The 50,318-nt window shown below is 72.0% G+C and carries 51 protein-coding genes (1 of these 51 cut by a window edge); 32 read left to right on the top strand and 19 right to left on the bottom strand.

The genetic code is table 11. The features are described 5' to 3' along the window. Window positions 1–71 precede the first annotated feature (71 nt). The gene (locus tag ACFUNE_RS21670) at window positions 72–1,631 is read right to left on the bottom strand and encodes an N-acetylmuramoyl-L-alanine amidase (protein ID WP_383570291.1); all 1,560 of its coding nucleotides are present in this window, start codon (window positions 1,629–1,631) and stop codon (window positions 72–74) included. 140 nt (window positions 1,632–1,771) lie between these two features. Then, window positions 1,772–2,512: a D-Ala-D-Ala carboxypeptidase family metallohydrolase gene (locus ACFUNE_RS21665; RefSeq protein ID WP_383570288.1), complete on the bottom strand. Its 741-nt coding sequence runs from the start codon at window positions 2,510–2,512 to the stop codon at window positions 1,772–1,774. Between the two features lie 165 nt (window positions 2,513–2,677). Here ACFUNE_RS21665 and ACFUNE_RS21660 point away from each other — a divergent pair, with 165 nt between their 5' ends. Then, window positions 2,678–3,715: an ArsR/SmtB family transcription factor gene (locus tag ACFUNE_RS21660; RefSeq protein ID WP_383570332.1), complete on the top strand. Its 1,038-nt coding sequence runs from the start codon at window positions 2,678–2,680 to the stop codon at window positions 3,713–3,715. Window positions 3,716–3,741: 26 nt separating this feature from the next. Here the strand turns inward: ACFUNE_RS21660 and ACFUNE_RS21655 are convergent, their stop codons facing one another. The 3 genes from ACFUNE_RS21655 to ACFUNE_RS21645 all read right to left on the bottom strand — a co-directional run bounded on the left by ACFUNE_RS21655 (window position 3,742) and on the right by ACFUNE_RS21645 (window position 7,521). Continuing rightward, window positions 3,742–5,091, bottom strand: a complete 1,350-nt coding sequence (locus ACFUNE_RS21655; protein WP_383570285.1) for an MFS transporter — start codon at window positions 5,089–5,091, stop codon at window positions 3,742–3,744. Window positions 5,092–5,191: 100 nt separating this feature from the next. Continuing rightward, window positions 5,192–6,955: a sulfatase-like hydrolase/transferase gene (locus ACFUNE_RS21650; protein WP_383570282.1), complete on the bottom strand. Its 1,764-nt coding sequence runs from the start codon at window positions 6,953–6,955 to the stop codon at window positions 5,192–5,194. Continuing rightward, on the bottom strand, window positions 6,952–7,521 hold the full coding sequence (locus ACFUNE_RS21645; RefSeq protein ID WP_383570279.1) for a PadR family transcriptional regulator: 570 nt from the start codon (window positions 7,519–7,521) through the stop codon (window positions 6,952–6,954). Before ACFUNE_RS21645 ends, ACFUNE_RS21650 begins: the two co-directional genes overlap by 4 nt. A 66-nt stretch (window positions 7,522–7,587) precedes the next feature. On the opposite strand from ACFUNE_RS21645, the gene ACFUNE_RS21640 reads away from it, so the two are divergent. Then, window positions 7,588–8,517, top strand: coding sequence for a formylglycine-generating enzyme family protein (locus tag ACFUNE_RS21640; protein ID WP_383570276.1), 930 nt, complete (start codon window positions 7,588–7,590; stop codon window positions 8,515–8,517). 38 nt (window positions 8,518–8,555) lie between these two features. Here the strand turns inward: ACFUNE_RS21640 and ACFUNE_RS21635 are convergent, their stop codons facing one another. Continuing rightward, window positions 8,556–10,847, bottom strand: a complete 2,292-nt coding sequence (locus ACFUNE_RS21635; protein WP_383570273.1) for a glycoside hydrolase family 3 C-terminal domain-containing protein — start codon at window positions 10,845–10,847, stop codon at window positions 8,556–8,558. A 436-nt stretch (window positions 10,848–11,283) separates the two neighbouring features. Next, window positions 11,284–11,790, bottom strand: coding sequence for a DinB family protein (locus ACFUNE_RS21630; protein ID WP_383570270.1), 507 nt, complete (start codon window positions 11,788–11,790; stop codon window positions 11,284–11,286). 155 nt (window positions 11,791–11,945) lie between these two features. On the opposite strand from ACFUNE_RS21630, the gene ACFUNE_RS21625 reads away from it, so the two are divergent. Next, on the top strand, window positions 11,946–12,524 hold the full coding sequence (locus tag ACFUNE_RS21625; RefSeq protein ID WP_383570267.1) for a TetR/AcrR family transcriptional regulator: 579 nt from the start codon (window positions 11,946–11,948) through the stop codon (window positions 12,522–12,524). Window positions 12,525–12,734: 210 nt separating this feature from the next. Further along, window positions 12,735–13,064: a putative quinol monooxygenase gene (locus ACFUNE_RS21620; RefSeq protein WP_383570264.1), complete on the top strand. Its 330-nt coding sequence runs from the start codon at window positions 12,735–12,737 to the stop codon at window positions 13,062–13,064. A gap of 123 nt (window positions 13,065–13,187) precedes the next feature. Here the strand turns inward: ACFUNE_RS21620 and ACFUNE_RS21615 are convergent, their stop codons facing one another. Further along, entirely contained in the window at window positions 13,188–14,024 is an 837-nt protein-coding gene (locus ACFUNE_RS21615; RefSeq protein WP_383570260.1) for an aldo/keto reductase, read from the bottom strand. 214 nt (window positions 14,025–14,238) lie between these two features. Here ACFUNE_RS21615 and ACFUNE_RS21610 point away from each other — a divergent pair, with 214 nt between their 5' ends. Then, window positions 14,239–14,859, top strand: coding sequence for a dihydrofolate reductase family protein (locus ACFUNE_RS21610; RefSeq protein ID WP_383570257.1), 621 nt, complete (start codon window positions 14,239–14,241; stop codon window positions 14,857–14,859). A 53-nt stretch (window positions 14,860–14,912) separates the two neighbouring features. On the opposite strand, the gene ACFUNE_RS21605 is transcribed toward ACFUNE_RS21610, so the two are convergent. The 3 genes from ACFUNE_RS21605 to ACFUNE_RS21595 form a co-directional block, all read right to left on the bottom strand. Further along, the gene (locus ACFUNE_RS21605) at window positions 14,913–15,527 is read right to left on the bottom strand and encodes a TIGR03086 family metal-binding protein (protein WP_383570254.1); all 615 of its coding nucleotides are present in this window, start codon (window positions 15,525–15,527) and stop codon (window positions 14,913–14,915) included. 9 nt (window positions 15,528–15,536) lie between these two features. Beyond that, window positions 15,537–16,031, bottom strand: coding sequence for a hypothetical protein (locus tag ACFUNE_RS21600; RefSeq protein WP_383570251.1), 495 nt, complete (start codon window positions 16,029–16,031; stop codon window positions 15,537–15,539). An 83-nt stretch (window positions 16,032–16,114) separates the two neighbouring features. Continuing rightward, window positions 16,115–16,768: a TetR/AcrR family transcriptional regulator gene (locus ACFUNE_RS21595; RefSeq protein WP_383570248.1), complete on the bottom strand. Its 654-nt coding sequence runs from the start codon at window positions 16,766–16,768 to the stop codon at window positions 16,115–16,117. A 223-nt stretch (window positions 16,769–16,991) separates the two neighbouring features. On the opposite strand from ACFUNE_RS21595, the gene ACFUNE_RS21590 reads away from it, so the two are divergent. After that, window positions 16,992–17,906, top strand: coding sequence for a DMT family transporter (locus tag ACFUNE_RS21590; RefSeq protein ID WP_383570330.1), 915 nt, complete (start codon window positions 16,992–16,994; stop codon window positions 17,904–17,906). Here the strand turns inward: ACFUNE_RS21590 and ACFUNE_RS21585 are convergent. After that, on the bottom strand, window positions 17,896–18,099 hold the full coding sequence (locus ACFUNE_RS21585; RefSeq protein ID WP_383570245.1) for a hypothetical protein: 204 nt from the start codon (window positions 18,097–18,099) through the stop codon (window positions 17,896–17,898). The two genes, ACFUNE_RS21590 and ACFUNE_RS21585, sit on opposite strands and share 11 nt — an antisense overlap. 145 nt (window positions 18,100–18,244) lie before the next feature. Here ACFUNE_RS21585 and ACFUNE_RS21580 point away from each other — a divergent pair, with 145 nt between their 5' ends. From ACFUNE_RS21580 to ACFUNE_RS21560, 5 genes are read left to right on the top strand one after another with little or no spacing between them, the layout of a single operon-like run. Continuing rightward, window positions 18,245–19,462 carry a sensor histidine kinase gene (locus ACFUNE_RS21580; protein WP_383570242.1) on the top strand — a complete coding sequence of 406 codons (1,218 nt, stop codon included), beginning with the start codon at window positions 18,245–18,247 and terminating at the stop codon, window positions 19,460–19,462. Continuing rightward, on the top strand, window positions 19,459–20,187 hold the full coding sequence (locus ACFUNE_RS21575) for a response regulator (RefSeq protein WP_383570239.1): 729 nt from the start codon (window positions 19,459–19,461) through the stop codon (window positions 20,185–20,187). Before ACFUNE_RS21580 ends, ACFUNE_RS21575 begins: the two co-directional genes overlap by 4 nt. Window positions 20,188–20,223: 36 nt before the next feature. Next, the gene (locus ACFUNE_RS21570; protein ID WP_383570236.1) at window positions 20,224–21,396 is read left to right on the top strand and encodes a cytochrome P450; all 1,173 of its coding nucleotides are present in this window, start codon (window positions 20,224–20,226) and stop codon (window positions 21,394–21,396) included. A gap of 15 nt (window positions 21,397–21,411) precedes the next feature. Beyond that, a complete protein-coding gene (locus ACFUNE_RS21565) occupies window positions 21,412–21,831 on the top strand; it encodes a PaaI family thioesterase (protein WP_383570233.1) in 420 nt (139 codons plus the stop codon). Between the two features lie 10 nt (window positions 21,832–21,841). Further along, window positions 21,842–23,038 (top strand): cytochrome P450, encoded by a 1,197-nt coding sequence (locus tag ACFUNE_RS21560; RefSeq protein WP_383570230.1) that lies wholly within the window; start codon window positions 21,842–21,844, stop codon window positions 23,036–23,038. A gap of 6 nt (window positions 23,039–23,044) precedes the next feature. On the opposite strand, the gene ACFUNE_RS21555 is transcribed toward ACFUNE_RS21560, so the two are convergent. Next, a complete protein-coding gene (locus tag ACFUNE_RS21555; RefSeq protein WP_383570227.1) occupies window positions 23,045–24,049 on the bottom strand; it encodes a Gfo/Idh/MocA family oxidoreductase in 1,005 nt (334 codons plus the stop codon). A 93-nt stretch (window positions 24,050–24,142) separates the two neighbouring features. Here ACFUNE_RS21555 and ACFUNE_RS21550 point away from each other — a divergent pair, with 93 nt between their 5' ends. The 9 genes from ACFUNE_RS21550 (at window position 24,143) to ACFUNE_RS21510 (ending at window position 33,494) form a co-directional block, all read left to right on the top strand. After that, window positions 24,143–24,904: a GntR family transcriptional regulator gene (locus ACFUNE_RS21550; protein WP_383570224.1), complete on the top strand. Its 762-nt coding sequence runs from the start codon at window positions 24,143–24,145 to the stop codon at window positions 24,902–24,904. A 245-nt stretch (window positions 24,905–25,149) separates the two neighbouring features. Continuing rightward, complete coding sequence (locus tag ACFUNE_RS21545; RefSeq protein WP_383570327.1) at window positions 25,150–26,133, top strand: sugar ABC transporter substrate-binding protein; 984 nt, start codon at window positions 25,150–25,152, stop codon at window positions 26,131–26,133. Beyond that, entirely contained in the window at window positions 26,130–27,179 is a 1,050-nt protein-coding gene (locus ACFUNE_RS21540; RefSeq protein ID WP_383570221.1) for an ABC transporter permease, read from the top strand. The genes ACFUNE_RS21545 and ACFUNE_RS21540 overlap by 4 nt, the downstream gene beginning before the upstream one ends. Further along, on the top strand, window positions 27,176–28,036 hold the full coding sequence (locus tag ACFUNE_RS21535; RefSeq protein WP_383570218.1) for an ATP-binding cassette domain-containing protein: 861 nt from the start codon (window positions 27,176–27,178) through the stop codon (window positions 28,034–28,036). Before ACFUNE_RS21540 ends, ACFUNE_RS21535 begins: the two co-directional genes overlap by 4 nt. 132 nt (window positions 28,037–28,168) lie before the next feature. Beyond that, window positions 28,169–29,332: an ROK family glucokinase gene (locus tag ACFUNE_RS21530; RefSeq protein ID WP_329234917.1), complete on the top strand. Its 1,164-nt coding sequence runs from the start codon at window positions 28,169–28,171 to the stop codon at window positions 29,330–29,332. 75 nt (window positions 29,333–29,407) lie between these two features. Then, complete coding sequence (locus tag ACFUNE_RS21525; protein ID WP_383570215.1) at window positions 29,408–30,097, top strand: hypothetical protein; 690 nt, start codon at window positions 29,408–29,410, stop codon at window positions 30,095–30,097. Window positions 30,098–30,757: 660 nt separating this feature from the next. Beyond that, window positions 30,758–32,020 carry an alpha/beta fold hydrolase gene (locus ACFUNE_RS21520; protein ID WP_383570324.1) on the top strand — a complete coding sequence of 421 codons (1,263 nt, stop codon included), beginning with the start codon at window positions 30,758–30,760 and terminating at the stop codon, window positions 32,018–32,020. A gap of 12 nt (window positions 32,021–32,032) precedes the next feature. Next, window positions 32,033–32,680: an MBL fold metallo-hydrolase gene (locus ACFUNE_RS21515; RefSeq protein WP_383570212.1), complete on the top strand. Its 648-nt coding sequence runs from the start codon at window positions 32,033–32,035 to the stop codon at window positions 32,678–32,680. 34 nt (window positions 32,681–32,714) lie between these two features. Further along, on the top strand, window positions 32,715–33,494 hold the full coding sequence (locus ACFUNE_RS21510; RefSeq protein WP_383570209.1) for an exodeoxyribonuclease III: 780 nt from the start codon (window positions 32,715–32,717) through the stop codon (window positions 33,492–33,494). Between the two features lie 195 nt (window positions 33,495–33,689). Here ACFUNE_RS21510 and ACFUNE_RS21505 read toward each other — a convergent pair whose 3' ends face one another. Continuing rightward, window positions 33,690–34,469 carry an SDR family NAD(P)-dependent oxidoreductase gene (locus ACFUNE_RS21505; protein WP_383570206.1) on the bottom strand — a complete coding sequence of 260 codons (780 nt, stop codon included), beginning with the start codon at window positions 34,467–34,469 and terminating at the stop codon, window positions 33,690–33,692. Window positions 34,470–34,577: 108 nt separating this feature from the next. On the opposite strand from ACFUNE_RS21505, the gene ACFUNE_RS21500 reads away from it, so the two are divergent. From ACFUNE_RS21500 to ACFUNE_RS21480, 5 genes are all read left to right on the top strand, one after another. Next, window positions 34,578–35,039 carry a DUF6278 family protein gene (locus tag ACFUNE_RS21500; RefSeq protein WP_383570203.1) on the top strand — a complete coding sequence of 154 codons (462 nt, stop codon included), beginning with the start codon at window positions 34,578–34,580 and terminating at the stop codon, window positions 35,037–35,039. A 102-nt stretch (window positions 35,040–35,141) separates the two neighbouring features. Beyond that, window positions 35,142–35,885 carry an amino acid ABC transporter ATP-binding protein gene (locus tag ACFUNE_RS21495; RefSeq protein ID WP_329234935.1) on the top strand — a complete coding sequence of 248 codons (744 nt, stop codon included), beginning with the start codon at window positions 35,142–35,144 and terminating at the stop codon, window positions 35,883–35,885. A gap of 11 nt (window positions 35,886–35,896) precedes the next feature. Beyond that, complete coding sequence (locus ACFUNE_RS21490) at window positions 35,897–36,811, top strand: glutamate ABC transporter substrate-binding protein (RefSeq protein WP_383570199.1); 915 nt, start codon at window positions 35,897–35,899, stop codon at window positions 36,809–36,811. Between the two features lie 16 nt (window positions 36,812–36,827). Then, a complete protein-coding gene (locus ACFUNE_RS21485) occupies window positions 36,828–37,472 on the top strand; it encodes an amino acid ABC transporter permease (RefSeq protein ID WP_383570196.1) in 645 nt (214 codons plus the stop codon). Further along, window positions 37,469–38,341, top strand: coding sequence for an amino acid ABC transporter permease (locus ACFUNE_RS21480; RefSeq protein ID WP_383570193.1), 873 nt, complete (start codon window positions 37,469–37,471; stop codon window positions 38,339–38,341). The genes ACFUNE_RS21485 and ACFUNE_RS21480 overlap by 4 nt, the downstream gene beginning before the upstream one ends. Before the next feature lie 425 nt (window positions 38,342–38,766). Here ACFUNE_RS21480 and ACFUNE_RS21475 read toward each other — a convergent pair whose 3' ends face one another. From ACFUNE_RS21475 to ACFUNE_RS21460, 4 genes are all read right to left on the bottom strand, one after another. After that, the gene (locus tag ACFUNE_RS21475) at window positions 38,767–39,378 is read right to left on the bottom strand and encodes a TetR-like C-terminal domain-containing protein (protein WP_383570190.1); all 612 of its coding nucleotides are present in this window, start codon (window positions 39,376–39,378) and stop codon (window positions 38,767–38,769) included. Beyond that, window positions 39,290–40,789: a glycine betaine/L-proline transporter ProP gene (proP, locus tag ACFUNE_RS21470; RefSeq protein WP_383570321.1), complete on the bottom strand. Its 1,500-nt coding sequence runs from the start codon at window positions 40,787–40,789 to the stop codon at window positions 39,290–39,292. The genes ACFUNE_RS21475 and proP overlap by 89 nt, the downstream gene beginning before the upstream one ends. Before the next feature lie 346 nt (window positions 40,790–41,135). Next, window positions 41,136–41,471, bottom strand: a complete 336-nt coding sequence (locus ACFUNE_RS21465; RefSeq protein ID WP_383570187.1) for a UBP-type zinc finger domain-containing protein — start codon at window positions 41,469–41,471, stop codon at window positions 41,136–41,138. Window positions 41,472–41,776: 305 nt separating this feature from the next. After that, window positions 41,777–42,127 carry a hypothetical protein gene (locus ACFUNE_RS21460; protein WP_383570318.1) on the bottom strand — a complete coding sequence of 117 codons (351 nt, stop codon included), beginning with the start codon at window positions 42,125–42,127 and terminating at the stop codon, window positions 41,777–41,779. Window positions 42,128–42,439: 312 nt separating this feature from the next. On the opposite strand from ACFUNE_RS21460, the gene ggt reads away from it, so the two are divergent. The 4 genes from ggt to ACFUNE_RS21440 all read left to right on the top strand — a co-directional run bounded on the left by ggt (window position 42,440) and on the right by ACFUNE_RS21440 (window position 47,204). Continuing rightward, window positions 42,440–44,245 (top strand): gamma-glutamyltransferase, encoded by a 1,806-nt coding sequence (gene ggt / locus ACFUNE_RS21455; RefSeq protein ID WP_383570184.1) that lies wholly within the window; start codon window positions 42,440–42,442, stop codon window positions 44,243–44,245. Between the two features lie 142 nt (window positions 44,246–44,387). Then, window positions 44,388–45,077, top strand: a complete 690-nt coding sequence (locus tag ACFUNE_RS21450) for a glycoside hydrolase family 75 protein (RefSeq protein ID WP_383570181.1) — start codon at window positions 44,388–44,390, stop codon at window positions 45,075–45,077. A gap of 236 nt (window positions 45,078–45,313) precedes the next feature. Then, entirely contained in the window at window positions 45,314–45,694 is a 381-nt protein-coding gene (locus tag ACFUNE_RS21445) for a PPOX class F420-dependent oxidoreductase (RefSeq protein ID WP_383570178.1), read from the top strand. Window positions 45,695–45,827: 133 nt separating this feature from the next. Further along, the gene (locus tag ACFUNE_RS21440) at window positions 45,828–47,204 is read left to right on the top strand and encodes a hypothetical protein (RefSeq protein WP_383570175.1); all 1,377 of its coding nucleotides are present in this window, start codon (window positions 45,828–45,830) and stop codon (window positions 47,202–47,204) included. A gap of 107 nt (window positions 47,205–47,311) precedes the next feature. Here the strand turns inward: ACFUNE_RS21440 and ACFUNE_RS21435 are convergent, their stop codons facing one another. Continuing rightward, a complete protein-coding gene (locus tag ACFUNE_RS21435) occupies window positions 47,312–48,031 on the bottom strand; it encodes a hypothetical protein (protein WP_383570172.1) in 720 nt (239 codons plus the stop codon). A 943-nt stretch (window positions 48,032–48,974) separates the two neighbouring features. Between ACFUNE_RS21435 and ACFUNE_RS21430 the strand changes: the two genes are divergently transcribed. The 3 genes in view from ACFUNE_RS21430 to ACFUNE_RS21420 are tightly spaced (each overlapping or abutting the next) and all read left to right on the top strand, a layout consistent with a single transcriptional unit that may run on beyond the window. Further along, window positions 48,975–49,157, top strand: a complete 183-nt coding sequence (locus tag ACFUNE_RS21430) for a hypothetical protein (RefSeq protein ID WP_376379219.1) — start codon at window positions 48,975–48,977, stop codon at window positions 49,155–49,157. Further along, a complete protein-coding gene (locus tag ACFUNE_RS21425; RefSeq protein WP_383570169.1) occupies window positions 49,154–49,879 on the top strand; it encodes a hypothetical protein in 726 nt (241 codons plus the stop codon). The genes ACFUNE_RS21430 and ACFUNE_RS21425 overlap by 4 nt, the downstream gene beginning before the upstream one ends. Continuing rightward, window positions 49,876–50,318, top strand: partial view of a DUF6895 family protein gene (locus ACFUNE_RS21420; RefSeq protein WP_383570166.1) — the start only. The gene runs 478 nt beyond the window's last position; 443 of the gene's 921 nt are visible here — the first part of the coding sequence; it begins with the start codon at window positions 49,876–49,878; the stop codon falls past the right edge of the window. The genes ACFUNE_RS21425 and ACFUNE_RS21420 overlap by 4 nt, the downstream gene beginning before the upstream one ends.

Here is a 50,318-nt window from a genome sequence, read left to right as displayed (position 1 = left end):
GGGGGGGGTCTCGCGCCCCCCCCCGGGGGGGGGGGGGGCGGGCGTGGGGCCCCCCCCGCCGCTCCCGTTGCTCAGCGTCCGGCCTGCAGAGCCGTCCAGGTCGCGGAGCCCACAGCGCCGTCGACGCCCAGCGAGCGACCGCTCTGGTAGTCCCGGACCGCCTGCTGCGTCCCCGATCCGAACGTGCCGTCCGCGGAGACGGTGCGTCCCAGGGCGGCGGTGAGGGCCCTCTGGAGGCGCTGGACCGCCGAGCCGGTGCTGCCCTGGCTGAGGGCGGGCGTGCTGCCGGCCGCCAGGAGCGCGGTCCAGGTGCGCGCGCCCACGACTCCGTCCGCGCCGAGCCCGCGTGCCCGCTGGAAGGCGGTGACGGCCGCGGTGGTCTTCGAACCGAAGTTGCCGTCCACCGTGCCCGCGTCGTATCCCTGCTGGTTGAGGAGCGACTGCGCGGCCGACACCTGGGCGCCCGACGAACCGGCGCGCAGGGTGTCGTAGGACGGGAAGGTCAGCTGGACGCTGCCGCCTCCCGTGCTGCCGCCCACCAGTTGCATGTAGTACGTCCAGTTCCAGTTCGGCCCCGGATCGGTGTGGTCGTTGTTCGGGACCTCGGAGTGGCCGACGATGTGGGCGCGGTCCTTGGGGATGCCGTACCTGTTGCACAGGTAGGCGGTGAGCGCGGCGGAGGAGCGGTACATCGAGTCGGTGAACCAGCTCGGGTTGTCGACGTACCCCTCGTGCTCGATGCCGATGCCCGACGCGTTGCCCGAACGGGCGTGCCAGGCGGTGTCCTTGTCGCGGACCGTCTGGGTGATCTGACCGTCCGACGAGCGCACCACGTAATGGGCGCTGACCTGGGCCGAGGGGTTCTGGAACCAGCTGATCGACCCGGCGTACGAGCCCTGGGTGACGTGCACCACGATCTTGCTGATGGAGGCGGTGCGGCCCACCGCGTAGTTGGCGGTGCTGGCCGGGACCCACAGGGCCGACGGGTAGTCCGGGCTCTGCGCCGACGCCACGGAGGCGCTCTCGTACGGGCCGCGCTCGGGGTCGACGGCGCGGGCGCGCACGGACAGTTCCTCGCCGTCCGGGGTGCGGGCCGTGACACCCTCGGCGAGGAAGGTGTAGACCGTGTCGGCGTAGAGACGCGCGTTGGACGGGTTCGCCGCCCCGCCGTACCGGGCCACCAGCGGGTACCACGCGTCGGCGTCCCGCCGTTCGGCCCGGTCGAGGCCGGCCTCGTCGGCGTACGAGCGCAGCACGGCCGCACCGCCGCGGATGTTCGACGCCGTGTCCTCACGCAGTGCGGAGGGTGCCTCGCCGGTGAGCCGGGACGCCAGCTCCAGGGTGTGCTGGTCGGGGTTGCTCACCAGGTGCATCACCCCGTAGCCACCGGCCTGGCTCGGCAGGCCCGCGTGGTCGTCGAGGTGGGTCTCCCCGTATCCGAGGGCTATCAGGAGGTCGCGTGGTACGCCGAACTCCGCGGCGGCACCGGTGAAGGCGCGGCCCACGGGGTCCTGGCCCCCGGGGCGCGGCGCGGCCCCGGCGGGCTGCACGGCGGTGACGAGGACGGCGAGGGTGCCCAGGACGGGCAGTGCTGCGCGGCGCACGGGTGTGCGTGGCGGTCTGCGGTGCATCGGTGTGCCTCCGGGGAGAAGGGTGGCTCCGGGCGTGCGGTGGCAGAGCCCGGCTGAGAGCGGTGGAGTGGCCGGTCGCCCGGGACGCCGGGCTCGGCGCGGGCAGGCTGCGAGCGGTCGGGCCGTCGGGCCGTCGCGCCTCAGATGGTGCCGCTCTCCCACCACCAGGCCCGGCCGAGGTCCGCGCGGCTGTCCACGTGCTGGTGGTCGACGGTGTACCGCTCCAGGCCGGAGAATCCGCAGGTCTCCGCCTTCTGGTACACCGTGCGGTTGCTGACGCCGGGCACACCGAGGTCGGCCGCCGTGCCGTAGAGGTGCATGCTGTCGCTCGCGCCGCCGATCTCGGCGTTGTGCGCGATGCTGCGGAAGCCCGAGTTGACGGTGACGGCCGTGTTGCCGAGCTTCTTGCGCAGGGCCTCCAGCTTGTACATGGCGCGGCGGGCGTTCTCCCGGGTGGCGGCCGCGCTCAGCTTGCCGCCGTTGAACGTGCCGCTCGAACGGTCGGTGAACTCACTCCAGTTGAAGTGGGCCGTCGAACCGTCCGACTGCTCCAGGGCGTTGAGCTGGGCCTGGGTGGCGGGTCCGGCGCTGCCGTCCGCGGACAGGCCGTAGGCCGCCTGGAATCTGCGCACCGCCGCGGCGGTCCCCGCGCCGAAGGCACCGTCGACGCTCACCCGGGAGTGCGAGGCCGAGTCCGCCGCCCACCCCGCGACACGTATCTGAAGCTCCGTCACATCGGCGCCGCTCGCTCCCTGGTTCAGGGTGCGCGACCAGCCGTAGGCGTGCGCGGTGCCCGAGAGGAGCAGCGGGCCCGCGAAGGCACCCGCGGTCACTGCGAAGGTTCCGCGCAGGATCGTGCGGCGGTTCGGGGAAGAGGTCATCGGGACTCCTCGGGGTGTGGGGGCGTGGGGCTGGAGGAAGACGGGAGCGGCGCGTGGTGTCGCGGGGATCGGTGCGACGAGGCGAGTTCATGCTCCGGCCTGCGCCCCTGGCTGTCATGCTCATTCGAACGAGATGAAATGACGCAGGTGGAAAGGGTGACGGCAGTGCTTCGCTTCCACTTCACCGCTGAGGACCTGGCCAGGACCCGGGTCGCGGCGGCACCGCATCCGCTGTGGGAGATCGCGTCCAGCCTGCATCGCTTCCAGACCCCCTTGGGCCGTGGGGCGTACGCGCACTGGTACCACCCCGCGCGTGAGCGGCTGCGGGAAGCGGGGCTCGAAGGCGTGGTGAGGCGGGTCCTGTTGCCTCTCTACCCGCGCGCCTCCTACTTCCCCGACTTCCTCACCCCGCTGGAGGGCACGGCGGGGCTCGAAGCAGGGCTGGACGCCATTCTCGCCACACCACCGGACCAGGTCGCGGCCCAACTCGCCGCCCTCGCACGGGTCGTACGGGTGCCCGCCCGCCTGGGGCGGCTGACGGAGAGGGAGGGCCGGGGCGAGCTGGTGGACGTCCTGCGCGCCTATCACCGGACCGTCATCGCACCCCACGAGGAGTGGGTGCGCGAGAGCCTGCACACCGAGCGGCTGCGGCTGGCCCGCCACCTGCTCGACGGGGGCACGGAGGGCCTGCTCGAAGGGCTCGGCCCGACCGTCCGGTGGAAGCACCCGCGGCTGGAGGTCAGCGCGTATCCGACCGATCACGACATCCGGCTGGAGGGCCGCGGGCTGCTGCTCATCCCGTCGTACTTCTGCTGGAAGGGGCCGATCTCCCTCGCGGATCCGGGGCTGCCCCCCGTCCTCATCTACTCCCTGCGCCACGAGGTTCCCACCGGGCCGGCGAGGACCGCGGCCGAGAGCGCCGGCTCCCCGTCCCTGCAGGTGCTGCTGGGACGGGCCCGTGCCGCGGTCCTGCAGGCCGCGGCCGCCGGGGCGACCACCACGGAGGCCGCCCGGCGGGCCGGAGTCTCTCCGGCGACCGCGACGCATCACACCACGGCCCTGCGCGACGCCGGGCTCATCACCAGCCACCGCCACGGCAACACCGTGATCCACACGCTGACGGTGCTGGGGGCGACGATGCTGACCCGGAACCCGGCGAACCCCCTCCAGGGGGCTTCCTCGGGGCGCGGCCCCGGGTCCTGAGCCTGCCCGGCCGCGCTTCCGTCCCCTTACGAGGGCGACGTGCCGCTCAGTGCCTCCTCGCGCCGCGCGGACAGTACGCGCTGGACGCGGGCGACGTCGTCGGCGTACGGGCGGTGGAGCAGGGTCAGGAACGCGCCGTTGACCACCATGAGGATCACCAGGACCCACAGGAAGACCGTACGGAGTCCCACGGCGTCACCCAGGAAGCCAGCCCCCAGGCTGAAGGCCGCCCAGGCGATCGCCTCGAAGACGGAGACGTACAGGGCGAAGGCGGCTCCGCGCAGTTCCGGCGGGGTGATGGCCATGACCATGGGCCGGTTGACGCTGGGGTTGACCCCCTGGGCGGCTCCGATGAGCGCGAAGAACACGCAGAACACCGCGATGTTCCCGTAGTCGAACTGTGTGCCCAGGAAGGCGAAGAGGGCGAAGGCGAACTGCGCCGCCTGGAGGATCGCGACCAGCCCGTGGCGTGGGCTGCGGCGGTTGACCCGGTCGGCCGCGAAGCCTCCCAGGACCGTGCCCAGGAAGTAGCCGACGCCGAACGGCAGCAGGACGATCGAGGCCTTCTGCGTGCTGAAGCCGTAGACGTCCACCAGGTAGACCACACCGAAGGTGCCCACCAGGAGATGCCCGGAGAGCAGGCGGGACACGAGGAGGATGACGAAGCTGCGGATGCCGAGGAGCGAGAGGACCTTGGCCCGGGTGAGCTTCGCGTGCCTGTCGAGGGTGGCGCGGTCGAGGCCCGCCAGCTGCTCCTCCGACGCCCCCCGCCCCGGGTCGCGGAACCAGATCCAGAGGCAGAGGCCGAGGAGGATGTTGAAGGCGCCCACGCCCCACAGGCCCCAGCGCCATCCCTCGTCCACGCCCGCCAGCTGTCCCTTGAGCGGCCCGATCACGGCACTGACCAGGGATATCGCCCCGTAGACGATGCCGACGGCGCGGCCGCGGGAGGTTCCTGCGAAGAGGTCTCCGATGAGTTCGGAGACGATGGGATGCGCGGCGGCGTACCCGGCCGCGAGGATGGTGTAGAGCACCAGCAGCTGCGTGAAGTTCTGGGAGAAGCCCGCGGCCACGCCCCACACCCCCCACAGGCCGGTGGCCAGGACGAGCACGCTCTTGCGGGACCAGCGCTGGGCGGCCCACACCCAGAAGGGCCCGGTGAACGCGCCGACGACCTTGCCGGCGGCGGTCAGGATGCCCAGCGCTCCGAGGGAGACCCCGAGCGACTGCCTGATGAGGGGGAAGAGGCTGCTGACCAGACTCGCCTCGGTGCTGTCGATCAGCATGGTGCCGCCGAGGAGGGTGAGTTGTCGTCCTCGGCCCTGGACGTGCGACACGGATCCGGGCATGACGGGGCCCTGACTAAGCTGGGGCATTGTGCCGTCTCTTTCTCTGCGGGTAGGTCTGCGGGCGGGAGAGGCTGTACGCCGGTGACGGGGCGGCATCCCCGTCACCGGCCCGGAAGGGCGGGCGGTCTCAGAGCCCGGCGAGCTCCTCGGCGACCAGACGGAGGGACGCCGGAGGGAACAGGGGCCCCGCCATCGCGGCCACGTCGATGAGCGGAGTGGCGTCGAGCAGCTGGAGCAGCTCGGAGTCGACGACGCCCGGCAGGCGCCTGCGCAGTACCTCGACGGCGGCCGGATCGGCGATCAGGGCCTTGAGCGGTGTGCGCAGCGAGAGGCGTCCCGCGGGGTAGTCCTCGGCGCGGGGAAGTGGCTGCGCGGCGCGCTCCGCCCGGTCGCGCTGGGCGCGGACCAGGAGGTGTTCCGTCGTCACCGGCCCCTCGGCCGGGAGGCCCAGGCGCTCGTACTGGCCGGCCGGTGCGTCGTTGGCCCTCATCAGACCCACCATCAGCCCGGCCATGCGCAGTTCGGCCTCGTCGTCGACCAGGGGCGTCCGCTGCTCGGGGTCGGTCTCGAGATCGAAGAGGAGCGTGCCGTGGTGGTACGGGTTGAACAGGGTGCGGCCCGGGACGCGGAGCGTACGGATGTTCTTGGTGAAGGTGAACGGCTCGGCGAGCTCCAGGTCCGCGAGCTCGGCGGGGGAGAAGCGGCCCCGCATGTGGGTCGGCATCAGCGTGTGTTCGTGGAGCGGTGCGTTGCCGGGATCGACGGGCGCCCGCATGTAGACGTGACGGCCGTCCGTCACGTTGACGTGGCCACCGTGCATGCCGAAGAGGCCCGCCTCGCGCACCGGGGTGTCCTCGGCGATCGGCAGTGGCCGGCCCTGCATGTCACCGGGGCGGTCCACCCCGAAGAACTCCAGGAAGGTGGGGGCGAGGTCGACGGTCTGGACCAGCGCCTCGTGCCGGGTGCCCGCATTCGCCGCGCGGGGGTCCCACGCGAAGAGCGGCAGGTGGACGAGCTCGTTGAACCAGGGCTGGACGCTCTTGCCCCACCAGCCCTTCTCACCCAGCAGGAGACCGTGGTCGGTGCACACGACCAGGAGCGTGTCGTCCCACAGGTCCAGCTCGTCCATGGTGTCCAGCACGCGTCCCAGCGAGTGGTCGCACATCGACAGGAGCGCCGCGTACTCCATCCTGCCGTGCTCCACCTCTTCGGGCGCCTCGACGACCCTCTTGTAGTCGGGCCAGTCGAAGTGCGGACCCTCGTAGTCGTGCGGGTACAGGTCCTTGTACCGCTGGTGGCTGAAGAAGGGCTCGTGCGGGTCGAACGTCTCGATCTGCACGAACCACCGGTCGGCATCCCGGTTGGTGTGGATGAACTCGATCCCGGCGTCGAAGGTGAGGGTCTGCGGGTGCCGGTCCTCCGTCGCCATGTGCGGCCGGTTGACCCAGTCCTGGCGGTAGGTGCCGAACCGCATCCGCTTCAGGTCGTCCGGTGTCCCGGGGTCCGCCACCTGGCCCTTCCACGGGTCGCCCTCCTGCCCGCGGAAGAACTCCCAGGTGGTGTAGCGGCCGTGGTAGGTCGACCCGCCGTCCTCCCAGTAGTGCGGATGGTCGCTGGCGAGGTGTGTGTGGACGCCGTTCTGCTTGAGCAGTTCCGGCATGGAGTCGTCGAACGGCTCCAGGGGGCCCCAGCTGCGGTGGAGGAAGTTGTGCCGCCCGGTGTGGATCTCGCGGCGCGCCGGCATGCAGGGCATCGACCCGGCGTACGCGTTGTCGAAGGTCACCGCCCGCCGGGCGAGGCGGGCGAAGTTCGGGGCGTGTGTCCAGTCACCTCCGTACGGCGGCAGCATGTGCCGGTTGAGGCTGTCGAACATCACCATGATTGCTTTCATCGGACGGGCTTTCCCTCGGTCAGTCGGTGCAGGGTCTGCTCCAGCCAGGCGACCCAGCGGTCCATGCCCGCGGCGCCGAGCTCGTGGAGCGCCGTGTGGACCTGCCGGTCCGTCTCCCGGTCGAGACCCGGCACGGGGTCCTCGTAGCGCAGGGTGCGGTCGCGGCCGCGGTTGCGGGCGATCTGCGCCCGGCGGTAGTCGAGCTCGGTCCTGACGATCCCGACGGCCGCCTCGTGGTCCAGCGGTGCGGCGGTGCTGAACCTCGCCAGGAAGTCGATCTCCTGGAAGCGGCTCGGGGGCTCGTAGGGGGAGCGGATCCACTCCATGAGGGCGGCGCGCCCTTCCGGGGTCAGCCGGTACACCTTGGCGTCCGGACGGCCCTCCCGCTCGTCGACCTCGTGACGCACCCAGCCGTCGGCCTCCATCTGTCCGAGCTTGCGGTAGATCTGGCTGTGGTGGGCGCGTGCCCACAGGAACTGCCCTTCGACCTCCAGCCATTTGCGCAGGTCATAGCCGCTGTGCGGGCGCCGCGCCAGGAGAGCCAGCAGGACGTGTTCGAACTTCACGGATGCAGCTCCTATGTGCGACTTCACCTATGTGCACATTCATATAATCGCGCCATGGAGACGTCAATGGTTTGTTGCGCATCGGTGACCCGCACTTCCCTGCCCGGCCCACCGCTCCCGAGCCCGGCGCCCGAGCCACCCGCGCATGACGAGGTGCGGCTGCCCGGAGGTGAGTTCCGGATGGGGGACGCCTTCGGGGAGGGCTATCCGGCGGACGGCGAACAGCCCGTGCACACGGTGCGGGTGAGGCCGTTCGGCATCGACGCGACGGCCGTCACCGTGGCGATGTTCAGCGCCTTCGCGGCGGAGACCGGGTACGCGACCGTCGCCGAGCGGGCGGGGCACTCGGCGGTCTTCCACCTGGCGGTCGCCGCCGGACGCGCGGACGTGGTGGGAGCCGACCCGGTCGCGCCGTGGTGGCTGGACGTCCGGGGGGCCGACTGGCGCCACCCCTACGGCCCCCTGTCCACGGCGGAACCGGACCACCCGGTCGTACACGTGGCCTGGCACGATGCGGCGGCCTACTGCGCCTGGGCGGGCCGCCGGCTTCCCACCGAGGCCGAGTGGGAGTACGCGGCCCGCGGTGGCCTCGAAGGCCGCCGCTTCGCGTGGGGGGACGAGCTCACCCCCGGCGGACAGTGGGTGTGCAACATCTGGCAGGGGGTCTTCCCGCACAGCAACACCGGTGACGACGGCTGGCTGGGGACCGCACCGGTGCGGGCGTACCCGCCGAACGGCCACGGCCTGCACGAAGTCGCCGGAAACGTCTGGGAGTGGTGCGCGGACTGGTTCGCCGCCGACTACTACGCGCGCTCGCCCGCCGCCGACCCCGAGGGCCCCGGCGGCGGGGAACGGCGCGTCATGCGCGGCGGTTCGTACCTGTGCCACCACTCGTACTGCCACCGCTACCGGGTGGCCGCCCGCTCGGCCAACACGCCGGCCTCCAGCAGTGGCAACTGCGGGTTCCGGACGGTCGCCCGGGACCTCGCCGCCTGACCGCCCGGCGGTCAGGCGGCGAGGTCCCGGGCGCGGGCCTACCCCCGCGCCGCCCGGCGGACCTTCTCCACCAGTTCCCGGACGTCGTCCTGGTCCACGGGAACGATCGGCATCCCGGCGAGCTGGCCGAGCCGCATCCCGGCCACCATCTTGTGCCAGGGGCTGTCCTCCTTCGGGAGGCCGCCCGGCACGGACTCCTCGACGCGCCGCAGGAGTTCCGCGAGCGCGGGCCCGCCGACCGGGTGCGCGAACCACTCGGCGAGGGTCGAGTCGGGCCCCGGCTCGGGGGCGAACGCGTCGCCCTCGACCGCGACCGTCGCGCTGAGCCTGATGTCCCGGCTGGAGGCGCCGACGTCGAAGCGGTGGTCGAGTCCCTCGACGAGCCAGGCGTCGGCCGCCGTGTCGAAGTGGGCGAGTCCGGAGCGGGCGACGCGCACGGTGGTGGGCCGGCTCTCACCGGGTTCGAGGCGTACGGCCGCGAAGCCGCGCAGCTCCCTCACCGGCCGCGTCACACGCGAGCCGGGCGCGGAGGTGTAGACCTGCACGACCTCGTGGCCGGCGCGCTCCCCGGTGTTGCTGACGGTCACGGTGACGTCGAAGCCGGTGTCGTCGCGGGACACCCGCAGGTCCTTGTAGTCGAAGGTGGTGTACGACAGGCCGTGCCCGAAGGGGAAGGAGACCTCCGCCTCGCGGGCGTCGTAGTAGCGGTATCCGACGAACAGGCCCTCGCCGTAGGCGACGTGACCGTTCTCGCCGGGCCATCCGAGGTGGGCCGGGGTGTCGGCGAGCCGCAGCGGAATCGTCTCCGCCAGGCGCCCCGACGGGTTGGCCCGCCCGAACAGCAGGTCCGCGGTGGCCGAGCCGCCCGCCTGACCGAGCAGCCAGCCCTCCAGGACGGCCGGTACGCGATCGATCCAGCCGGACAGCCGGACCACGCCGCCGTTGGCGAGCACCACGACCGTGCGGGGGTTCACCGCCGTGACGGCTTCCAGCAACTCGGTCTGCGTGGATGGGAGTTCCAGGTGTTCGCGGTCGAAACCCTCGGACTCGTAGCTCGGCGGGAGGCCGAGGAAGAGCACGGTCACGTCCGCCGCTGCCGCCGCGCGCACCGCCTCCTCGCGCAGAGCGGTCACGTCGTCGTCCGGTGCGTCCACGGGGAAGCCGGGCGCGAAGGTCACCTGTGCGGCGGGGGCGGAGCGGGTGATCGCGCTCAGGGCGTCGTCGAGACGGGTCGGGGTCACGCGAGAGCTGCCTTCGCCCTGATAGCGAGGGGTGCGCGCGAACTCCCCCACGACGGCGATGCGCTGGGCCGCCGCCGGGTCCAGGGGCAGGACTCCTCCCTCGTTCCTGAGCAGGACGGCGCCCCGGGCGGCGACCTCGCGGGCCAGCTCGTGGTGGGCGTCCGGGTCGAAGGCGGCGCCGGGGCGGGCGTGCGCGGCGGCCTTGCGGGCGAGCTCGACGACGCGGACGGCGCCGCGGTCCACGTCCGCCTCGTCCAGCTCTCCGGATCCCACGGCCGCCGCCACCCGGGCGGGGCCGGCTCCCGACGAGGACGGCATCTCCAGGTCCAGCCCGGCGGCGAGCGCCGCCGCGCGGTCGAGCACGGCGCCCCAGTCCGAGACGACGAGGCCCTCGTACCCCCACTCGCCCCGCAGCACGTCGGTCAGCAGCCACGGATCCTGCGAGGCGTGGACGCCGTTGATCCGGTTGTAGGCGCACATGACGGTCCACGGTTCGGCTTCGGTCACCACCCGGTGGAAGGCCGGCAGATAGACCTCGCGCAGGGTGCGCGTGTCGATGTCCGCGCTGACCGTCATGCGGCCGGTCTCCTGGTTGTTCGCGGCGAAGTGCTTCACCGAGGCGCCGACCCCCTGCGCCTGCAGCCCCTTGACCCAGGCCGCGCCGAGGACCCCGCTGAGCAGGGGGTCCTCGGAGAAGTACTCGAAGTTGCGCCCGCACAGAGGGCTGCGCTTGATGTTGATGCCCGGGCCGAGCAGCACGTGCACGCCGTGGGTGAGGCACTCGCGGGCGAGCGCGTCACCGACCCGGCCCGCCAGCTCGCTGTCCCAGGTGCACGCCAGGGTCACGGCCGGAGGGAAGCAGGTGGCGGGGGCGCTGCCGTTGATGCCCAGGTGGTCACCGGCGGCGCCGCTCTGGAGCCGCAGCCCGTGCGGACCGTCGGAGAGGCGGACCGCGGGGATCCCGGCCTCCGGCCGCGCGGTCGTGTGCCACCAGCCCGCACCGGTCGTGAGCGCGGCCTTCTCGCCGAGACCGAGCCGGGCGACCGTCTCCTGGGGTGATGCTTCGCTCGTGCGGTCCGAGTCGGTCATGCCTTCTCCTTGCGTCGTACGGGGCGCGGGTGCGGATCGCCGGCGGCGCCGGCCGCGCGACACCTCCGGCGCACGTGGCCGTACGGGGCGCGCGGTGAGGCGGCCTGCGGTTGCCAAGAAACAGTACGGTGTACTGTTTTTTGGAGCAAGGGATGTCCCGCCACGATCCACCTCCGGTGAGGGCGGGCGCCGCGCCCCGGCCCTGCTGATCACTCCGGGCCGGTGGCGCGAGGCTCCGCAGCCCGTTCCGGTCATGGAGCGCATCCGTGCCGGCCGCCTCGGTGGCGGACCTCGCGCACGCGGCCCGGCCGCCACGGCGGCCCGAAGGGCCGGCGGGCCGCCTTCCGACGAGGGAGGCGGCTACCTCTTCCACGGCGCCGGCGCCGGCGCCGTCGCCTCGATCCGACTCCGGCTCCGCCCGTGGTCTCCGCCGGGTCTAATCGCCGGTCTTGCCGTCGAGCATCTCGCGCAGGATGTCCAGGTGGCCGTTGTGGCGGGCCGTCTCCTCGGTGAGGTGGAGGAGGATCCAGCGCAGGTCGACGTGGAGGCCGTTGCGGACGGCTCGCCGGGCCTGCGCGTCCAGGCCGTTGCCGGCGACCAGATCGCGGTAGCGGGCGCTCTGTTCGGCGTATTCGTCGAGCAGCTGCGTGAGCGGAAAGTCGACGGCGACACGCATCTCGCGGTCGGGGTCCTCATCGGTCCAGGGGCCTTGGTCCTCCTCGCCGAGGAAGACCACCTGGAACCAGTAGTACTCGACCCAGCGGAGGTGGTTGACCACTCCGCTCATCGTCATCAGGGGTGAGCCCGGCAGCAGGGCCCTGCGTGCGTTCTCCGCGGAGACGCCGTCGCACTTGGCGCGCGTGGTGTCACGTGCGTAGTCGAGAAAGGTGGTGAGCTGGGTGCGCTCGTCCCACGCGGGCGGTGTGTCATCGATTCTGGTCATCGCGCGAAGCGTCCCTGATCACCCGCCCGATGTCGAGGTGTTTATCGGCGGTCCCCGCCTGCTCCGCCCAGCTCCTTGGCCGGCGGGTCGCTGCATCGATCGAGCGCCGGTGGGCCGCCCGGCATGCGCCGCCGGACAGGACCTAGAGTGACCGCGTGAGAGAGCGAAACCTGTACCCGAAGGGGGCCGCCAAGCGGGACGAGATCCTCAGGGCGACCCTGGAGATCTTCGGCCGGGAGGGCGAACGGGCGACCACCCTGCGGAGGGTCGCCGGGGAGTGCGGAATCAGCCTCACCGGTCTGATGCACTACTTCACGTCCAAGGACGACCTGCTGACCGAGGTCCTGCGCGCCGGCGACGAGGCGGCCGAAGCGCGCTACCGGTCCCCGGGGGCGGTGTCCGATCCGGGGGAGTTCCTGGCCCGGGCCCTGACGGCGAACGCGGCGAACTCACCCCGCGTCCGCCTCTACGTCACTCTCGCCGCGGCCTCGACCGACCCCGCGCATCCGGCCCACGCGTACTTCCGGAAGCGCTTCGCGCTCCTTCGCGACGGCATCGCCGAGCACGTCGTGACGGAACAGAGGGAAGGGCGCGCCCCCGCCGGCCTCGACCCGCGGTTCGCCGCCTCGGCGCTGATCGCGGCGTCCGACGGCATCCAGCTCCAGTGGCTCAGCGACCCCTCCATCGACATGGCGGCGCACATCCGCGGCGTCTGGGGGGCACTTCTCGCCTGACCGGGCCGCCGGACCCGTGGGGGCGCGGCGGTGAGCGGAACGCTCCGAGGGGCCGGTGCAGGGCGCCGGCCCCACCCCTCTGATCCGGCACCCTCCGACGGCGACACCCCTGACCACCACGCCTGCTGCGCGCGGGTGTGCCGGTTCGTACCCGGCCTGTGGGGATATGGGACCCTGGTCGGCACGTCGTCGTCCCGAGCAGGAGTCGCCATGATCTTCATCGCCGTCAAGTTCACCGTGCGCACCGCCGAGCGGGACAACTGGCTCCCGGCCGTGGAGGACTTCACCCTCGCCACCCGTCAGGAGCCGGGGAACCTCTTCTTCGACTGGTCCTACAGCGTCGAGAACCCGGACCAGTTCGTCCTGCTCGAGGCGTTCGCCTCGCAGGAGGCGGGCGTGGCGCACGTGAACTCCGACCACTTCAAGGCGGCGATCGACACCATGTCCGAGCTCGTCAGCGAGGTCCCGGAGATCATCAACATGGAGGTGCCCGGGGACGACTGGTCCCGGATGTCGGAGGTCACCCCCCGCAATCGATGACCGCCGGTGCGGTCTCCCGCCGGGTCCTCCGCCGGCCGCTGACCGCCGCGCCGTCCTCCGCCGGCCGCTGACCGCCGCGCCGTCAGCCGCCGGCAGTGGCAGCGTCGTGCCGGACAGCCGGCGTCAGAACTCCTCGTGCGTGACGGGGTCCCCGCCGAATCGGTGTGACGGCCGGGCTCCGATGCGGTCCAGCTCCTGCTGGGTCAGCTCGAAGCCGAACAGGTCGAGATTCTCCCGCTGGCGCCCGGGATCGGCGGACTTGGGAATCGGCACCGCACCCAGCTGGGTGTGCCACCGCAGCACGACCTGCCCCGGCGTCACCCCGTGGGCCTCGGCGGCGGCGATCACCTCCGGGGCTTCGAGTACCTGCCGCCCCCGGGCCAGCGGACTCCAGCTCTCCGTGACGATGCCCTTCGCGGCGTGCACGGCGCGCAGCTCCTCCTGCGGGAGCAGCGGATGCATCTCGATCTGGTTCACCACGGGCAGTACACCCGTCTCCCGCTCCAGCCGGTCCAGGTGCTCCGCCGTGAAGTTGGAGACGCCGATGGAGCGTACGAGGCCGTCCTCGCGGAGCTTGATCATCGCCTTCCAGCTGTCCACGTACTTGTCCACCCGGGGCAGTGGCCAGTGGATGAGGTACAGGTCGACGTAGTCCAGGCCCAGATTGCTCCGGGACTCCTCGAAGGAGGCCAGCGTCTCCTCGTATCCGTGGTGCCTGCCGGGCACCTTGGTCGTGACGAGGAGTTCCTGACGCGGCACCCCGGAGCGAGTGATCCCGCGGCCGGTGCCGGTCTCGTTCCCGTAGTTCAGTGCGGTGTCGACGAGCCGGTAGCCGGTCTCCAGCGCAGCGGCGACGGCCTTCTCGGCCGCCTCGTCGTCGAGCGGCCAGGTGCCGAGGCCCACCGCGGGGATGGTGCTGCCGTCATGGAGGTTGCGGACCGGGGGCGGTGTCTGGCTCATGGTCTCCCATTTCGTTCGCGTACCGTCCCCGCCAGCGTAGGACCGGCCGCCGGGCGCGGCGCGCGGGTCCCTCCCGGTCCGGGTGGGGTTGCGGGTGCGGCAGGGCGGCGGCGCTCACCGGGCGGTCCGGTGGATTCCGCCCGACAGTGGGGTAGGGCAGGCCGAGGCACCCGGGCCGCCGCGATCCGTGGCCGCGAGGCGGAGGAGCAGGACCATGGCGAAGCTGACTCTCACCACGTTCGTGTCCCTCGACGGAGTGATGCAGGCGCCCGGGGACCCCGATGAGGACACCGCCGGCGGGTTCCGTCACGGCGGCTGGCTGGCACCCTTCGCGGACGAGGGAATGGCGGCCTTCATGAACGAGGTCTTCGACCGCTCGGGCGCCTACCTCCTCGGGCGGCGTACGTACGACATCTTCTCGGCCTACTGGCCCCGGGTCACCGACCCGCTCGACCCGATCGCCTCCCGTCTCAACACGCTGCCCAAGCATGTCGTCTCCACCACCCTGACCGACCCCGCGTGGGAGAACACCACCGTCGTCTCCGGAGACCTGACCTCCGGGATCGCGCGGCTGAAGGAGGAGACGGCGGAAGGCGAGCTGCAGATCCACGGGAGCGGCGTGCTCGCGCGGTCCCTCATGCCGCACGGTCTGATCGACGAGGTCAACCTGCTCGTCCACCCGGTGTACCTGGGCAGCGGCAAGCGGCTCTTCCCGGACGGCGGGCAGCCGACGGCCTACGAGCTGACCGACGCGCGGACCACCGGCAGCGGCATCAGTATCCACACCTACCGGCCCGTCGGGCCTGCGCGGTTCGGGACCGTCGGCGACGTCTGAGGAGACCGGGCCGCAGGTCACGGCCCTGTGCGGTGCCCAGCCGGGGCTGCGGGTCACGGCCCCTGCGGCGGTGTCCAGCCGGGGTCGCGGCCCAGGGCCGCCAGGATCAGCGGCAGCGTGCCGGATCCGTCAGGAAGGGGCCTTTCGCCCAGGTGCAGAGCCGGGCGGAACGCGGAGCCCGGCGCACGCCGTACGTCGCCGTCCGGTACGGCACGGGCGATCGGCAGGGCCGCCCGGAGCACGGGTTCCGGCAGACGGACCGGAAGCCCGAGTGCGGTGGCCACATCCCAGGAGTGCGCCACGTAGTCGACGAGGTGGAATCCGACGGCTCTGCGCGCGGGCACCGGCCGGGCGCTGATCTCCGGCAGCCTGAAGGGCCGTTCGGGCCGGCCGGAGGAGGCGAAGGCCTCCAGGAGGGCCGTCGCGGCGGTCCGGTAGGCGCCGGCGGGGTCGTCCCCGAGCTCCGGAGGCCGCCGGGCGGCGGCGTCCGCTCCTTCTCCGCGCGCCGCCGCCGCGAAGCCGTAGTGCTGTGCGGCCATGTGCTCCACCAGTTCCCGCAGGGTCCACCGGTCGCACGGGGTCGGCCGCCGCCAGTCGCCCGGGCGGGCCGCGTCCACGACGCGGACGGATTCCAGGACGGCGGTGCGGTCGAGCAGCACGATGTCCATGGCTGTCTCTCAGCTCCAGGGTTCGGTGCCGGTGAGGATCCGCTCGGCGTAGGCCCAGGCCGGTGCCAACCCGGAGCCGGCGGAGGGACCTGACGGAGCGGCGGAGGGGTCGGACGCCGCGGCCGGCGGGGCGGCGGAGAGGCCGGCCGGAGCGATCTCAGTGAGGGCCGACCGCATCACTCCGCGTCCCCGGAACGCCCGGACGACGCGCGCATGGTCCGGGCGTGCGACGAACGCCGACAGGGAGGCCTCGTCGGTCCAGACCGTGACCGACCCCGAGCGGTTCAGCCGGAGGCCGGTGTCCATCCAGAGCCGGATGGCGACCGCCCCGGACGTCTGCGGCCAGCCGCGCCGCAGACGCAGGCCCTCGGCGGCGACGGCGGGAGTGCCCCACGGGCGGTGCGTGACGAATTCGGTGACGCTGACGATGACGGCCGGGCCGAGGCCGGTGCTCCGCGCCGCCGGACCGTGTTTCCAGGACGTCTTCCATATGCGGGACGGCATGGCCGTACCTCCGTCGAGGTGGACGGGCCGGATCCGTGGTCCGGCCTCCCGCCGACCATATAACTATACGAACGATCGTGCGGCTACATTCGCCCGGGAACTGCCGGAAGCAGCGAGGGGTCGGTGGCGGCTGCGTGCAGCCGCCCCAGGATGGCCCGCGTCGCCTTCGTGTATCCGGGGCTGTTGTTGTGCAGTACCGACTCCGCGTTGGCCAGCTCCATGAACGCGATGAGCTCGAAGGCCAGCTGCGAGACGTCCGTGTCGGCGGCGAGTTCACCCCGCACCCTGGCCTCCTCGACGGTTTCCTCCACGAACGTCACCCAGCCCGTCTGGGTGGAGGCCAGCGCGTCGTGCACCTTCCCCTCCCTGGAGTCGAACTCGGCGATCGTCGCGTAGAAGAAGCAGCCACCGCTGAACACCCGGCGCTGGGAGTAGGAGAGCCAGCTCTCGCACATCCGCCAGACGCGGCCCAGACCCGGCGGAACGGCCCGGGTCGGTGTCAGCACGTGCTCGACGAAGACGGTGACGGCGGCACGCACGGTGGCGAGCTGCAGCTCCTCCTTGGAGCCGAAGAGGGCGAAGACACCGCTCTTGCTCAGCTTCAGCTCCGTGGCGAGCCGGCCGAGCGAGAGGCCCTCCAGCCCCTCGGTCGAGGCGACGTGGACCGCGCGCCCCAGCACCAGCTGCCTGGTCTGGTTCCCCCGCTCGACCCGTCCGTCCAGCCGCGCTCCACCCATGTGCCAACTCCGTGTGTCCGAGCGTCCCAAGACCGACATTCTAGGAGGAGGCGGTACCGCCGGGAGACCGCTTCGGCCGGTGACGACCCCTGCGAACAGACGGCCGGATCACCCGCTGGACAGAGGTTCCCGAGGGGACTGTCCGTTCGGTACGGTGATTGCTCCCTGTGTGAGCCGGCGAGGTCTCCACACCGTTCCTCTTGTGGAGAACCAGGAGAACCAGGTGTCCTCTGCCGTCCTGCCCGCTCTCGCCCCGTCCCGGCGCGCGTGGGTCACCGACCTTCCGCTCCTGCTCGTCGCCGCCGTCTGGGGGGCCAGTTACCTCGCGGCCAAGGGCATCACCACGACGCACACCGTGATCGCCGTGCTCGTGCTCCGCTTCGCGATCGTGCTGCCCGCGCTGGCCGTCGCGGGGTGGCGCGGGCTGCGGGCGCTGAGCGGCGCGCAGTGGCGGGGCGCGGGTGTGCTGGGGCTGGTGCTCAGCGGGATCTTCCTGCTGGAGACGTACGGCGTCGTCCACACGTCGGCCACCAACGCGGGGCTCATCATCAGCCTCACGATGATCTTCACCCCTCTGGCCGAGGCGGCCGTCACCCGCGTCCGGCCGCCGTCGGCGTTCCTCGCGGCGGCCGGTCTCTCGGTCGTCGGTGTGGTGCTGCTGACCCAGGGCGGTGGTTTCACCAGCCCCTCGGCAGGCGATCTCCTGATGCTGCTCGCGGCGCTCGCCCGTACGGTCCACGTCCTGGCGATGGCCCGCATCAAGGCGGTCCAGGACGCCGACTCGCTCTCCCTGACCACGGTGCAGCTCGGCAGTGCGGTCGCCGTCTTCGCCGTGCTGGCCGCCGTTCCCGGGACGGGTCCCGCGCCCTGGACGGTTGCGGCGGGCTTCGGTGCCACGGAGTGGGCGGGGCTGCTCTTCCTGTCGGTCTTCTGCACGCTGTTCGCGTTCTTCGTGCAGATGTGGTCGGTGCGCCGCACGTCGCCGTCCCGCGTCAGCCTGCTGCTCGGTACCGAGCCGCTCTGGGCCGCCGCCGCCGGCATCGCGATCGGGGGTGAGCGCCTCGGCGCCCTGGGTGTGCTGGGCGCGGTGCTCGTGCTGGCCGGCACCGCGTGGGGGCGTCGGAGCGTCACGTCCTGAGGGAGTCCGCCGCGATCATCACGGCACCGCCCGTCACCACCAGCACGATGCTGACGAAGAGTCCGTAGCCGTCGAGGAAGTCGAGCCTCGCCACCACGGCCCACAGCCGGAACCAGCCCGTCCACTCGTACAGCAGCCCGGCGGCGCCCTGTGCGAACACGAGGAATCCGGCCGTCTCCACGAATTTCTTCATGGTCCGAGCCTGGGGCCGGCCACCCCGGGCCCGCGTCGGCCACCGGTCTGCCCGACCCCGACGGAAGTATCGGACCGTACGACTTCGGTATCTCCCTGGGACGGAAGTGCCCGGCAGAGCCTGCCGACTGCGTAGCTTTGTCGACATGACCCGTACGGAATACCCCTGGCTGCTGCCCTCGGCGCTGGCCGATCACGAGACGCCCGGGCACCCGGGCAGGCCGCGCCGGACCGTGCGGGACTGGGCCGTGGACATCACGCTCTTCCTCTGCGCCGCGGGGGTCGGGATCCTCGCCGTCTCCGCGATCGACGCCGACCACACCACCCCCGACGGCGTCGTGCTCGTCGACTGCCTGCTCGGGGCCGCCGCCTGCTGCGCCCTCTGGGTGAGGCGCCGGTGGCCCGTGGTGATCGCCACGGGTCTCACGGTGCTGGGCGTCGTGGAACCGGTCGCGGCCGGAGCGATGCTGATCGCGCTCTTCAGCCTGGCGGTGCACCGTCCTTTCAAGCCGGTGGCCGCCGTCGGCGCGCTCGCCCTCCTCGCGGCCCCCGCACAGCCGATGGTGCGCCCGGACCCCGCCACCTCCTTCGTCGCCGCCACGATCATCGGGGTCCTGCTGGTCCTGCTGGTGCTCAGCTGGGGCATGGTCGTACGGTCGCGGAGGCAGCTGGTCGTCACCCTGCGCGAACGCGCCCGCCGGGCCGAGGCCGAGGCCGCTCTCCGCGCCGAGCAGGCCCAGCGGCTGGCGCGGGAGGCCATCGCCCGCGAGATGCACGACGTCCTCGCCCACCGGCTGACCCTGCTCAGCGTCCACGCGGGCGCGCTCGAATTCCGGCCCGACGCGCCCCCGGCCGAGGTGGGCAGGGCCGCCGGAGTCATCCGCGACAGCGCCCACGAGGCGCTGCAGGACCTGCGCGAGATCATCGGCGTCCTGCGCGCCCCGGGCGACGGCGACGAGGGCAACAGGCCGCAGCCCACCCTCGTCACCCTGGACGCGCTGATCGACGAGTCCCGCTCGGCCGGCATGGACGTCACCCTGGACAACACCGTCGCCGAACCGGGCCGTGCGCCCGCCGCCACCGGGCGGACGGTCTACCGCATCGCGCAGGAGGCCCTGACCAACGCCCGTAAGCACGCCCCCGGGGCACCCGTCGGCGTCATGGTCGCCGGCGGGCCGGGCGACGGGCTGACCATCGAGGTCGGCAACCCCGCACCCGCCGAACCCTTCGAGCCGGTCCCGGGGTCCGGTCAGGGGCTCATCGGCCTCACCGAACGCGCGAGCCTGGCCGGCGGGAGTCTGGACCACGGGCCCCGGCCCGACGGCGGATTCACGGTCCGGGCCCGGCTACCGTGGCCCGCATGAGCACTCCCCACTCCCCGGAGTCACCACCGGTCCGGCTGGCCGTCGTCGACGACGACCCGCTCGTGCGGGCCGGTCTCGCCCTGATGCTCGGCGGCGCCGACGGCATCGACCTGGTCGGGGAGGGGGCCGACGGCACGGAGGTCGCCGCCCTCGTCGCACGCGCGCACCCCGACGTCGTGCTCATGGACATCCGGATGCCCGGGATGGACGGGCTGGCGGCCACCGAGGAGCTGCGGCGCCGGCCCGGCGCGCCCGAGGTCATCGTCCTGACCACCTTCCACGCCGACGAGCAGGTGCTGCGTGCCATCCGCGCGGGGGCCGCGGGGTTCGTATTGAAGGACACCCCGCCCGCGCAGATCGTCGAGGCGGTCCTGCGGGTCGCGGCCGGCGAGCCCGTCCTCTCGCCCGCGGTCACCCGCCGGCTCATGGCCCGCGCGGCGGGTGAGCCCGCGGACGACCGGCAGGCCCGCGGCGCACGCGCCCGGCAGCGGTTCGCCACGCTGGGGGAGCGTGAGCAGGACGTGGCCGCTGCCGTCGGGCGGGGCGGATCCAACGCCGAGATCGCTGCGGCCCTCCATCTGAGCGTGGCCACCGTGAAGACGCACGTGTCCCGGATCCTCGCCCGTCTCGGGCTCAACAACCGTGTCCAGATCGCCCTGTTGGTCCACGACGCCGGTCTCCTCCATGAGGACGAGGACGGGACGGGAGACGGCCGCCTACGCTGAACGCGGACCGGACGGACCGGAAGAGGGGGCGGAGCCATGTCGGTGGTCGATCTGCGCGGGGCGGAGGACTTCAGCGCGAATCCGTATCCGTACTACGCGAAGCTGCGGGCCGAGGGGCCGGTGCACCCGGTCCGTACCGACGACCTGGAGCGGGTCTGGATGATCGTCGGTTACGAGGAGGCCCGTGCGGCCCTCGCGGACCCGCGGTTCAGCAAGGACTGGCGGACGACGGAGACCCTGTCCGTGTCGAGCAACCCGATCAACGCCAACATGCTGGAGCTGGACCCTCCGCACCACACCCGGCTGCGGAAGCTCGTCGCACGCGAGTTCACCGCGCGGCGGATCGAGGCCCTGCGCCCGCGCGTCGAGCAGATCACCGGCGAGCTCCTCGACGCGATGGTGCCCGCCGGGAGCGCCGACCTCATCGACGCGTTCGCCTTCCCGTTGCCGATGACCGTGATCTGCGAGCTCATCGGCGTCCCCGACATCGACCGGGACGCCTTCCGGCTGATGTCCAACGCCATCGTCACGCCCGTCTCGGCGGAGAAGGAGAACGAGGCCGTCCACGCCATGGGCGCCTACCTCGACGAGCTGATCGAGGACAAGCGCTGCGCCCCGGGCGACGACCTGATGAGCGCCCTGATCCAGGCGCGCGTGGAGGACGGGGACAGCCTGTCGCGCGACGAACTGACCGGCATGGCCTTCCTCCTCCTGGTTGCGGGGCACGAGACGACCGTGAACCTGATCGCCAACGGAGTGCGCGCGCTCCTCGACCACCCCGGACAACTGGCCCTGCTCCGCGCCCGGCCGGAGCTGATCGACGGAGCGGTCGAGGAGATGCTCCGCTACGACGGGCCCGTCGCGACAGCGACCTTCCGCTTCACCCGTGAACCGGTCCCGATCGGCTCCGTCGTGATTCCCCGGGGCGAGGCGGTGCTGGTGGCCCTCGGCTCCGGGGACCGCGACGCAGACCGCTATCCGGATCCGGACACCTTCGACATCCTGCGCCAGGCCCAGGGGCACCTGGCCTTCGGGCACGGCATCCACTTCTGCCTGGGCGCCCCGCTGGCCCGGATGGAGGGCCGTATCGCGATCCAGGCGCTGCTGGACCGGTGCCCCGGGCTCGAACGGGACCCGGACGCCGATGAGCCGGACTGGCTGCCCGGGCTGCTGCTCCGGGGGGTCCGTCGCCTGCCGGTGCGCTGGTGAGGTGGGATGGCGTCCATGACTGAACTCTCCCTCGACTCGGCACAGCAGGTCCTCGACAGCCAGCCGTTCAGCGCGCTCGTCGGCGCGCGGATCACCGGGTTCGGGGACGGCGCTGCCGTCCTCGAGGTCGACGTACGCGAGGAACTCACCCAGCAGAACGGCTTCCTGCACGGCGGCGTGCTGTCCTACGCGGCCGACAACGCGCTCACCTTCGCCGCCGGGACGACCCTCGGAGCCGCGGTCCTGACGGGCGGCTTCTCCATCCAGTACGTCCGGCCGGCGAGCGGCCGCACCCTGACCGCCCGCGCCGAGGTCGTCCACACCGGCCGCAGGCAGGCCGTCGTGCGCTGTGATCTGTACACCATGGACGACGGAGGGACCGAGACACTGTGCGCGGTGGCACAGGGCACGGTGCTCTCCGCCCGACCGGCCTGAAGGGAATCACGTGACCACGGAAGTCCTGCTCGACCTCGGCGAACTCGGTGACGACTTCACTCGCGACCCCTATCCCGTCTACGCCCGGTTACGCGCCCTCGGCCCTGTGCACCGGGTCCGCATCCCGGAGGGCGCGGAGGCCTGGCTCGTCGTCGGGTACGAGGCGGGGCGGGCCCTCCTCGCCGACCAGCGGCTCTCCAAGGAGTGGCGCAGGGCGTCGCCCACGCTCGGCGTCGGCAAGGTGTCCTCGGGGACGTCGATGCTGAGTCACGACGCCCCGGTCCACACCCGGCTGCGCAGGCTCGTGGCCAAGGAGTTCACCGCCCGTCGGATGGAACGGATGGCCCCGCGCGTCCAGGAGATGACGGACGCCCTGCTCGACTCCATGCTCGACGGCCCCGGCCGGAGCGCGGACCTGGTGGAGGCGTTGTCGTTCCCTCTGCCGATGACCGTCATCTGCGAACTGCTGGGTGTGCCGTCCCTGGACCGGCAGGGCTTCCGCGAGTGGTCCAACACGGCGGTCTCGTCCCTCGACGCGGAGGCGCGCAGCGGCGCCACCGCCGCCATGACCGCGTATCTGGGCGAACTGCTCGCGGAGAAGCGCGCGGCCCCGGGCGAAGACCTGATGAGCGCCCTGATCCACACGTCGGACGACGACGGCGACCGGCTCTCCGCGGACGAACTCATGGGCATGGCCTGGCTGCTGCTCGTCGCCGGTCACGAGACCACGGTCAACCTCATCTCCAACGGCGTCCTGAGTCTGCTGACCCACCCGGATCAACTCTCTCTCCTCAGAGCCGACTTCGGCCTCATCGGCAATACCGTCGAGGAGACGCTCCGCTACGAGGGACCCGTCGAGACCCCCACGTACCGCTTCACCACCGAGCCGCTCGACGTCTCGGGCACGGTGATCCCCGGTGGCGGTGAGCTCGTCCTGATCGCGATGGCCGACTGCGACCGCGACCCGGCCCGCTACCCGGACGCCGACCGGTTCGACATCACCCGGGACGCCCGCGGGCACGTCGCCTTCGGCCACGGCATCCACTACTGCCTGGGCGCGCCACTGGCCCGCATCGAGGCCCGCATCGCCATCCGGACGCTCCTGGAGCGCTGCCCGGAGCTGCGGCTCGACACGGATCCTGCCCGGCTCCCCTGGCGTACGGGCATGCTGCTCCGGGGGCCGCAGAGCCTGCCCGTGGCCTGGTAGCGGACCTCAGGCCTCGGGGATCTCCGTCATCCGCACCGGGCGGCGCTCCGCGCGCGACAGCTCGCACGCCTCGGCGATGCGCAGCGCGTGCAGCGCCTCCCGGCCGTCGCACGGGTTCTCCCGCTCGCCGCGCACGACGCCGAGGAACGCGTCCAGCTCGGCCTCGTACGCCGGCGCGAACCGCTCCAGGAAGCCGGGCCACGGCTTGGCCGGCGCGGGCGGGCCCTGCGGCTCGGTGGAGGTGAGCGGCGTGCGGTGGTCGAGGCCGACCGCGATCTGGTCCCGCTCGCCCGCCAGCTCCATGCGCACGTCGTAACCGGCCCCGTTGCACCGGGTGGCCGTCGCCGTGGCGAGCGTGCCGTCGTCCAGGGTCAGCAGCGCCGCCGCCGTGCCGACGTCGCCCGCCTCCCGGAACACCGCAGGCCCGGCGTCCGACCCGGTGGCGTACACCTCGGTCACCTCGCGGCCCGTCACCCACCGCAGGATGTCGAAGTCGTGCACCAGGCAGTCCCTGAACAGGCCCCCGGAGAGCGGCAGGTAGGCGGCGGGCGGGGGAGCGGGGTCGGACGTCGCCGCCCGTACGGTGTGCAGCCTGCCCAGGGCCCCGCCGCGCACAGCGGTGCGCGCGGCGGCGTACCCCGCGTCGAACCGCCGCATGAAGCCGAGCTGCAGGACGCTGCCCGCCCGCTCGACCTCGCGCAGGGCCCCCAGCGTTCCCGCCAGGTCCAGCGCGATCGGCTTCTCGCAGAAGGCGGGCAGCCCGGCCCGTGCCGCCCGGCCGATGAGGTCCGCGTGCGCCGAGGTGGCCGACGTGATCACCACGGCGTCCACCCCCGCGCCGATGACCTCCTCGGCGGACGCGACGGCGGTGGCTCCCGTCCGGGCCGCGGTCCGTGCGGCGCGCGCGGGGTCCATGTCCGTCACGGCCAGGGAGGTCACCTTCGGATGCCGTGCCAGGACGCCCGCGTGGAAGGAACCGATCCGGCCCGTGCCGATGAGTCCGATGCGCATGGACCCAACGTGCCGCCCCTCAGGCGCACTGTCAACTATATGTCCTGACAAATCGAAGGGTGCGGCGCGGCCGTACGGGGTACGCTCCGTGCCGTGCCCAAACCCGCCGCCGACTCCGCCGCCCTGGGGCTGGGTGTGGACCGCACCAGTCCTGTCCCCCTCTACCACCAGCTGGCCCAGCAGCTGGAGGCGGCCGTCGAGCAGGGCCGGCTCGCACCCGGCAGTCTCCTCGGCAACGAGCTGGAGCTCGCCGCCCGGCTCGGGCTGTCCCGGCCCACCGTGCGCCAGGCCATCCAGTCGCTCGTCGACAAGGGGCTGATGGTGCGCCGGCGCGGTGTCGGTACGCAGATCGTGCACAGCCGCATCAAGCGCCCGCTCGAACTGAGCAGTCTCTACGACGACCTGGAGACGGCCGGCCGGAAGCCCGCGACCCGGGTCCTGCGCAACGGGGTCGAGCCGGCCTCGCCGGAGGTCGCCGCCGCCCTCGGTGTGGAGGAGGGCAGTGAGGTCCATCTCGTCGAGCGGGTGCGGTACGCGCACGACGAGCCCATGGCCCTCCTCCGCAACCACCTGCCGCCGGGGCTGCTCGACCTCTCCACCGAGCGGCTGGAGTCGACCGGCCTGTACCGGATGATGCGCGCCTCGGGGATCACGCTGCACAGCGCCCGCCAGTCCGTGGGCGCCAGGGCCGCCACCGCCGAGGAGGGCGAGCTGCTCGCGGAGCCCGCGGGCGCACCGCTGCTGACCATGGAGCGCACCACCTTCGACGACGGAGGCCGGGCCGTCGAATTCGGCTCGCACGTCTACCGCGCCTCGCGGTACGCCTTCGAGTTCCAGCTGCTCGTCCGGCCCTGAGTGCCCGCCGCGGTCCCTCCGGTCAGAATGTTCGGAGCCAACCGTTGACGTGGTCATGCTAGGTCACTAGAACGGCGGAAGGGCGCGCCCGCGCCCCTGCCGGGCCGTACCGGACCGGGCTCGGGGATACTTGGCCCGCCGGGCGGCGGGCGTACGTGTCCCGAGCCCGGCTTCACCAGGCAGCACAACGAGCAGCACTAGAAGGGCACGGCGTCGTGGCAAGGGTTCGGACAGGGGTACGCGCGATGGGCGCCGTGCTGGCAGCGGTACTGGCGGCCTCCCTCGCGGGATGCAGCAGCACCGGCGGCAAGCGGGCGGAGGAGCGCGCGGCCCAGCAGGCCGCCGAGGGCCGGTCCGCGGTGAACACGCCCCGCTGGACGTTCGCCATGGTCACCCACTCGGGTGATGGCGACACTTTCTGGGACATCGTCCAGAAGGGTGCCAAGCAGGCGGCCGGCAAGGACAACATCAACTTCCTGTACTCGCACAGCGACGAGGGCCAGCAGCAGGCCGAGCTCGTCCAGACCGCGATCGACAAGAAGGTCGACGGCCTGATCGTCTCGCTGGCCAAGCCCGACTCGATGAAGACCGTCGTGGCCAAGGCCGTCAAGGCGGGCATCCCCGTCATCACGGTGAACTCCGGCTCCGCCGAGTCCAAGGCCTTCGGCGCACTCACCCACATCGGCCAGGACGAGTCCATCGCCGGTGAGGCCGTCGGCGACGAGCTGAACGCGCGGAAGCGCAAGAAGGTCCTCTGCGTCCTGCACGAGCAGGGCAACGTCGGCCACGAGCAGCGCTGCGCCGGGGCCGAGAAGAGCTTCGACGGGACGATGCAGAACCTCTACGTCGACGGCACCAACATGCCCGACGTCCAGTCCTCCATCGAGGCCAAGCTGAGCGCCGACAAGGACATCGACGCCGTCGTCACCCTCGGCGCGCCGTTCGCCGCGGCGGCCGTCAAGGCGAAGCGGACCGCGGGCAGCGAGGCCGAGGTCGACACCTTCGACCTCAACGCGAGCGTCGCCGCCGGCCTCCAGGACAAGTCGCTCGGCTTCGCCGTCGACCAGCAGCCCTACCTCCAGGGGTACGAGGCCGTCGACCTGCTCTGGCTCTACCGCTACAACCAGAACGTGCTCGGGGGCGGCCTGCCCGTCCTGACCGGCCCGCAGGTCATCACGGCTGACGACGCCGACGCGCTCGCCGAGTACACGAACCGGGGGACGCGATGACGGCGACCGGGCAACCGGCGGCGCCCCGCACCGACGAACGCCTGCTGCGCACCTCCCCGCTGCGCAAGCTGCTCGGCAGGCCCGAGCTCGGCTCCGTCGTCGGGGCCGCGGCCGTCTTCCTCTTCTTCGCGATCGTCGCCGACAGCTTCCTCCAGGCCTCCAGCCTCGGCACGGTGCTGTACGCGGCCTCCACCATCGGGATCATGGCGGCGCCCGTGGCGCTCCTGATGATCGGCGGCGAGTTCGACCTCTCCGCCGGTGTGATGGTGACCAGCTCCGCGCTGATCTCCTCGATGTTCAGCTACCAGATGACCGCCAACGTCTGGGTCGGCGTCTTCGTGTCGCTGCTGGTCACCCTCGGCTTCGGGGCGTTCAACGGCTTCATGCTGACCCGCACCAAGCTCCCGAGCTTCATCATCACGCTCGGCACGTTCCTGATGCTGACCGGCCTGAACCTCGGCTTCACCAAGCTGATCAGCGGCACGGTGTCGACCAAGGCCATCGGGAACATGGAGGGCTTCGACTCCGCCCGCAAGGTCTTCGCGTCCTACCTCACCGTCGGCGGCGTCGAGCTGAAGGTCACCATCCTGTGGTGGGCCGCGCTCGTCGCGATCGCCACCTGGATCCTGATCCGCACCCGCTTCGGGAACTGGATCTTCGCCGTCGGCGGCGAGGCCGACGCCGCGCGCGCGGTCGGCGTGCCCGTGATCCGTACCCGGATCGGGCTCTACCTCGGGGTGGCCTTCGCCGCCTGGGTCTCCGGCCAGCACCTGCTGTTCTCGTACGACGTGGTGCAGTCCGGGGAGGGCGTCGGCAACGAGCTGATCTACATCATCGCGGCCGTCATCGGCGGCTGCCTGATCACCGGCGGCTACGGCTCCGCGATCGGCTCCGCGGTCGGCGCGATCATCTTCGGCATGACCAGCAAGGGCATCGTGTACGCGGAGTGGAACCCCGACTGGTTCAAGTTCTTCCTGGGAGCGATGCTGCTCCTGGCCACCCTGCTCAACCATTGGGTACGCAAGCGCGCGGAGGCGACGAAATGACGGCCACTCAGTCTTTGTCTCCCCGGGACACGGCCGGCCCGGCGCTCGTCGAGCTCGACGGCGTCAGCAAGTACTACGGCAACATCAAGGCCCTGGAGAACGTCTCGCTGGAGGTCCGCGCGGGGGAGATCTCCTGCGTCCTCGGCGACAACGGAGCCGGCAAGTCCACCCTCATCAAGATCATCGCGGGGCTCCACCGGCACGATGCCGGGACGTTCCTGATCGAGGGCGAGGAGACCACGCTCGTCAACCCGCGTGACGCCCTGGACCGGGGCATCGCCACCGTCTACCAGGACCTCGCGGTCGTTCCGCTCATGCCGGTCTGGCGCAACTTCTTCCTCGGCTCGGAGCCGACGAAGGGCTCCGGCCCGTTCAAGCGCCTCGACGTGAAGCGGATGCGGGAGACGACCCGCGCGGAGCTGCTGCGCATGGGCATCGACCTGCGCGACGTCGACCAGCCCATCGGCACCCTGTCGGGCGGCGAACGCCAGTGCGTGGCCATCGCCCGCGCGGTGTACTTCGGCGCCAAGGTCCTCGTCCTCGACGAGCCGACCGCGGCGCTCGGCGTCAAGCAGTCCGGGGTCGTGCTGAAGTACGTCGCGGCCGCCAGGGACGCCGGGCTCGGCGTGGTCCTCATCACGCACAACCCTCACCACGCCTACCTCGTGGGCGACCGGTTCGTCCTGCTCAAGCGGGGCGCGATGTCCGGAAGCCACACCAAGGACGACGTCACCCTGGACGAACTGACCCGCCAGATGGCCGGGGGCAGCGAGCTCGACCAGCTCAGCCACGAGCTCGAGCGGGCCCCGTCGCCGGACCACCTCGGTGGCCGCCCGGCCGGTGACGACACCCCGTAAATCCCCTTCGGCACCCCTCGCCCCCGCCCCGGAGACCGGTTCCGGGGGCGAGGGAATGGCAGAATCGTGGGCGGCGGACGCCGTCCGCCGCCGGACGGACCACCGACCGGCCCCCCGACCTGCGCAGGGACGATGAGCACGTACCGCGACTTCACACACCGCGGCTCCGCCCGCGCCACCGTCCTGCGGACCGTCGGCACCAGGGAGCGGCGCTCGCACCTCACGGCGCCCCGGGTCCCCACCGTCGGCATCGACATCGGCGGGACGAAGGTGATGGCCGGCGTCGTCGACGCCGACGGCAACATCCTGGAGACCCTGAAGACCGAGACGCCGGACAAGTCCAAGAGCCCCAAGGTCGTCGAGGACACCATCGTCGAACTGGTCCTGGACCTCTCCGACCGGCACGACGTGCACGCCGTCGGCATCGGTGCGGCGGGCTGGGTCGACGCGGACCGTTCCAAGGTGCTGTTCGCCCCGCACCTCGCGTGGCGCGACGAACCCCTCCGCGACGCCATCGCCTCCCGGCTGGTGGTCCCGGTGATGGTCGACAACGACGCGAACACGGCGGCCTGGGCGGAGTGGCGCTTCGGAGCGGGCCGCGGCGAGGACCACCTCGTCATGATCACGCTGGGAACCGGCATCGGCGGCGCGATCCTCGAGGACGGGCACGTCAAGCGCGGGAAGTACGGCGTCGCGGGTGAGTTCGGCCACATGCAGGTGGTGCCCGGCGGGCACCGCTGCCCGTGCGGCAACCGCGGATGCTGGGAGCAGTACAGCTCGGGCAACGCCCTCGTGCGCGAGGCCAGGGAACTGGCCGCGGCGGACTCCCCGGTGGCGCACGGCATCATCGAGCGGGTCAAGGGCAACATCCCCGACATCACCGGACCGCTCATCACCGAACTGGCCCGGGAGGGCGACGCCATGTGCGTCGAGCTCCTCCAGGACATCGGCCAGTGGCTCGGCGTCGGTATCGCCAACCTCGCGGCCGCCCTGGACCCCTCCTGCTTCGTCATCGGCGGTGGCGTCAGCGCGGCCGACGACCTGCTGATCGGTCCCGCCAGGGACGCCTTCAAGCGCCACCTCACGGGCCGCGGATACCGCCCCGAGGCCCGGATCGCGAAGGCGCAGCTCGGCCCCGAGGCGGGTATGGTCGGCGCCGCCGACCTGGCCCGCCTGGTCGCCCGCAGGTTCCGGCGGACCAACCGCCGCCGGGTCGAGCGCTACGAGCGGTACGCGCAGTTCTACGACCAGGCCGCGAGCACCATCCGGAACACCCGCAGCACCCGAACCGACTGACCCGTGGGCCGCGCGCCGCGGCACCCGGCCCACCCGCACTCCGTTCCGTACCGCAGCTTCGAGGGATCACCGACCATGACCGCAGCCGAGCAGAACATCGTGCCGCGCCAGCCCCCTTCGTCCGGCTCCTCCGGCTCCCCGGAGACGCCCGGTACCCCCGGCTCGACGGGAGCCGCCGGCCCTGCGGGCCCCTCCGGCCCCGGCGGTTCCTCCTCCGGAGACGGTGACGGGACCCCTCCGCAGGACCGGCGCAAGGTGGTCCGTCGGCGGCTGATCACGCTGACGATCATCGTGCTGCTCATCGGCATCCCGGCGGGCTACCTGGTGATCTCCGCCGGGCAGAGCCGCCGCTCCGGCAAGGACAAGGAGGCCGAGGCCTCCGCCCAGGGACTGCGCGAGGACTGGCCGTCCGGGATGCAGCGCAGGATCTTCGAGCTGCCCATTCCGGGCAATGCGACCGGAGTCCAGTACTACGAGACGAACAACTGGAAAGCCAGCCGGATGTACGTGAAGTTCCGTACGACGTCCGCAGGGCTCGACCGCTTCCTGAGCGGCGTCGGGACCGGCCGGGCCGCGCTGGAGACCGGCAAGGTGACCATCGCCGAGCGGGACCTCAAGATCACCGGATGGTACTTCGGACCGGGCGTCGACTGGGCGGGAACGGTCCACAAGAACGAGAAGCCGCGCCCCACCCAGAACATCACCGTCAACATGACCGATCCGGGGGCGCCGGTCGTCTACGTGGTCTCTGCGGCGACCCCCTGACGGGGAGCGGACAGCCCGCTCATTACCCTGGAGCGAGTGAGTGAAGTGAGCGAGACGACCCCGCAGCCCGCCCGGCCCCCGCGGACGGCCAACCCCGAGCCCCTGCAGGGCGAGGTGATCCGACAGCTGCCCGCGGACCCCGGCCCCGTGCCGGGACCGTACGTTCATGCCCCCCAGTCCGCGGGCGTCCAGCCGCCGCGGACGGCCGCGGCGACTCCGCAGCAGGCGTCCGGCCGGCCCCCGCACCAGGCTTCCGTACCGCCGCCGCAGCCGGGGGCGTACGACACGCAGCCGGTGGCGGGAGCGTACGAGGGACAGCCCCAGCCGGTGCCGGGGACGTACGAGGCCCAGCCGCAGCCGGGGGCGTACGACACGCAGCCGCAGCCGGTGGCGGGAGCGTACGAGGCCCCGCCGCAGCCGGGACAGCACGCCGCCCGGCCGCCGTCGCAGCCCGGACCGCAGTACGGCCGGCAGCCCTCTCAGCAGTACGCCCAGCCGCAGCACGCGCAACCGGTGCCGGCGCAGCCGTACGCTCCGCCCGCGCCGCAGCACGCCCAGCCGCAGGCTCCCCGGCAGCCCCAGGACCACCGCGCCGCGCAGCCGGCCGGAGGCCCGGCGCCGCAGCCCGTCCCCGGGCCGCAGGCGCCGTCGGCCGGCCGGCTGCTCCAGTACCGCTTCGACGGGCCCGAGGACGCCCCGGTCCTGGTGATCGGCCCCTCCCTCGGCACCACCTGGCACATGTGGGACCGCCAGATACCCGAGCTGTCGCAGCACTGGCGCATCTTCCGGTACGACCTCCCGGGGCACGGCGGGGCCCCCGCGCACCCCGCCGTCGCGGTCACCGACCTCGCCGACCGTCTCCTCGCCACGCTGGACAGCGTCGGTGTGCAGCGCTTCGGGTACGCGGGCTGCGCCATCGGCGGCGCCGTCGGGGCCGACCTCGCCCTGCGGCACCCGCACCGGGTCGCCGCCCTGGCACTCGTCGCCGCGTCGCCGCGTTTCGGCAGTGCCGACGAGTTCCGCCAGCGCGGGGTGATCGTCCGCAGCAACGGCCTGGAGCCGATCGCGCGCACCTCCCCGGAACGCTGGTTCACCCCCGGCTTCGCCGCCGCCCAGCCGGCCATCGTCGAGTGGGCCGTCCAGATGGTCCGCACCACCGACCCCGGCTGCTACATCGCGTCCTGCGAGGCCCTGGCCGCCTTCGACATCCGCACGGAACTGCCCCGCATCGGCGTGCCGACCCTCGTCCTGGTCGGCGCGGAGGACAAGGTCACCGGCCCCGCCGAGGCCCGGACCCTGGTCGCCGGCATCCCGGACGCCCGGCTCGCCCTCGTGCCGGGCGCCAGCCATCTGGCCCCGGTCGAGCAGCCGGGCGCCGTCACCGACCTGCTGCTCATGCACTTCTCGACGTCCTGGCAGGACACCCAGGCGTCGATCCCCGTACCGCCGTCCCCGGGTTTCGCCGCGCCGTTCGCACCGGTCGTCCCCGTGGCCGAGATCGCTTCCGCGATCGAGGTGCCCGACACCTCCTCCACCGGCCGCAGTGACCGCTACGACCGGGGGATGAAGGTCCGGCGGGAGGTACTGGGCGACGCCCACGTGGATGCCGAGACGGCCGCCTCCGACGGCTTCACCGACGACTTCCAGGAGCTCCTCACCCGCTACGCCTGGGGCGAGATCTGGAGCCGGGAGGGGCTCGACCGCAGGGCCCGCAGCTGTGTCTCCCTCACCGCGGTCGTCGCCTCCGGACATCTGGGCGGCCTCGCCCAGCACGTCAGGGCGGCCCTGCGCAACGGCCTCACCCCCGTCGAGATCAAGGAGGTGCTGCTGCAGACGGCCGTCTACTGCGGCGTCCCCGCGGCAGGTGCGGCGTTCGAGATCGCGCAGTCCGTGATCCAGGAGGAAACCACGCCGCCCGCGTAGCAGGATGGTGGCATGAACGCTTCGCCTCTCACCCTCACGAAGAAGACCCACTCCTGCGTCCGCATCGAGCGGAACGGGCAGTCGCTCGTCATCGACCCCGGCGGATTCACCGAGGACGACGCCGCGGTCGGTGCCGACGCGATCCTGGTGACGCACGAGCACCCCGACCACTTCGACGAGGCCCGGCTGCGCGCCGGCCTGGAGGCCAACCCGGCCGCCCAGGTGTGGACGCTGCGGAGCGTGGCCGAGCAGCTGTCGGCCGCGTTCCCGGGGCGCGTGCACACGGTCGGCCACGGCGACACCTTCACCGCCGCCGGGTTCGACGTCCAGGTGCACGGCGAACTGCACGCGGTGATCCATCCGGACATCCCGCGGATCACCAACATCGGTTTCCTGGTGGACGGTTCCGTCTTCCACCCGGGCGACGCGCTCACGGTGCCCGACCACCCCGTGGACACGCTGATGCTGCCGGTCATGGCTCCCTGGAGCAAGCTCTCGGAGGTCATCGACTACGTACGCGAGGTGAAGCCGCGCCGGGCGATCGACATCCACGACGCCCTGCTCACCGACCTCGCCCGTCCGATCTACGACACGCAGATCGGCGCCCTGGGCGGGACGGACCACGGCAGGCTGACGCCGGGCGACGCGACCCGTCTCTGACCCCGCTGTCAGTGGGAGCGGTTAGGTTGAGTGCATGCGCATCGCTACCTGGAACGTCAATTCCGTCACCGCCCGGCTTCCGAGGCTGCTGGCCTGGCTGGAGAGCAGCGGCACCGACGTGCTGTGCCTCCAGGAGACCAAGTGCACCCTGGAGCAGTTCCCCGCCGAAGCGCTGCGCGAGGCGGGCTACGAGTCCGCGGTCAACGCCACGGGCCGGTGGAACGGCGTCGCGCTGCTCTCCCGCGTGGGCCTCACGGACGTCGTGACGGGCCTGCCGGACGGCCCGGAGTACGAGGGCGTGCAGGAGCCGAGGGCCGTCTCGGCGACCTGCGGGGGCGCGCGCGTCTGGTCCGTCTACGTCCCCAACGGCCGCGAGGTCGCCCACGACCACTACGCCTACAAGCTGCGCTGGCTGGAGGCCCTGAGGAAGTCCGTCGCGGCGGACGCGGCCGGGGCGCTGCCGTTCGCGGTCCTCGGCGACTTCAACATCGCGCCGACCGACGAGGACGTCTGGGACCCCGCGGAGTTCGTGGACTCCACCCATGTCACTCCCGCCGAGCGGGCCGCCCTCGCCGCGCTGCGCGAGGAAGGGCTCCTCGACTTGGTGCCGCGCCCCCTCAAGTACGACCACCCGTACACCTACTGGGACTACCGCCAGCTGCGCTTCCCGAAGAACAAGGGCATGCGCATCGACCTCGTCTACGGCAACGCCCCCTTCCAGGCAGCGGTCAAGGACAGCTACGTCGACCGCGAGGAGCGCAAGGGCAAGGGAGCCTCGGACCACGCCCCGGTGGTCGTGGACCTCGATATCTGAGGAGCCGGCCGCGCAGGCAAGGGGCGCCAACTCCCGCATTCGACAGCTGGGGTGCGTGCATCGAGCGTCCGGCGCGCAGGCCGGACCGTGGTGCGGCGGTGGCACCGTGTCTCCCTCGCAGACCTCGCTCTCGGGTGCCCGTACGTGCGGATGCCGCCCCCTGTCCGGGGCGGCATCCTGCGTCTCCGCACCGGCTCAGTGCACGGAGAAACCGCCGTCGACGAAGATCGACTGGCCTGTGACGTAGGCCGAGGCCCTGCTCGCCAGGAACACCGCGGCCCCCGCGAAGTCCTCGGCCAGTCCGTTGCGCCCCACCATCGTGCGCGCGGCGAGGGCGGCCACCCGCTCCGGGTCCGACGACAGCCGTTGATTGAGCGGCGTCATCACGAAGCCCGGGACCAGGGTGTTGCAGGTGACACCCCGCGGCGACCAGGCCTCGGCCTGCGAGCGGGCCAGGGACTCCAGCGCGCCCTTGGAGACCCCGTACGCACCGCTCTGCACGAACGCCCGGTGCGCCTGCTGGGAGGTGATGTGGATGATCCGGCCGAATCCGCGCTCGGCCATTCCCGGTCCGAACCGGCGGCCCAGCAGATGGGGCGCCTTGAGGTTCACCGTCATCGTGGTGTCCCAGACGTCCTCGTCGAGTTCGTCCATCGGCGGCCGCAGGTTGACGCCCGCGCAGTTGACGAGGATGTCCGGTTCGCCGAACGCGGCCGCGGCTTCGTCACCCGCCGCTCGCACACCCTCGCCGGTACCGAGATCGGCGCTCACCCAGGCCGCCCGGCAGCCGTCGGCGGTGAGTTCGTCCACGGTCCGCGCGAGTTCCGCCTCCCTGCGGGCCACGACCACCACCTTCGCGCCCGCGTGAGCCAGTGCGTCCGTGATGCCCCGGCCGATGCCGGAACTGCCGCCGGTCACCACGGCGACCCGGCCTTCCAGGGAGAAGAGTTCGGAGAGATAGTTCTGCGACGTCATCCCCGTACCTTAGATAGATGGCCGGATCATGTACGGCGTGGGTCCCGGAACCGGTACAGTCGCGCGCCCTGCGGTGCGGAACGCTCCAGGGGTGGGATCCTTGGTGGCATGAACATCCCTTTCCTGGACAACTGGCGTAAGCGCACGGGCGGTACGCGGGAGGCAGCTCTCGCTGCCGCCGTCGAGACCGATCCGGACGGCGTGGCCGAGCTGTTCGCGGAATGCGAGCTGCTGCGTGCCCGCGCGGCGCAGTGCGGCCTCGAACTCGACGACAGTCCCGCCTCGTTGTCCGCGCTCGACCAGCTGCCGCCCATCTGGCGCGACGACCCGGAGGAGCTCCCCTGGGTGGGCAACGACGCCGGCCTCTACCTTGGCACCGTGCTGGTGCGCACCGTCACCGGGGCCGCCTGGGACATCCTCGCGGGCGGAAAGCCGGTGGTGCGACTGTCGTCGGGGCGCGAGATCGATGTGGTCGCCGCCGGTCTGGACTGGGCGATGTCGGGCAGCCCCGAGCTCTCGGAGATGTACGCGGAGTCGGCGGAGAGCGGCCCCGAGGCCAAAACGCGATAAGAAGCCTTATGTGCCGCCGGTGCGTGTCGCCCCCGGCGCGCGTGCCCACCCCGGATAGTTTGCGCTGACCTCGACACAAGCGATAAGTGGGTAGGGCAGCGTATGGCCGTCGATCCGTTGATCGAGCTGCGGGACGTCAACAAGCACTTCGGGACGTTGCACGTGCTGCAGGACATCAATCTCACCGTCGGCCGCGGGGAGGTGGTGGTGGTCATCGGCCCCTCCGGATCGGGCAAATCAACGCTCTGCCGGACCATCAACAGACTCGAGACGATCGAGTCCGGCTACATCGCCATCGATGGGAAACCGCTCCCCGAGGAGGGGAAGGGACTCGCGGAGCTCCGGGCCGAAGTGGGCATGGTGTTCCAGTCGTTCAACCTCTTCGCCCACAAGACCGTGCTGGCGAACGTCTCGCTCGCCCAGCTCAAGGTCCGCAGGCGCAAGAAGGACGAGGCCGACCAGCGCTCCCGGGAACTGCTGGAGCGCGTCGGGCTGGCCTCGCAGGCGGACAAGTTCCCCGCCCAGCTCTCCGGCGGCCAGCAGCAGCGCGTCGCCATCGCCCGCGCCCTCGCCATGGACCCCAAGGCGCTCCTCTTCGACGAACCCACCTCCGCGCTCGACCCGGAGATGATCAACGAGGTCCTCGAAGTCATGCAACAGCTGGCCCGCGAGGGCATGACCATGGTGGTCGTCACGCACGAGATGGGCTTCGCCCGGTCCGCCGCCAACCGCGTGGTCTTCATGTCCGACGGACGCATCGTGGAGGACCGCACCCCGGAGGACTTCTTCACCGCTCCGGAGAGCGATCGCGCCAAGGACTTCCTGTCCAAGATCCTCAAGCACTGACAGGGGGCACCGTGTTGCGCACGAAGAACATCGCGGCCGTGCTGGCCTGTCTCCTGATCGCCGCGCTCGCCGCCGGCTGCGGAAGAGAGGGCAGCCCGCCGGTCAAGGGGCCGAAGGCGGAGGCGCTGCCCCAGTACACGGTCGACACCGGCTTCCAGCTGCCGGAATCGAAGACGTGGAAGAAGGCCAAGCGCCGTGGCCACCTCGTCGTCGGCGCCAAGGAGGACCAGCCCTACCTCGGCGAGAAGGATCCCGCGACAGGCGTCTACTCCGGCTTCGACATCGAGATCGCCCGCATGATGGCCGCCTCGCTCGGCTTCGAGCCGGACACGATCCGCTTCCGGACCATCGCCTCCGCCAACCGCGAGACGGCGCTGCAGAACGGGCAGATCGACTACTACGTCGGCACCTACACGATCAACGACATGCGCAAGAAGCTCGTCGGCTTCGCCGGTCCCTACTACATGGCCGGGCAGGGCCTGCTGGTGCGTGCGGACGAGAACGACATCAAGGGCCCGCAGGACCTGGCGGGCAAGACGGTCTGCTCGGCCGCCGGATCCACCCCGTACCAGCGCATCGCCGCCGACTACCCCGAGGCGGACCTCGTCGCCTACGACACGTACTCGATCTGCGTCGACAACCTGCTGACCTTCCAGGTGGACGCCGTCACCACGGACGACGCCATCCTGCTCGGGTTCGCGGCCAAGGCGCCGGAAGAGATGAAGGTGGTCGGCAAACCCTTCTCCGAGGAGCCGTACGGCATCGGCGTCCCGCGCAGCGACAACGCGCTGCGCTTCGCGCTCGACGACGCCCTGGAGGCCAACGAGAAGAACGGCAACTGGAGGAAGGCCTTCGAGGCGACCCTCGGGCTCTCCGGAGTGCCCGCTCCGAAACCCCCGCCCATCGACCGCTACCCGGCGAACTGAGGGGCCGGCCACCACCATGGACGTACTGACAGACAATTTCTCGCTCTACGGCAAGGGCTTCCTCGGCACCCTCGAACTGACCGTATACGCCTCGATCCTCGCGCTGTTGCTCGGCTTCGTCATGGCGTCCTTCCGGGTCGCCCCCGTCGGCTCGCTCCGGGTGATCGGCACGGTCTGGGTCGCGGTGCTCCGCAACACCCCGCTGACCCTGCTGTTCTTCGCCGTGCTGCTCGGTCTGCCGCGCTTCGGCCTGGTCCTGCCCTTCCAGGTCTTCGCGGTCCTGGCGCTCGGCTGCTACACCTCGGCCTTCATCTGCGAGGCCCTGCGGTCGGGCATCAACACCGTGCCCACGGGCCAGGGCGAGGCCGCCCGCAGCCTCGGCATGTCCTTCAGTCAGACCCTGGGCAACGTGGTGCTGCCCCAGGCCTTCCGGTCGGTGATCCCGCCGGTGGGATCGACGCTCATCGCACTCGCCAAGAACTCGGCGATCGCCGGGGCCTTCAGCGTCACCGAGCTGCTGGGCACGTACAAGACCCTCAACGAACTCGGGTACAGCATCATCTGGTCCTTCGTATGGATCGCCGTCGGATACCTGATCATCACCCTCGCCATCAGCGCGCTCTTCAACGTGTTGGAGAAGCGCTGGGGAGTCGCCCGATGACCCACGCCACCGCCTCCGCCACCGCGCTGTACGACATCCCCGGGCCCGCGACCCGCAAGCGGCACTTCCTCTACGGGGTCGCCTCGACCGTCGTGATCCTCGCGCTGTTCGGCTGGATCCTCTACCTGCTCTTCGACACCGACCAGTTCACCAGCGCGAAGTGGACCCCCTTCACGTACAAGGGCATCCAGGAACTGCTGCTGCGCGGGCTCGGCAACACCCTCAAGGCCTTCGCCTACGCGGCGGTCCTCTCCCTGGCCCTCGGGGCGGTCCTCGCCGTGGGGCGGCTCTCCGACCACCGGCCGGTGCGCTGGATCGCGACCCTGCTGGTCGAGTTCTTCCGCGCGATGCCCGTGCTGGTGATGATCTTCTTCATCTTCGTCGCGCTCAAGGTCCAGCCGCTGCCGGCACTCGTCGCAGGACTGACCCTCTACAACGGCTCCGTGCTCGCGGAGGTCTTCCGTACCGGGATCAACTCCGTGGAGCGGGGCCAGCGGGAGGCGGCCTACGCGCTGGGCATGCGCAAGACCCAGGTCACCACCCACGTCCTGGCCCCGCAGGCGGTCCGGGCGATGCTCCCCACCATCATCAGCCAGCTGGTGGTGGCGCTGAAGGACACCTCGCTCGGCTATCTGATCACCTACGAGGAGTTCCTCCACGCCGGCAAGCTGATCGCGTCGAACCTCGACTACGACCTGCCGTTCATCCCCGTGGTCATGGTGATCTCGCCCATCTACATCGGCATGTGCATGCTGCTCTCCTGGTTCGCCACCTGGGTGGCCAGACGGCAGCGGCGCAATCCGAAGACGGAGGGGACGGGCGTGGCCAACGCCGAACCGGGAACGGTGCTGCCGGGCCACCTGCGGTAGCTGCCGGCGAGTCCGTCCGGCAGCAGCCGGTGATCACTCCTCCTGCCGTGCGACCGGGATGCGACCCGTGTCGTCTCCGGTGGAGGAGAAGGTCAGCTGCGTGCCGGCCGGTCGCGGCAGGAACGAGGACCGGCTAGGGGCCACACGGTGGGAGGCGACCGGCCTGGCCCCCTGTGGGCGCGGAGCACGCTCCGCGCCCACAGGGGGAGACCCTCCCGCACCGGTCCGTGGAGTGGTGAGGGGGCGTTGCCGAACAGTCCGCCGGGCAGGGCGGCACCACGTCGACCGGACGGGCGACGAGGGTGCCGCCCTGCCGCGTGGCAGGCTCGTCCGCTGCCGACGGCTCAAGCGACGCTACGAACGCGAGAGCGACCGCCTCCCGGGCCTCGCCGGCATCGCTCGCACTCTCATCTGTTGCCGCCGGCTCACCGAAGGAGCTGGCGCCGTAGGAAGTTGTCGACGAGCAGGTCGGTGAATGCCCGGTCGACGGGGTCCCCGGTGACCAGGACGCGGTGGTAGACCGGCCCCACGAGCTGGTCGACCTCGGCCACCGTGTCGAGGTGTGCCGGGAGTTCGCCGCGTTGAACCGCCCTTTCCAGGGGGAGCCGATCGCGGCGGCGCTGCTCATCGAGATACCGGGCGCGCAGGACGGTGGCGAACGCGGGGTCGTGCTGTGCGTGGCCGAGCAGTGCGGTGAAGACGGCACCCGCGTCGGACAGCGTGAGAAATCGGGCCAGCTGGTGCAGGTGGGCGCGCAGATCTCCGGCCAGGTCGCCGAGACCGGTCTGGACGACCTGGTCACCGTCCTCGAAGGCGACGCCCGTGACACCCTCCCCGAAGTGGACGGCACGGTGGACTTCCTGCTGCTCGACGGCTGGAAGGACCTGTGCCTGCCCGTGCTGCGCAGCTGCCGCCTCTGAGGTGGTGACGGAGTTCCGTCCGAAATGGTCAGTCAGGGCCGCGGTCGTGCCACAGATTCCGTACCCGTAGCCAGAGATCGCGCGCTTGCCGCCCTGCGGCCGTGCGGCTGTGTGCAACCAGCTGGCGGGCCTGCTGCGGTGTCTCCACCATCGGGCCGGAACCTCGCAGGGGCCGTCCCGCTGTCTCGTGCAGGAAGAACGTGGACACGAGACCGATCACCCCGGCCACCATGAGGTAGTAGGCGGGCACCATCTCGTTGCCGGTCGCTTCCACCAGGCCGGCGGCGAACAGCGGGGTGGTGCCGCCGAAGAGCGAGACGGAGATGTTGAAGGCGATCGACAGAGCTCCGTACCGCAGCCGGGTGGGGAAGAGGGCCGGCAGCGTGGAGGCCGCCGTACCGGCGAAACAGACGAGGAGCAGACCGAGGAGCGCACAGCCGAGTGCGGGCAGCAGGATCCCGCCCTGCCGGATCAGCAGGAAGGCGGGCGCGGCCAATGCGATCAGCGCCACGCTGCCCAGCATGAACACGGGCCGGCGGCCCCAGCGGTCCGAGGTGCGGCCGACAGTGGTGATCGTCAGCACGACCAGCAGCATCGTGCCGAGCACAAGGAGCTGTGAGGTGGTCTCCGGTTCGCCGAGCGTCTGGGACATGTAGGTGGGAAGGTATGACGTCACCATGTAGTTCGTGACGTTGTACAGCAGCACCAGGCCCATGCAGATGAGGATGGCCTCCCAGTGCTCGGTGAAGATCTCCTTGAGCCGGCCCTTCCCTGACTGGCGGGCTTCCTCCACCGGGTCATCGGCAAGCGCCTCGGCCTGGGCCGTCTCCTCCCTCTGGAAGGCTGGGGTCTCCTCCAGTTTGAGCCGCATGTACAGCCCGATCAGGCCCATCGGGCCTGCGATGAAGAAGGGGATCCGCCAGCCCCAGTCCGTCATCCCGTCGGTGCCGAGAGCGGCGGTGAGAACCGTGACGAGTCCGGAGCCCAGCGAATAGCCGACGAAGGTGCCGAAGTCGAGCCAGCTGCCCAGAAACCCACGACGCTTGTCGGGGGCGTACTCGGCGATGTACGTCGTGGCACCGGCGTATTCTCCGCCGGTGGAGAAACCTTGCACCAAGCGGCACACCAGAAGCAGTAACGGGGCGGCGAAGCCGACCGCCGCGTAGGTGGGCAGGAAGCCGACGGCGAAGGTGCTCGCCGCCATCATGATCATGGTGATGGCCAGGACCTTCTGGCGCCCCACGCGGTCGCCCAGCGGCCCGAAGACCAGCCCGCCGAGCGGGCGGACCAGGAAAGCCGCCGCGAACGTCGCGAACGTCGACACCACCTGGGCGCCCGGCGAGCTGGAGGGGAAGAACACCTTGCCGAGCGTTCCGGCCAGGTAGGCGTAGACCCCGAAGTCGAACCACTCCATCGTGTTGCCAAGTGCTGCCGCTGTGACGGCGCGACGGACCTTCGGTGGATCCGTGACGGTGATGTCCTCCTCACGGAACGACTTTTTCCGCCGCCGGATGGTGCTTCGGATCAGGCGCTCCACGGCGACATGGTTGCTCCCGCGCGGGGAGGTCCGACCCCGCCGTGCCGGTCCGGCCATTCGTCCGCTCCGCTCCGCTTGCCCGGGCCGCCCGTCGCTGTGGGGCCGGACGTCCCGGAGTACCAGCGCCTCCGATTCTGGGCCGACCGCCCGAGGCCGACCTCTCGGGTGGAGCGCACGAGTGACGGACGGCGCTGTTGCTCGTCGTCCGCTCTCACAGCGGCTCAGACGTTCGTGGGCGAGCGGGTCGGAAACCGTGCGGGGGAGGGGCCGACCGCCGTCCGGGCTGCGAACGACGGTGACTCCCGCCGCCGAGTGGCCGGGAGCTCATCACGTGCGGTCACACGGCGCGGCCGTCGTCGTCCACAGGGAGCAGGAAGAGCTCGTCCTCGTAGCACCAGGCCCATACGTCACCGGGGCGCATCGAGCGGGCCAGAGGGTGACCGCCGTTCCGGGCATGGCTGTAGGCGTGCTGACCTGCCGAACTGTCGCTGCACCCGACGTGCCCGCAGGTGAGACAGCGCAGCAGGCTCACGAACGGGGCACCCGCACGGCAGTCGTCGCAGGCAAGGGTGCCTCCCCGCTCAGGCACGTCCGCGTCCGCGTCCGCGTCCGCGTGTGCGCAGCGCCGGCGGTCCAGCGCGCCTGCGTCCGGCGCCACTTTCCATGCGGCCATGCGGCCCGTCCCCAGATCGTAGAGGTGCCGCCGAGCGGTACCGGCTGCTCCTGCCGTGGTCATGCTGCCCGACCCGCGGGTCGAACGGTCCGGCCGGACCGTCGGGTCCACCGCTCGGGGGGCCGGTACCGAGCACCATGCGTGTCAGCGTAGACGGGCGGGCGGGCCTGCGCGGTGCAGAACGCAGTTCGCCGCCGCCCCCGTGGGGCGGCATCCACACGGTGACGTCATCGGGCATGCCCGACACGCGGTCCTCGCCCCACTACCCGGGAGCGGTCGGACCGGCCGCCGCGCCATCCGGACGTTCATCCTCCCGCAAGCCCTTCGTCCGCGTCGTCCCTACGGGCGGCTTCCAGCTCGGCAGCACCCTTCGTCCAGCGCTCGCACCGCTCCGCCGGGGACTGGTCCCACCACGGGGTGCCGCGCTCGCCGAGTGCCACCTTCGCCGTCTGCACCCTGCTCCGGGCAGCCCGCTCCGCGGCCTCGTCCTCGGCCCGGCGCGCAGCGCCCACCGCACGCCGCGCCGACATGAGGTGACGGCGCAGTCCCGCGGCGATGTCCTCGGGAATCCCGGGGTCCGTCGCCCGCCACCGGCGGCCCTTCACCACGATGTACCGGCCGTCGGGCGTTCGTTCCGGCTGTGTCGGTGATTCCATCCGGCTCATGCTGCCCCGTGCCGGGCGGAGGCGCCGTGCGGCCACGCGGACCGCGAGCAGGCACTCGGAGTCCTCGGGGAGCCCGAAGTGGGCCTGCCGGCGGCGGAGTCTGCGGCGCCAGAGGCGCGTACGGGCGGACCCGGCCCAGGGCGGCGCTGATCCCGGCACTGTGAGACCGAGCACGATGGTGCGTACGTCGTCATTCATGAGCGGGCATATCAGCGGTCCGTACGGACCGCTGGCCGAGGCGGTCCTGACGGTGCGGCCGGTGCGGCGTTACCCTGCGCGGACGATCCTTCACTGGAGGTACGGATGCGTCGTTCCGTCGGCCGGAATGTGTCGTTCCCAATCGTGATCGCCGTCATCGGCTCGCTCGGTGCCGCGGCCCCCGCGGCCTCGGCACCGCCCGTGCCACCCCCCAAGTCGCCGGTGGCGGTGGGATACGGGGGAGCCGTGTCGAGCGTCGACGCGGACGCCTCGGCGGCCGGGATCGAGGTCCTCCGCAAGGGAGGCAACGCCGTTGACGCGGCAGTCGCCACCGCCGCCGCGCTGGGAGTCACCGAGCCGTACTCGGCGGGAATCGGGGGCGGCGGGTACTTCGTGCACTACGACGCCAGGACGGGCAGGGTACAGACCGTCGACGGGCGCGAGACCGCACCGCGCAGCGCGGACTCCTCGCTCTTCCTGGAGAACGGGAAGCCGATCGCGTTCAACGACGCCGTCACCAGCGGTCTGGGGGTCGGGACCCCCGGCACGCCCGCCACCTGGGAGAAGGCGCTCGACGCCTGGGGCAGCAAGCCGCTGGCACGGCTGCTCGAACCGGCTGAGCGGCTGGCCCGTGACGGCTTCGTCGTCGACGAGACCTTCCGCTCCCAGACCGCGTCCAACCAGGCCCGGTTCGCCGACTTCCCCGCCACGTCCGAACTCTTCCTCCCGGGCGGTCAGTTGCCGGTGACGGGATCGGTGTTCAAGAATCCCGACCTCGCCCGTACGTACAGGACGCTCGGCCGCGAGGGGATCGACGAGCTGTACCGGGGCGACCTGGCGAGGGACATCGTCTCGACGGTACGGAAGCCGCCCGTCGACCCGGCGGCCACGCGCGTGGTGCGCCCCGGAGACCTGACGGCCGCGGACCTGAAGGCGTACCGTGCGCTCGGCCGGGCCCCGACGAGGACCGGCTACCGGGGCCTCGACGTGTACGGCATCGCACCGTCCTCGTCCGGGGGCACGAGTGTGGGTGAGGCCCTCAACATCCTCGAGTCGACGGACCTCTCGAAGGCGAGCGGCACGCAGTACCTGCACCGCCTCATCGAGGCGAGCCGGATCGCGTTCGCCGACCGGGGGCGCTGGGTCGGCGACCCGGCGTTCGAGGACGTGCCGACGCGGGAGCTGCTCAGCCAGCGCTTCGCCGACTCGCGTGAGTGCCTCATCAAGGACGACGCGGTGCTCACCAGCCCGCTCGCCCCCGGCGACCCGCGCGACCCGGCCCGCTGCGCCACCGCGGGCAAGGCCGCCCCGACGACGTACGAGGGTGAGAACACGACGCACCTGACCACCGCCGACAAGTGGGGCAACGTCGTCGCGTACACCCTGACGATCGAGTCGACGGGCGGCAGCGGCATCACGGTGCCGGGCCGGGGATTCCTGCTCAACAACGAGCTGACCGACTTCTCCTTCGCACCGGCGAACCCGGCGGTGCACGATCCGAACCTGCCCGGCCCGGCCAAGCGCCCGCGGTCGTCGATCTCGCCGACCATCGTGCTGGAGCACGGGAAGCCCGTCCTGGCGCTCGGATCGCCGGGCGGCGCCACCATCATCACCACCGTCCTGCAGTCGCTGACCGGGCACCTGGACCGAGGGCTGCCGCTGGTCGACGCGATCGCCGCGCCGCGCGCCAGCCAGCGCAACTCGGCCACGACCGAGATCGAGCCGGGGCTGTGGGACAGCCCGGTGCGCGGGCAGCTGGAAGCCCTCGGGCACGTGTTCAAGGCGAACCCCGAGATCGGGGCCGCCACCGGCGTCCAGCGACTGCCCGGCGGACGCTGGCTCGCGGCTGCCGAAAAGGTGCGGCGGGGAGGTGGCTCGGCCATGGTGGTGCATCCGAGCGGCCGTTCCTGACGGTTCGCCGCGTGCACGGGCCTCGGGGCCGGTACGACGCTCCCACGCGTCGTGCCGGCCCCTGGCCGTGACGCGGTACGGCCGCATCGGCAAGGGAGGGTCCGTCAGGGCCCTCCGCGTCCAGTGAAAGGGCATCCCCACGGTGCGTACCCGAACGCTCGCCCTAGCCGCGGCCTCAGGCGCCGCCGTCCTCGCCGCCGCGGCCCTTCCCGCGTCGGCCGAGTCCTCCGCCGGCGGCCCGGCCGAGGTCGCGGTCGGCGCCGCCGAGCTCCTGGCGCACGTGGAGACCTGCAACCGGATCTCCCACGGGATGTACCGGACGGACCAGGGCACCCCGGCGGACATCCCCGTGTGCGGGACCGGGGAAGCCGTGTTCTGGAAGGCGGACATGGACATCGACTGCGACGGGAGGACCACCGCCGTCTGCAACAAGAAGACCGATCCGTCCTTCCAGCCGCAGACGGCGTTCCAGACGTCGGCCGGCAAGCACCTGGACGCCGGCAAGCTGCCGTACATCGTCGTGCCGGGCCCCGGGCCGATCTGGAAGTACGCCGGGTCCGGTATCAAGGGAGGGAGCGTGGCCGCGGTCATCCACGGGGGGAAGGTCGAGTACGCCGTGGTCGGGGACACGGGCCCCACGGGGATCATCGGGGAGGCGTCCTACGCGACGGCCCGAGCGCTCGGGATCGACCCCGACCCCAGGACGGGCGGGGCGGCGTCAGGTGTCACCTACATCCTCTTCCGGAACTCCGAGGTGTCTCCCATCGAGGACCACGCGGCCGCCGTCGCGGAAGGCGAGGCACTGGCCCGGAAGTTCCTCGCGGGAGGCTGACGCGGGGCGGGGCCGTCGGAGCGGGGTCGCGATGCGGGGGCCGAAGGAGGCGGCAGCCACCGCGGTCCGGTGAGCCGGCTGCCTCGGCGTGCGGGTCCCGGCTGCCGTCACTCGTCCGGAGGATCCGGTCGTCCGGTCCGGGCCGGATCCGTCCTGGCCCCCGCGGTCGGCTCCGGCTCGATGGCCGGCACGGGGCGAGCTCCCGCCCACGGCACGGGCCGAGTAGGGTCGCGCCCGTGACTCTCCAGGATTTCGCCCGCAGTGAGTACGTCAGCCTGACCACGTACCGGAAGGACGGCACGCCCGTCGCCACGCCTGTCTGGGCCGCGGCCGACGGCGACGTGCTGTACGTCTGGACCCGGTCGGACTCCTGGAAGGTGAAGCGGCTGCGCAACGACAGTCGGGTCCGCGTCACCGTCTGCGACGTCCGCGGCCGGATCGACGAGGGGGCGCCGAGTGCCGAGGGGACGGCCCGGCTGCTCGACCGCGACGGGACCGTCGCGGTGCGCAAGGTGCTCGCCCGCAAGTACACGTGGAAGTTCTGGCTCGTGGACTGGCCCGCCATGGTCGTACGGCTCGGGAAGCGGCCCCACACGGGGATCGCCGTCACTCTCTGACGGGGTGCGCCCGGGAGGGCGCACTCCGGCCGCACCACGCCGGAAAAGCCCGCGTAGTCCGTACGTAACACGCCTGCGGTCCAATGCCCGGCGGACTGGAATGTCCCAGTCCCGGGCGACCGGTGAGGCGACGGTGACAGTGGATCAGCATGCTCCGGAAGTAAGGGCGTTCGCGCAGTACCTACGAGACCTGGCTGCCCTGCTCGATCCCGGGCGGGGTTGGTACGGGGTCTTCCGCGCACGCGACCCCGAGGGCATGCGCGCCTGCTTCGACGGCGCCGAGGTGCCGCCCTGGGACGTGGTCGAGTCGCTGCTCCAGGACCTCGCCGCGGTGCGTGGCACAGCGTTCGCCGCGCGGGAATCCATAAGGGCCGCCGCGCTGTGCGCCGCTTCGGCGGCCGCGCACGACGCCCGCCCGGGCGGGCGGCAGGCACTCGTCGACCGGCTGGGCGTGATGCTCCAGGAACAGTCCTACGCGGCTCGCCGGATGCGGGCCGCCGGTGAGGGCGGGGGTGGCACGCCGGGCGGGGAGACGGATGCCCTGGCCTGGGCGCGGGACGACCACACCCGGGCCACCGCCCGGTGCGCGGAGCTGCGCGACCGGCTGGCGGCGGTCGAGGGGATGGCGCCGGAGGGCTGGTTCCGGCCCCAGGAGGAGGGGAGTGCGCCGGCGGGCGCCGGACCGTCGGTTCCCGCGCCGCGCCGCCCGGCCGAATCGGAATCCGCCGGCGTACGCCTCGGCCCGGGCGAGGCGCGTGGCACGTCCTCCGCCGCTCCCAAGCGAAGGAAGGCGCGTGGAGCGCGCTTCGCCGGCCTGGACAGCGCGGACGAGGCTGACGCGAACCCGTTGCCGCCGACCGCACCCGTGCTGCCGGCCCCGTCGTCGGCTGTCGCCGCTCCGCGCGGCGCCCGCTTCGGCGGCGTACGGGCCGAGGACGGCCCGGCGCGGGTTCCGCGGGCCGCGGCGGAGACCGATCCCGCCGCACGCCGGGCTGCCGAGGACACGGTGGCGGTGCTGGTGCGGCTGCGCGCGGAGGGCCGCACCGGTGAGGCGCACGTCGTGCTCTGCGAGGCCGCAGGCCGGCCCGCGGACCACCTGCCGGTCCTCGCCGTGGCCCTTCACGGGGCCGGTCTTGCCGCCGACTGGGCGACCCTGCTGTGGGAGGTGTCCTCCCTGCCGCCCGCCGAACTCGCCGCCGCCGCAGGTGCGCTGGCCGCCGCGGGCCGCGCGGACGACTGCGGGCAACTGCTCCGCCAGGGGGTGGCCCGGCCCGCCGGTGAGATCGCCGATGCGGTCGTCGCCCTCGACCGTGCGGGACTGGAGCCGGAGGCACGGGCGCTGCTGGGCGCCTTCGTCCGTGTTCGGACTCCGCAGGACGCGGCTCGCATCGCTCAGGGAGGGCCCCGCCACCTCGTGCCCCAACTGCTCGCCGCGGCACGCGAGGTGTCCGCGGCCCGGGAGTGGGACCTGGTCCACGCGCTCCGGGTGGCGGGGATCTCGGCGCCGTAGACACGCCGCCCGCACGGCACCGGCCCGGCCGGACGCGCCGTGGGTGCTGCGCGTACCTGGCGGGCCGGTGCGGTGCGGGCCGACCGGTGGGGGCGCGGGACGACCGGTCAGCGTCCGCCCAGGAGACCGCCGAGCAGACCCCCGACCAGGTCCCCGAGGAGGCCGCCGCTCGGGGACGCCCCCTCGTGCTCCGGGTCCTGGGCGCCGTCACTGCCGTCGGCAGGCGTCTCCGGTCCGGTGCTTGCCTTCGGAGGGGTGGAGGGCTCTGCCGCGGAGGAACCGCCGCCGCCCGCGCCCTGGGTGGGCTGCCCGGAGGTGCCGGATACCGGGGCCCTGGGGGGTGTGGCAGCGGGCGCGGCGTCCACCGCGGGGATGTGGGGCGGGCCGGGGGAGGCGCGGAGGGGTTCAGGGGCGGCGCCCCCGGACGGCCCGACTGCGGGGAGCGCTCCGGGGCCCGGCAGCCCGTCGGACGTCTCGGCGGCCGGGGAGGCCGACCGGCCGCCGTCCGGGGTCGGCGTCGGCCGCGGTCCTGATTCGTGGTCCAGGCCCATGGCCCGGGGCAGCCGCAGAAAGGGTGCGCTGGAATCGCTCCCGATCAGCGTGGCGACCAGAGTCGCGGCGTAGCAGGCACAGCAGAGCGCGGCGATGGTTCCCACCCGGCGCCAGGTGCGGCTGCGCCGTCCGGTCAGGTCGACGAAGACGGGCCCGCTGGACGGGGCGGGAGCGCGGGGGGCGGGCCGGCTGCCGGCCGATGTCCCACCGTGCGGTGGAGAGTCCTTGACGTTCCTCCGGCCTCCGCCGGCCGTGGGGCTCGCGGTGCGGAGCACGTCCGTGGGCCCTTCGGCCGCGGGCCCCGTGCCCGTGCTTCCATCGACCGCGGGCCCTGCGTCCGTCCTCGTTTCGGCTGCCGGCCCTCCGCCCGCGCTTCCTTCACCCATGACGCTTTCGCCCGTGACGCTTTCGCCCGTGACGCTTTCGCCCGTGACGCTTTCGCCCGTGACGCCTTCACCCGTGGTGGCCAAGGCCCGTTTCTTGCGGTGTTCCCGTACGTCGTTCGCTGGTGCACTGCCTATGCCCACGTATGTCTCCACTTCTGTCGGCCTGCCGGACCGCATGCCCGCAGGGCCCGTCCACTGCCGGATCCACGTCACTCCGGTGCCGAGGAGGTCCGGCAACCGCGCCGGAATGATGCCGACCCACCACCGGTTCGGATCCAACAGCCGTACGGATTGGTCTGGTTGACCGGAAATCCGAACAACTTCCCATCACGGTCCCGGGTCGCGGGGAGGTCCTGCGGTGACCTGCGTCCGCCGGATCCACCGGGCGGATCCGGTTCTCGCCCATCACTCTCCCCGGTCTCGGGGCAGCAAGGGCGCCCCTCGCATGAACCAGCCTCATTTCAGGCCGACTTGGTGTCCATCTGCGCGCCCCGCGGGGGCGTCCGGCCCGGTGGAGTGATCCGTGCGCGGGGTGGTGCAGCGGCCGGCCTCCACGCCCTGTCGGTTCGTGGAGGTCCGCCTCGACCGACGCTGTCCGGAGGCCGCGGGCCGGCGTGCGCTCCTGGGCGGGTCTTACGGCGCCCGTCCCTTTCTGCGGTGCACGCCGGGGTGGGTGGGTCAGGGTGCCGTCCGCCCGCTCTCCGGGTCCTGTGGCCCATGCACAGGGCCAGTCCACACGGACTTGCGGAGAGAATTTCCGGCCGACCCTTTAGGGTCGGTCGAGGCATAACCACACAAGTGGTACATGTCCCCCCAGTGATGTGGAGGCACCATGCTTACCCAGGAGATCACTCTCACAGCGACCCCGGCGCAGACCACCACGCTCAGCGCCCTGATGGCGGAGCCCGAGGCGGTCGTCAGCGACGCCCCGCTCTACACCCCCGAGGCCGCGGGCTTCCTGCTCGCACTCCTCCTCCTGTCTCCCAAGGAGCCGAAGGAGCCCCGGGGCAAGTGAGTTCCCACTCCGCATTCGCCGAGGCGGCCGACGCCCTGGCAGCAAGTGTCCTCGGTGCCCTCGTCGGCACCGGGGGCGCTGTGCAGCTGGCGCGGTTCGTCGACGACGCCCCCGACACCCTCGCGGCGCTGGCCGCCGTCCGGGTCCTGGGGGCCGACGTCTTCAGCCCACACCTCCTGGCAGGCCAGGCGTTCGATCCGCAGGACGCGGCCGTCGTCGTCAAGGCTTTCGACGCCTTCCCCGCGTCCGACACCGCGGAGGAGGCGACGGTCGCCCGGCGCGACCACGCGACCGCGGTCCTGCTCGCCCGGCTCTCCGGTGACGGGACCATGCGCGAGCTCGCCCCCGAGCCGGCCGGAGACGCGCTCGCCGGCACCGGGGAATGGAGCGCCTGGTCCGTCCGGATGGCCCAGCTCGCACCCCTGGCCACGATCGGTCTCGACGGCCCGGTGCACGAGGCCGCCCGGAGCGGGGCCCTTCCGCTTGGCCGGGGAGTCAGCCGGTCGATCCTGCGCCGTGACTTCCCCACCGCCGGACGCCTCGTCCGCTGGCTGGCCTGGCTGCGGCACGAGGGCGCCGCCCTGCCCCTGGACCCGGACATCGTCGTGGAGCACGTGCACCTCGTGGGCGGGGCGGGCCCGCGCGCCGCCCTCGACCTGGCGATCGCACGCCACTTCCTCGAACAGCGGCCGGGTACGGCCCCTAAGGCGGCACGCACATGACGACGATCCCCGAGCCGGTCACCCGGGCGGCCCGCAGCATGGCGGACCGTGCCCTCTCGTGGCTGCACGCCAACCGGGACCTGGGCGGTCTTCCGCCCGGCACCACCGAGACGATGGCCGACCCCGACAGCGTCTACAAACCCCTGGGGGAGACCACGCTCGCGGCCTCCCTCATCCTGCGGGACGGCGTCGCCGGGCCAGGACGCCTGGCCGCCGCCCAGAGCCTGATGGACTTCACCTGGGAGCAGTTCCGGCACGGCGACATGATCTACGAACGCCAGCTCCGCCACACGCTGATGACGGACCCGCTGGAGATGTACGCCCCCTTCGTGCGCTGCGGCTACCGGCACGCGGAGCTCGACCGGCTCCTCGCACACCGGTCCCGTATGCGGTCGGTCGGCAGCGTCGAGGTGCTGCCGAACCGGCGGCTCGCCGTCGC

Origin of the sequence: Streptomyces sp. NPDC057287, assembly GCF_042667905.1 — a bacterium.
Taxonomy (GTDB): domain Bacteria; phylum Actinomycetota; class Actinomycetes; order Streptomycetales; family Streptomycetaceae; genus Streptomyces.
This window is presented reverse-complemented; position numbering and strand designations above follow the sequence as displayed.

What these genes read in the sequence shown, in the direction of transcription:
- ACFUNE_RS21670 (WP_383570291.1), bottom strand. Translation starts at nt 1,631, where the DNA reads ATGCACCGCAGACCGCCACGCACACCCGTGCGCCGCGCAGCACTGCCC.
- ACFUNE_RS21665 (WP_383570288.1), bottom strand. Translation starts at nt 2,512, where the DNA reads ATGACCTCTTCCCCGAACCGCCGCACGATCCTGCGCGGAACCTTCGCA.
- ACFUNE_RS21655 (WP_383570285.1), bottom strand. Translation starts at nt 5,091, where the DNA reads ATGCCCCAGCTTAGTCAGGGCCCCGTCATGCCCGGATCCGTGTCGCAC.
- ACFUNE_RS21650 (WP_383570282.1), bottom strand. Translation starts at nt 6,955, where the DNA reads ATGAAAGCAATCATGGTGATGTTCGACAGCCTCAACCGGCACATGCTG.
- ACFUNE_RS21640 (WP_383570276.1), top strand. Translation starts at nt 7,588, where the DNA reads ATGGTTTGTTGCGCATCGGTGACCCGCACTTCCCTGCCCGGCCCACCG.
- ACFUNE_RS21635 (WP_383570273.1), bottom strand. Translation starts at nt 10,847, where the DNA reads ATGACCGACTCGGACCGCACGAGCGAAGCATCACCCCAGGAGACGGTC.
- ACFUNE_RS21630 (WP_383570270.1), bottom strand. Translation starts at nt 11,790, where the DNA reads ATGACCAGAATCGATGACACACCGCCCGCGTGGGACGAGCGCACCCAG.
- ACFUNE_RS21620 (WP_383570264.1), top strand. Translation starts at nt 12,735, where the DNA reads ATGATCTTCATCGCCGTCAAGTTCACCGTGCGCACCGCCGAGCGGGAC.
- ACFUNE_RS21615 (WP_383570260.1), bottom strand. Translation starts at nt 14,024, where the DNA reads ATGAGCCAGACACCGCCCCCGGTCCGCAACCTCCATGACGGCAGCACC.
- ACFUNE_RS21610 (WP_383570257.1), top strand. Translation starts at nt 14,239, where the DNA reads ATGGCGAAGCTGACTCTCACCACGTTCGTGTCCCTCGACGGAGTGATG.
- ACFUNE_RS21605 (WP_383570254.1), bottom strand. Translation starts at nt 15,527, where the DNA reads ATGGACATCGTGCTGCTCGACCGCACCGCCGTCCTGGAATCCGTCCGC.
- ACFUNE_RS21600 (WP_383570251.1), bottom strand. Translation starts at nt 16,031, where the DNA reads ATGCCGTCCCGCATATGGAAGACGTCCTGGAAACACGGTCCGGCGGCG.
- ACFUNE_RS21595 (WP_383570248.1), bottom strand. Translation starts at nt 16,768, where the DNA reads ATGGGTGGAGCGCGGCTGGACGGACGGGTCGAGCGGGGGAACCAGACC.
- ACFUNE_RS21585 (WP_383570245.1), bottom strand. Translation starts at nt 18,099, where the DNA reads ATGAAGAAATTCGTGGAGACGGCCGGATTCCTCGTGTTCGCACAGGGC.
- ACFUNE_RS21580 (WP_383570242.1), top strand. Translation starts at nt 18,245, where the DNA reads ATGACCCGTACGGAATACCCCTGGCTGCTGCCCTCGGCGCTGGCCGAT.
- ACFUNE_RS21575 (WP_383570239.1), top strand. Translation starts at nt 19,459, where the DNA reads ATGAGCACTCCCCACTCCCCGGAGTCACCACCGGTCCGGCTGGCCGTC.
- ACFUNE_RS21570 (WP_383570236.1), top strand. Translation starts at nt 20,224, where the DNA reads ATGTCGGTGGTCGATCTGCGCGGGGCGGAGGACTTCAGCGCGAATCCG.
- ACFUNE_RS21565 (WP_383570233.1), top strand. Translation starts at nt 21,412, where the DNA reads ATGACTGAACTCTCCCTCGACTCGGCACAGCAGGTCCTCGACAGCCAG.
- ACFUNE_RS21555 (WP_383570227.1), bottom strand. Translation starts at nt 24,049, where the DNA reads ATGCGCATCGGACTCATCGGCACGGGCCGGATCGGTTCCTTCCACGCG.
- ACFUNE_RS21545 (WP_383570327.1), top strand. Translation starts at nt 25,150, where the DNA reads ATGGGCGCCGTGCTGGCAGCGGTACTGGCGGCCTCCCTCGCGGGATGC.
- ACFUNE_RS21540 (WP_383570221.1), top strand. Translation starts at nt 26,130, where the DNA reads ATGACGGCGACCGGGCAACCGGCGGCGCCCCGCACCGACGAACGCCTG.
- ACFUNE_RS21535 (WP_383570218.1), top strand. Translation starts at nt 27,176, where the DNA reads ATGACGGCCACTCAGTCTTTGTCTCCCCGGGACACGGCCGGCCCGGCG.
- ACFUNE_RS21530 (WP_329234917.1), top strand. Translation starts at nt 28,169, where the DNA reads ATGAGCACGTACCGCGACTTCACACACCGCGGCTCCGCCCGCGCCACC.
- ACFUNE_RS21525 (WP_383570215.1), top strand. Translation starts at nt 29,408, where the DNA reads ATGACCGCAGCCGAGCAGAACATCGTGCCGCGCCAGCCCCCTTCGTCC.
- ACFUNE_RS21515 (WP_383570212.1), top strand. Translation starts at nt 32,033, where the DNA reads ATGAACGCTTCGCCTCTCACCCTCACGAAGAAGACCCACTCCTGCGTC.
- ACFUNE_RS21510 (WP_383570209.1), top strand. Translation starts at nt 32,715, where the DNA reads ATGCGCATCGCTACCTGGAACGTCAATTCCGTCACCGCCCGGCTTCCG.
- ACFUNE_RS21505 (WP_383570206.1), bottom strand. Translation starts at nt 34,469, where the DNA reads ATGACGTCGCAGAACTATCTCTCCGAACTCTTCTCCCTGGAAGGCCGG.
- ACFUNE_RS21500 (WP_383570203.1), top strand. Translation starts at nt 34,578, where the DNA reads ATGAACATCCCTTTCCTGGACAACTGGCGTAAGCGCACGGGCGGTACG.
- ACFUNE_RS21495 (WP_329234935.1), top strand. Translation starts at nt 35,142, where the DNA reads ATGGCCGTCGATCCGTTGATCGAGCTGCGGGACGTCAACAAGCACTTC.
- ACFUNE_RS21485 (WP_383570196.1), top strand. Translation starts at nt 36,828, where the DNA reads ATGGACGTACTGACAGACAATTTCTCGCTCTACGGCAAGGGCTTCCTC.
- ACFUNE_RS21480 (WP_383570193.1), top strand. Translation starts at nt 37,469, where the DNA reads ATGACCCACGCCACCGCCTCCGCCACCGCGCTGTACGACATCCCCGGG.
- ACFUNE_RS21465 (WP_383570187.1), bottom strand. Translation starts at nt 41,471, where the DNA reads ATGGCCGCATGGAAAGTGGCGCCGGACGCAGGCGCGCTGGACCGCCGG.
- ACFUNE_RS21460 (WP_383570318.1), bottom strand. Translation starts at nt 42,127, where the DNA reads ATGGAATCACCGACACAGCCGGAACGAACGCCCGACGGCCGGTACATC.
- ggt (WP_383570184.1), top strand. Translation starts at nt 42,440, where the DNA reads ATGCGTCGTTCCGTCGGCCGGAATGTGTCGTTCCCAATCGTGATCGCC.
- ACFUNE_RS21430 (WP_376379219.1), top strand. Translation starts at nt 48,975, where the DNA reads ATGCTTACCCAGGAGATCACTCTCACAGCGACCCCGGCGCAGACCACC.